Here is a 56780-nt window from a genome sequence, read left to right on the forward strand (position 1 = left end):
CCCATAAGAGGCGGCTTTTTTGAAGTTTTCAATAAGTGCCGGAATCACCTCATTCACAACGAGATCCTCGGGAGTCACTCCTCGAGTGGCAGCATCTTTTTCCAATAAAGATCCATCTGGTGCTGAGGCCGTGTAAGACAAAAGAGGCACTAAAGTTTTCTCGCCAGAAATAAGGTCTTGTGGAATTTTTCTTGCGATAAATCCAAAAGGGCTATCAGGTGTTTTATCAAAGATTGCAAGCGGTTCTTCGAGATAATAAAAATCCGGAATCTTTGCCATCTCGTCACTGATCGCCGTCGCACGGGACATTTGCAGAGGGTAAACTGTGCGAATTGCTCCGTTGATTTTTTGCGGTAACGATACTTTCACCATCACATCACCAACAAAGAAAGTTCGCGGCGATGTCGTCGGACGAACCTGCACGGTCTTAAGGTTTCCTAAAGGAATAAGATCTTTAAAAAGCTCTGTGGCCTTTGGGTGAATATAGAATTTGATCTTCCCTTCGGGCGTTTTAAATTTTCCGAAGAAGTCTGGTTGAATATTTTGAGCTTTGATGAAATCAACTTTTTCAGGATTCACTTCTAACACATAAAGTGTTTCAGTTTGATACGATTGCAGTTCCGCCTTAGATGGCAATGCCTGATAGGCTGCAGGGTTTAAGTGTAAATCATTGCGCTCGACTTCCCATTTTTGCCAACGAGAAAGGTCGGCAAAGGCTTGAGATAGAAATAAAAATGAAAACAACAGCGCGAAATTCCTCATACAAGATGTCTTAGCAAGAATACAGCCGATCGCGAGCGTATCATATTGAGATATCCGAAAATCTTTATTGCCAACTAAAGTCCACGAGACCATCGCCGATAAGCTCTATGTCTTAAGACAATTAACCAGCTTAAGATCGTCAACTGGGGGTTACTCAAATGGCTGACAAAAAATTCGAAAAGCAAATTCCAAACAACGTCGTTTCTCTTGAATCATCAAAATGCTGCGGTGAAGGCTGCAAAAAGAAAGCTGAAAAAGCTGGCTTCTGCGCTGAACACTTCGACTGGTTCAAAGCAGGTTTGATCACAAAAGAGGGCATGAGAGCTCCAGACTTCGACAAGAAGTACTATCACTATACCGCTGCGAAAAAAGCTGCGTAAAGCGCAGCAAGTTAAGGCAGCTATCTTCCGTTAGGTTCTTTGACAAAATCGAGGAACAAGCAAAGGCAGGGATTCCCACCCTGCTTTTTGTTTTTTTAGGGGATTAGAAATGGCCATAAAAAGCCACAAAGATCGCCAGACCGAATATAAAATACTTCATTCCTATTGATATAGCTTCGCGCAATGCCATGACTTCTCATCGGCCTGGACCTCTGCTACCATGAGTCCAATTTTAGAACGTGGGAGCAAGTATGAAAAAGGCCGTTCTCGTCACAGGCGCCAGCAGCGGAATCGGCGCAGCCACTGCTATTGAGTTTTCTAAAAACGGCTATTTCGTTTATCTCATGGCTCGCAATAAAGACCGCCTTGAAGAAGTTGCATTGAAATGCCGAAGCGGCGCCAGCCTAGTGGCCTGTGATATGACCGACATGAAAGCTTTAGATAAACGCATCAATGAAATGCTCACGGCAAAAATTCATCGAATTGAAACTATCGTAAATAATGCTGGCATCTTCGCCCGCCACTCTACGGAAGAAGGCAGTGATGAACTTTGGCAAACTCAGTTCAACATCAATATGCTAGCACCCGTTCATTTGACTCGTGCATTTTTTCCCTACTTCAAAACTCAAGGCGGCGGACAGATCGTGAATGTATCCTCAACATTAGGGCTGCGTCCTCAGGGGCCGACGTCGGCTTACTCCGCAGTGAAAGCAGCCATGGTGAACTGGACTGCAAGTCTTGCCATCGAAGGGGGGCCATTCAAAATTCGTGCGAACTGCGTATGCCCAGGTATTGTCGACACCCCTATTCATCATTTTCACTCGCTAGAAGCTGAGCAAAAAAATGCTGTCATCGACAAAATGAAATCTCTTCAACCTTTAGGTCGTATTGGTCAGCCAGAAGACATCGCAAAAGCGATCTATTTCTTGGGATCTGAGCAATCCAGTTGGGTTACAGGAGTTTCTTTACCCGTCGATGGAGGAATTAATCTTCTATGATCGTGACCTTAAAGCAACGCTTTAGCAGCGCTCATTTGTATTATCAGCCTCAATGGAGTGACGAGGAAAACCTGAAGCACTTTGGCAGGTGTTTTACCGAGCACGGGCATGGTCATAATTACACCCTCGAGGTGGGCTTCCATATCCCCGATCAAGAGCTTTCCTCAAAGTTGGCGACCTATCGGGAGCTCCTAAAAGAGTTATGTAACAAGCTTGATCATGAACATTTAAACTTCGTGATCCCTGAATTTAAAACGGCGATCCCCACGACTGAAAACATTGCCCTGTATTTTCTGAATAAACTTAAAGAAAGACTTTCAGAGAAAGATCTGGCACATATTCGTCTTTACGAGATGGATAACCTTTGGACGGAGATCCGCCTATGAGCGAAGAAAAAGTACGCTTGTCGAAGTTAATGGCTGAAAGAGGCATTTGCTCTCGCCGTGAGGCCGACGAATACATCGCTCAGGGCCTAGTCCTTGTTAATGGAGAAAAGATCGATCAGTTGGGCACTAAGGTCGATCCAAATGTTAAAATCACCTTAGAAGCACAAGCCTTAAAACAGCAAAAGCGTCTAGCCACGATCATTTTAAATAAACCCATCGGTTATGTATCTGCCCAGCCGGAACCTCAATACACCCCGGCGATTCGACTTTTGACTGTAGAAAATCAGTTCGGTCCTTCAAAGACAAAGTTAAAGCCTGAACATCTCAAAGGCATTGCTGTAGCCGGTCGCTTGGATATCGATTCGCAAGGTCTTCTGCTTTTCACTCAAGATGGTCGTATCGCTAAGAAAATTATCGGTGAAGAATCCAAAGTTGAAAAAGAGTACATCGTTCGTGTGGAAGGAAAACTTCCTCCGGACCAATTGAAGCTTCTTCGTCATGGTTTGTCTTTAGATGGAAAAGCCTTAAAGCCCGCCATCGTTGAATGGATCAATGAAGATCAACTTCGTTTCATTCTTAAAGAGGGAAAAAAACGTCAGATCCGTCGTATGTGTGAGGCAGTGGGTCTTCGCGTGACGGGTCTCAAGCGGGTACGTATTGGTAAGATCCGCTTGGGTCAACTTCCTGAAGGCAAATGGCGCTTCCTAGAAGACGATGAAACACTCGACTAATATGCGTTTCATTTTTTTACTCCTTCTTCTTATACCAACGCTCTCGTTTGCAGATTGCAAACCAAGTGCTGACTCTTGTGACTTTTATCGCTGCAAAGAAAAAGAACAAACCTGCGGTCCGTCAGGTTACTGGCAAAACTTCGGCGATCCTTACTGTCGCAAATTTTTAAATAACGAAAAATCATTCTCTAAGAATTCGCAAATCTGGCTTAAAGATGTTCGTGAATGTTTGCAGGTTCGTGTCGGCGAAGTGTCCGATCAGGTCTCTTGCAAACAGCTCTTCCATGAAGCTATGGACAGTCATATATCCTGCTATGTTGACACGGGATTTTGCTCTCTAAGCCTGCTCGAAAAGTGGAAGATTTTTTGGTACCTGAAAGGTGCCGCCAGCAATCCTCTTACGTGGAAAGAGGCTGCTTTGCTATCCCAAGCATGTCGTACACGCGGCTACCTGATTCCTGAATAAAGTTTGAACAGTGACGCCCCTCTTGCGCCATTCGAGGGAATTTCTGATTTGAAATCAATTTAACTTAACAGCCACTCTTCAAATTTACGGCCCATACCTTGCTTTGAACGATCCCATGAAATCACTGCAAAAATATCTACTCGGATTGTCTCTCTGCGCATCGATTCTTTCCGCTTCATTGGCGCAGGCTAAGAATTTTTGTAGCATGACCCTTAATTCATCTGACGAACTGGAAACTTTTAAAAAAAGCATTTCAACCCAAGGGTTTAATTTTATCGAACTGGTTCCAGATACCAAGGATCCGCTGTGGTTTAAAAAAGCCTGTGACAGCGGAATTCAATGCGACGTTCTTCTGATTTCAGGACACTTCGGTGGCTTGTTTTTTGGCGAAGGCACTTCGCAAACCATCGGTATCGCAGAAATGGAACAAGCAAGTTGCCGCAATACTTGCCCGGGTATTTTGCAAAACCCTCGCGAAGTCTATCTAATGGGTTGCAACACTTTAGCAACTCAGACCAAAGATCACCGCACAATTGATCAATACCTAAATGTCTTGATTGAAGATGGCATCCCTCTTGATTTTGCCGAACAAGTGGCAGCCTCAAGATACACTCAACAGGGATTCAGTCTTGAGAAAAGATTTTCGGCGATTTTCAACAATTCAAAAAAACTTTACGGATTCTCAAGCACGGGTCCGTTAGGCGCATCCGCAGCCCCGCTTCTTCGCCGCTACTTGAATGATATTGGGTCCTACGACTCTCATTTAAAATATCTTTCAGATGCTCCCAATGCAGCTCTACAAAGAGAGTTCAAAGACACCAATTACCGCGAAACAATTCCAACAAAGGCGTTGGATGCTGGATCTCGTCAGCTTTTTTGCCAGCTACGCAGTGAAGATTCGAAAACCCAAACACAAGCTCTTCGCACGATTGTTTCAGATAAGAAAGTCACAGGATTTTTTGACTCTTTAGCGAGCCAAGTCAGCCAGATCAAAGCTTCCCTGACGGACCTCCTAGACCCTTCAACAAAAAATTCGCTCAGTCAGTCTTTGAATAAGATTGCCGCAGACAATCGCAACCTGATTACAATTCAACACGAAGTTTTGCAGGTTTCTTCTTCACTGGGACTCATCGATAACACCACGAAACTTCGTCGTGTCACTCAGCTCTTGGATCAAGCTTATTCTCAAGACTTGAATTATTCTAAGATCAGTCAAATCTGTGGTATCTTAAAGCAAGAGCCAGACCTTCAAAACCTGAGTCTTGATAAAATCACAACTCTTAGTTCGGTCTCACCTTACTTCATGCTGACACTTGCTTGCTACCCGACTTTAAATGAAGATACGAAATCCTTTTTATTCGACAAAATCATGAACCCACAGCAGCCTTATGAAAGAACCATCGCCTTGCAAGTTATGAAAGGCCATTGGAGTCAACAGGACATGGGCTGGATCTCTGGAGCCCTTGGAACACGGGATCAGAACCTTCGCATGCGCCTCTACCTCAGTGCTCGCGATCTCTTAAAGCCTTATCGCGCAAGCCTGCTTGCCGGGTCAAATCTGGCTGCCTGTATTCTTAAAAGTGAAAACGAAGGCGCCAAAGAGCTTGGTACAAACTGGGGATGCTTAACAGAGAACCAAAGTGATTTAACTGTAGATATCTGTGACCACTTCGCGAATCTAAATGATGATCCAGAAAATGCCGACGATATGCGTTGGTATTGCTGGAGCAATAATAAAACTCGCCTTTTAAATCAACGTCCAGAATGTTACGCTTTAGCTTCAACCATGGGAATTCGTGGAAATCAAATGAAGCAAGTTTGGAATTGTAGTCATCGCTAATTCAAACTGAAGCATTGAATGGATCCACAATTCTTTAAAGATTATGCTTCACAATGGTCAAACGGAGTTGCCATTGGATTTGTCCCACACAATACCAAATATATCTGCCACCATTGGTTTACAGGCGCTGATCTTCAAACTGCGCATGTATGATTATTTTATCAAATATGCCGCGATTTTTACCGCTGCTACTTTTGCTTTGTGGCTCTATTATGTTGTCGCTGTATATCGAAAAATCCTTATCAACAAATTTAAAAAACACTGGACCGGACTGATCGCATCTTTTGCCTTGGCTGGAATTATTTTTTCGTTTGTCCCAGTGGGATTTAAAGTCCTCAGTGACGAGACAAATCTCTTATCTGTTTCACGAATGATCGCCACGCGTTTTTACTCGGTCAACAACGTCCAGGGCATTTATCTGGCAAACGGCGGTTATGAACATATTCAGAATGAAATTCCAACCCGACCTCTGATGTTTCCGTTTTTGACAGCTTGCTTACACTGGCTGTTCGGAGTCGCGACCAAAAATATCTTCACCCTGAATTTCCTTCTCTTTGCAGCACTCTTATTCACGGCGTATTGCCTTCTTGAGAAAAAGAATCTCTTCGTTCGGCTTTTAATAATAACTTTATTGGCCTTTAACGGATCCGTGGCTATTCATGCGGCCTCTGCAGGATTCGATCTTTGTTCTTTGGTTTTTGGAATTTGGACATTCATGGCGTTATGGATTTACATGCAAAATCCCAATCAGGAAACACTCACGGGTCTGGCTTTAACCTGCATCACCTTTGCCCAAATCCGTTACGAATCCATGATGATTTTTATTTTCGTTGCAGTAGCACTTTATGCAGATCGTAAGAAAGAACTTCTGAAAGATATCAAAGGAAACTGGATTCTTATTTTTTCCCCTTTACTACTTCTTCCAGCCATTGTGCAAAGATGTTTAACTTGGAACCAGTTCGAGAACGATCCTAAGGATGCTCCGTTTAGCCTTGGTCACATTTTAAAACATGCGCCTGAATTTGCTCAGTATATGTTTCTTGAATATAAATCTGTGTATTCCGTTTTTTTGGATGTACTAGGTTTGGTAGGAATTTATTTTGTTGCTCGTGCGATGACTAAAAATCGTAAAGATAAAATCTTCTTTATGACTTCATTCCTGTACGGGCTCTTCATTGCCCTGCTTTTATTAGCGCATCATTTTGGCAGAGCGGGATTCTCGACTCAATATCGTCTTTTTATGCCCCTTTCAGTTCTTCTGATTCTGGCTGCAGCTTTTGCATTTAGTGAAGGTAAAAAGAAAATTGCTATTTTGACTGTTGTCTGTCTTGTGCAATTTTACTTCAGTCTTCAATATTTACGCAAAGATCCGATTCAGCTGATGATGGGTAAAGAGATGAATCTTATCACCGAGTATCTTGATCGCACGAAATTTGATCGCCCACTTTTCATTTTCCGCAGACCGGGGCAAATTATCTCGGTGGGATATTCTGCCATTATGCCATCCTACTATCACAAAGAATTAAAACGCATTGAAGGATACCTCAAAGATCACACGGTCAATTCAATTTACGAGTTTGCGCTGGCATCACCTACTGTACATTTGAACGAAACCGATGGTCTGACGGCTGGTTGGACAAGAATCCTTGTAGATTCGATGCCTATGACTCCGGCCTTGTCGGTGGATGTGTATGCTCTGATCTATGATCCCGAGAAGGCCACATCTGCCAAAATTCGATAAGAATCATTGCGACCAATAAAAGATTTCTTAATAGAATAAGTCCCCACATCCACGGCCTTAAGATCATCACAAAGAAATAGAAATGGAAAATTACACCTGTCAGAATCAAAGACAGGGCAAACATTCCAGTCAACCATCGATCCATCTTTTTGGATAGATCGAAATGACAAAACGGATACAAACACAGAGTCCAAATCAAATACTGCGGCGAAAGTACTTTTCCAAAAGTCGTAAAAACAAGGACCGCTAAAAAGAACAATCGCTTTTCACGCCATTCATCATTGCGGACCTTGCTTGAAATCGAATGAATCCAATAAACCAAAAGAAGTAAAACAACAGGAACCAAGGTCGCGATCATCACCATAAAGTTCGGGGCATTTCGTACGTGCAAAGCCCCATAATTTGAAACTGTCGCAAAGTAAGGCATGAAATCTAATTTTAAAAATGTTACAAAATACAAAATCGAAGACCAAAGACTTTCTACCTGAAGACCACGATTGCGATGATAAATCAGAAAGTACACAAATTTATCCTCAAAGAAAACAAGACACAATCCCAAGCACAGAATGAATCCACTGGCAGCACCAACAAGAAGTTCAATCTTTTCTTTACGAGGCTTTTCTGATTTCCAAAGATCAATCACTGTTAACGGAAGGGTAATCAATGTAAGAAGTTTAAAATAAGCTCCGACAATGGCTGTAGAAAAGGCCTGAATATATTTTCGCTGCCAGCTCCAATACATCATCAGAACAAAGGCCATTCCTAAAAGTAAATCCAAACGGTCATAAATCAATTCACCCATTACCAGACCGCCTAAAATATAAACCCACAATGCTGACTTAGTAATGAGCCTTTTGAAATTCTCTTTTTGTAAGAATTTAAAAAAGAACAGATCTAAAATGAAAAGCATCGCCATATATCCCAGACGATAAACTCCAAGATCATAACTATCAAAGATGGCGGCAAAAACTTTCCCTATCCACATCGGGATCAATGCAAGTGGAGGGTATTCAAAATTGAAGTCAATGAACGGCACTCGCCCTAGCCACATGTACTCGCCGATTTTCTTATAGTAAATCAAATCAGAGTATCGCAATGGCAGAGACACCACCAAAAACAAACGCGTAAACCAGAAGCAGGCCGTCTCATAGGTGATTTCGCGCAGCGACTTCGGTAAATCAAATCCTCGATGGTAGAAAATCAGAAAACTTCCGAATAAAAGCCATAGGTGATTAAAATACGGGAGACCAAAAAATAAAACCAACAGACAAATCCACAAAGCACGGCGTGACCAGTTGAAGCCTAATACGATCAGTAAAGCAATGATGAGCGCCTTAAATGACGTCAAAGAAAGAAACCATCCACCGAAGAAATAAGATCGAACAAATTGCATTACAATTCCCTGACGAATCATGCCAGGATATGAAAGCACACTGCGAACAAAACCAGAAAACACATCCGAACTAAAACCTAAAATCAGCCCATAGGTGATCAAGGGAAAGATCGCGGCCTTTGTCAGAAATGAAAAAATAGGCTGTCGTTGCCCTAAACGCGCATAGAAAACCGGAAGAAACAGCCAATGATAGGGTGACGCCATTAACAGAAGATTCAGCGACGCATAGAAAAGGCCTAAACGAGATTTCTCGAGGCTCCCTATTGCCATAATAATCAAAAGCAAATTCAGGCTGTCATTCCAATTTTGCGACGAAATAAAAATTCCTGCTGGCACCAACAGAAATGCCACTGCTGGTAATATCGAATAAGGATTTTCCTTATCACGCATTTTAAATAACAAATACGCACTGACTCCATGGGCAACCACCAACAGGTAACGCCAATCTTGTCCCCACGGTGTTAGATACCATTGAAATAGATCTAAACTCTGGTCCAAGCCCTTTCCGATTGGGATAAGGTTCGGAACTAACAAATAACCAATACAGCATCCAAGTAAAACCACATAAAATAAAGTATCTGCGGTCTTCGTCGAAAGCTTGAATTTGTCAGATATATCAACTTGCATCAGTGGAGTTTTCACAACCATTAATAATGTCAAAGCTGGCAAAATCCATAGCATCTCAAAGACGAACTCATTACGAACGAATGAAAAATAGATAGCTCCGAATATAAGAATTAGGAGCCACTGAAGATCGAATTTTTCTGAAGAATTTAATTTTTGCAACATTCATAGAATCTCTGGAATGCACCTATAAATCAACGGTTCTCAAAAAGTTTTTCTGGTATTTAACAGGCACGAGTCTAGCAGTTTGACCGGCATCTCTTTTCCACACTAGCGTTTTCCGATAGAGGTACTCATGAATTCAAAAAAGACTGCGACCTTTCTTTTGGCTACGGGACAATCCCTTCGCACGGGGGGCCCCAACAAGCTTCTTCTTCCGTTTCAAAATAAAAGCTTAGTCCGTCGAACCGCAGAGACGATTTTAGAATCCAAAACAGGACCTCTGATAGTCGTTCTAGGACATGAGGCACGCAAAGTTCATGAAGAACTTCAAGATCTTGATGTGGAATTTGTCCTAAATACTGACTACAAGAAAGGTATACTGACATCGCTGCAAAGCGGTCTTCGTTCATTTCACGGCAACGTCGATGGATTTATGGTTGTCCTTGGCGATCAGATCTTTCTTCGTCCACAAAGTCTCAATATTTTAAGACGACATTTCATCGCGGCAGATCCCGGGCCCTCCTTAATTGCTCCGTTATACAACGGCGAACGCGGACATCCTTTTTTAATCAGTTCGCACTTTATTCCGGAAATTCTCGAGCAAACAGAACAGCTCGAAAAAGGCGCACGGTTCTTATTTCGTCGCCATCCCTATCATGTGCACTTGGTGGATATGCCTCCACAATTTCTAAATAATGACGTGGGCACACCTGAAGATTACGAGTTGATGAGGCAGGGATAAAATCAGGGCCAAATGACAGCTGAGAAGCGAGAATCTCTATGAAAGAACTTTGGTTTCATTTTCCACTTTTAAGAAATTTAAAGTCGCAGGGAAATTTTGCCTATTTAGACAACGCTTCCACCACTCAAAAGCCCGACGACGTAATTGCCGCAGTCAAAGAACACTATCACTTTCATACAGCAAACATTCATCGAGGCTTTTACCCTTTAGCGCAGAAGGCCTCCACAAAATTTGAAGAAGCCCGCGAGATTGCAGCAGATTATTTTGGTGTCGACAAAAATGGTTTCATTTTCACCAGCGGCTGCACTTCATCGCTGAATCAAATCGCTCTCGGCCTTGAACATCATTTTACTCCAGATTCACATCTCGTGATTTCAGAGGCCGAACACCATTCAAATATTCTGCCCTGGCAACGATTGGCACAAAGGACCGGAGCAACACTTCACTGGATTCCTATTCTAGAGGACGGGCAGTTGGATTTCGAGTCATATCAAAAAACTTTATCGACTTATCCGGTAAAACTGGTAGCACTGGCTGCGGTCTCTCACGTTTTAGGGAATATCAATCCCATCACGAAATTCACAGCGCTTGCAAAAAAATACAACGCCTGGACCGTTATCGATGCAGCTCAGTCCAGCCTTCGCGATAGACAATGCTTTTCGAAATATCAAGCCGATGCCGTCGTATTCTCGGGTCATAAACTATTTGGCCCCTCAGGTATTGGCGGAATTTGCGCCACTTTTCAATTTTTAAGCCAGATGGAACCAACCTTTTTAGGTGGAGGCATGTTAGGTAAAGACTCTCCGTGGCTCTTCGAAGGCGGTACTCCCCCTATCGAACAAGCTGTTGCCCTTGGCAGAGCTTTGCAATTTGCCGAAGCCCTGGCTCCCGATTACTTTCGTCAGGAAGAAGTTTTAATTTATAAATTTGCTAAATTCCTTTCTTCATTCCCTGAGGTCGATCTTTTTGGATGGGCTCGCAGTAATAATTCTCTGGTTCCTCACTCGTCCCTTTTGTCTTTTTCCGTAAAAAACCTGCACTGCCATGACCTGGCAGATCTTTTAGGCGATAATGGAGTGGCTGTTCGCGCGGGTCTGCACTGCGCACATCCCCTGCATCACAAACTTCAGTCGGCAGGAACCGTGCGTGTCAGTCTAGCCCCTTACAACACCATAGAAGATTTTGAAGTCTTCGCGCGAGCTTTTGAACGGGTCTTACGTTTTAGAAAAAATCTCGGTGGAGGAATCTATGAATCCGGTGCGAGAACAAATTCTGAAAGCCTCGGTTGATAAAAGCTTTCACGGAAAAATTCATCCTGTTCATTTAAGTGCTCTCGAGCAAAATCGTTTCTGTGGCGATGAAATTCAAGTCTACTTTCAAATCAACAACGGATTGATAGAAAATCTTAGCGCTGAAGTTCGAGGATGTCTTATCGTTCACGCGTCTTGGAACTTACTGGCGGGCTCTTTACGTGGAAAAACTTTGCGCGAAGGTCATCTCCTCTGCCGAGATCTTTTGCTTCATCTGAAGGAACAAAATTCTTCGACGGCCCTGCAGAACACTCTGTCGGTTCTAGAAGCTTACAGAGCACCTCATGCGAGAAACTCATGCGCATCTTTACCGGCTATGGCAGCGCTAAAAGCCCTTCGCGATTTATCGCAGAGTCCTTTGTAATTCATTTTCCAGCTTGGAGTGATGATCGTCAGTTCTCAGATCGCGGCGTTAAAAAGTCCAGACGAAGTTTTTCATAATATTGAATCTCTTCATCCGTGAATCCAGCCTTACCACGCAAGACGTGATTAATAGGTTCAATACGTTTCGGTAAACGCGCACGAAGTGAATCCATGCGTTCGGGAAAATCAGCGTTCGGATCTATTTTCATCGAACGACAAATTTCGCGATACCAGCGAGATCCAAAATCCACGTGACCGATTTCTTCAAAATTAATTTGTTTTACAATATGCTGGATTGTGGCTTTTCCGGACGATCCTTCAAGACGGCGAATCAAGGTATCGCCGGCATCAAGACCACTGCCTTCAAGATAGCGATGCACAATCAAGATACGATCTAACAGACTGTCTTGCTGTGAAACCGCCCTCCACAATGCAGAGTGCACCGGCCAATCGCCCCACTTAAAACCCAATGAATGAATACCCTCTAAGCACATACGCAAATGTTCTGCCTCAGAAACAGTCACCGCGACGAGTTCTTCTTTAAATCCTTCAGGAGCATCAGGGTATTCAACCAAAGTCCGTACACCCAACTCCATGGCCTGAAGCTCGATACTGGCCAGATCATGGAGCATGCGAGCTTGCCCCTCGGGGGTTGAAAAACCCTTTTTAGGGGGATGAAACTTTGGATGCAGGAGGTCAATATCCCTTGCAGGCTCTTCCGGAGCCAAATGAGGTGCCTTCAACTTGAAAGCTGCCTCACAAGATTCCTGAATACGCTCGATTTTTTCCCAAACATCTTCAATTTCAAAAGAAAACATGTCCCAGCTTTTACATGCAGCTCCCCCACTTGCCAAATAAATCCTGTTTTGGTTTCATATGGGAATGGGAAAATCATGGAAAAACGCAGGTAAAGTAGAGAAAGCCCAACAAAAGGGTCAAATATTCACAAAACTCGCGCGCGAAATTCAAGTTGCCGCGAAAGCTGGAGGCCCAGATCCCGCAGCCAATGCTCGTCTTCGTATGGCTATTGATGCGGCTAAAAAAGAATCTTGCCCGAACGATACAATTGATCGCGCAATCAAAAAAGGCGCAGGCCTTCTTGATGACGGTAAAGTGATCGAAGAGTTGATGTACGAGGGTTACGGCCCTCACGGTGTTGGTGTTATCGTTGAATGCCAAACGGACAACAAACACAGAACAGCTCCTGATATGCGCCACGCTTTCAAATCTCATGAAGGTAATATGGGCGAGACAGGATCTGTTGCCTGGATGTTCGAACACGTAGGCTTAATCGAGGGCACTAAAGCTGGAACATTTGATCCAGACGAAGAAGCCATCGAAGCGGGTGCTAACGAAGTCTCTAAAAACGATGATGGTTCTTACGAGTTCTTCACAGGCTCAAGCGACCTAGATGCCGTTCGTGATGCTTTGGTAAAACGGGGCTGGAAAATCGAAAAGGCAGAGCTTTCATACAAAGCAAAAAACATCACGGAACTTACTGACGAGCAAAGAAAAGACGTCGAAGAGTTCTTGAATTATCTAGACGATATGGACGACACACACAGAGTCCACGCAACGATCTAGATTCACAACTCACATTTACAAAATAAAAAAAGGGCTTCGCTATGAAGCCCTTTTTTTATTTTCAAATCAAATCAAAACTATTTTTTGTGAGCTGCTTTTTTAGCGTTGCAAGCAGCAATAACATCAGAGCCGACAGTCACACCAGCAACAGATTGACCTGCAAGAACTGGTTGCATACAGTCTTTATAAAGACCTTTCTTTTCTTTATGCTCACCTTTTACGAAGCCCGCAGATTCACAAGCCGAAAGAATTTGCTTACATGGGTGATCACCTTTTGGTGCACCTTGAGCGAAAGCGGATACGGAACCAAGAACGATCATTGTAGCGATAAGACTTTTCATAACGACCTCCTTCAAAGGTTTATAGTTTAAGCGTAAACTGTTCTGATTAATCCCGAATGAGTATGGAATTAATAATTGTTAATTCCACATTACAAAGTCTCGAAAAGAAACAGAAATTCGCTAAACCTCGACCTCAAATCGAAGCTAAAAAAGAGGATGTGACGATCAAAACACTAATTAGCGTTTTGTTTTAAGAAGATAATCAAAAGCCATCGCATAGTTTTTGATTTGTTTGAGCATCGAATGAAGACCATTCGCACGACTCGGGGAAAGATTGCCCTCAAAGCCCAAGGCCTTCAAAAACTCTGGTGGAGTCGCAAGCACTTCTGCAGGAGTCGATCCGGAATAAACATTCAAAAGCAAAGCCACAAGCCCCTTCACGATCAAAGCGTCACTATCCCCTTGAAGAACCATTTGGCCTTGATCGTTCAAAGCCGCATGCAACCACACCTGAGACTGGCATCCCTTTACGGCATTTGCTTCCGTTTTTAATGCCTCTGGCATCTCTGGCAAAGCCTTTCCCATCTCAATGATCTTCTTATAGCGATCTTCCCATTGGGTGTGAGCAGAAAAGTCAGCGATGATTTTGTTTTGACGATCTTGAATGTTCATCTCGTGTCTTTCTATTTATTCCTATTTATCCCTATTTATTCGCGTTCAATGCTGCAGGTAACTCGGTCAAGATTTCGAAAAGGTCTTCTTCGAGGGATTGTCCTGTTTCCCCGAGCATTTCGTGGAAGGCTTTTTTATCTAAGTTCTGAACGATCTCAAAGGACTTTTTATAAAATCCTTCTTGATCGTCGTAATAGCCATTCCAAAGCTCGATTGCTTTCTTTTCAGGCATGGACCAGGACTTCTTTTCCGCCGCAGTCCCATCCTGACGATTGTGATAATCAAGAAGCGTCATCACTTGGCGAGGGGAAAAATCTAGCATCACCAACGCCTCTTCAAGCAGTGCGAGCTCGACGTACCATAAATAATTATTCAACTTTTCCCAAAAATCTTCACCGGTTTTTCCGTAAGAGCTTTTACAGAAGAACGTCGTACAAACGACTCCGCGATTTCTCCACACATTGCAGTTTTGATTTTCCTTATTGTAGTAAGGGCACAACCAATCTTCGCGTTGACCGAATTCGTGTTCTTCACGGTTGTTGAATTCAACTTGATACTTAACCGGCGCCACCATTCCGATAGGTAACGCGTACTCGCGACGTTCAATTTTGCCACGGAAAATTTCGTGGGCCTTTGTTGAGGAGCTTTCGTTAAACAAAGCCCCCACCATAAAATTAGGAATGAACGGATGGAATGTGCAGCACTTTAAATCTTCACGGTAGTGGATTTTCTCTTTATTGCGTGGCCGAGCCATTGCGCAGGTTTCACATGTGGCTTTGGTTTCCTGCGGAGCGAATTCTAAGATCTCACGCGGCAAAAGATTCGAATAAATTTGCGGAAGTTGGTACTTTAAAATCATTTTTTCTGGCAGCGTCTGATGACTTTCTCTTTCAGTTCATAAAAATTTGGAAAAGCATCGAGATCATCCCATCTCCAAACCAGCTCATTACATCTCATATAGCGCGGAAATGCCACCTCCCCTGTTTTTAAGTCCAGGGGTTGTTTCACAATCGCACTGGCGATGTTGGTCATCATCCAAGCTGTCGAAGCCTGTGAAAGCAGTTCTGCGCGAGCTAAATCCAAAGACAATTCAGCGGCCGTTGCATAACCCACCTGGTCCATGAAGGGAACTGAACCGACTTCTTCTCGACCGTGACTCGCGTAAATCAAGTGGATGTATTGATAGAAACGAATATTGGGATACTCACTTTTGATTTGCTCATAGTTGGCACTGTCTTGCTCGCCATTATCACCAATAAGAATCACAGTGTCGGGTCTCTCTGCTTCTAGAATAGCGCGCAGGTGAATCAACTTGTGCGTCTCTGCGCTTAAATCTGTGCGCGGAATATAAAGGCCCGCAGGGAAACCACCATTATGCAAAAACGATAGATGTGTTGATCCCATCAGCCACTGTGGGGCCTTTGATAAGTAGTAAATCGACATATCGGGATGATCAGATTTTAGTAAGGTTAAGAGCTCACTCATTCCAAGAAAACGACTTTGATCATCGAAAGCATATACCGCTGCGGAATCCAAATCTTGAACATTGGCGATTTTTAGAGTGTCATCGATATCACTGACCAAGACAACTTTAGCTTGCGCAATAGCGCCCACAAATATGAACAAGAGAATGAAAAGACTCTTCATAGGAATCCTCCAGAGGGATTCCTTTTATAATTAGCGCCCCTGTTCGTCAAAGTGAATACTGAAAGTTGTAGGAGTAACAAGGACCTGCAGAGTCTTCTCCTCATTCACAAATCGGTAAGTTCCGTGATCTAAAAAGAACTGGGCGGCCGTCGCTATAGCGGAGTCTCCCTCAAGCTCTAAAGTGGCTCTATGCAGCCCTAGTTGCGCCGAGGCAGATCTTTGCAACATTAGCATACAGGTGTAGCCACCATTGCTGCGATTGGCGCAAATGAAATTCATAATTTTTTGATCGGTCTTCAAGGATTTCCCAGGGCCCAACATTGAATCCTGGATCGGCACATTCATAGCTGTAAAAAGTTTTTGAGGCGACTCATCCCCCGAGCCATCTGGGTTTTGCGCAGTCATGTTGATCATAAACTGGCCTCCCAGAAACTGCCCCTGAGTCATGGCCTGCGCAAAACCAGCGCTTAAAAATATCAAAGTTGAAAGAAAGATTTTTTTCATGGCTCCAGGCTATCAAGAGCCCCAAGTTGCCTCAATCATTCCGGTATCAAGAGGTGGGATAACAAAATGGGAAATGTTAAGCAGCAGATTTAAACTGACCCTATTTCCAACGGCTGTTTGCATTCACCCGTGCAGGCATTCCCGTTCCGCTGTACACGCTCGTCTGATAAGTTCCATTACGAATTTTTCTTGAAGTAATCTCGACGTCAATCAAAGCATTGAATCCATCACGAACTGCCATGAAAGCCAAGCGCAACAAGGCCTCTTCACGATCTGCACATTCCGGAATTTGATAAGGACGTTCGTGGCGACGGAAGTTTCTAGTCTCTTTGCTTTGCGCTTTTTCAAAAATCATGATGCCTTCGGCTTTTTTCATGTCTTTTTCATAAGCTGCGAGTTCCGCCGCTACGTCGCGATCAAAACAATTGTAGCAATAAGTACTGTGCGAAAGATTTTTCGGGATTTCTTTTAAGAATGAAAAACTGTCTTCACCTAAGAATTGCGCACACTCTTTACAAACAGAATCATCACAGATTCCACACTGCAAAGTGGCTTTCGGTTTTAAACATGAACAGCAAGACGAATTTCCCATAAGCTAAGGTGTTATCACGGCTTTTTCAGAGTGATTACCAGAAAATCCCATTATGAAAATAAGTAGAAATGGGGTGCCTAGAGGTTCAACAGAGGTGTTGCGTTTCTTGTCCCTTGTCAGTCTCATAACAGGAAACACTTTCTGCTCCATATTGAGATAATATTTCATAGTAATTTCAAATACTTATTGTCCATTTTCATTGGCACAATGGTACTTTCCTGGCCCGCCCCTTGCTCCCTTGTCTAAGTATCAACGAACTCGAACCAAGGGGAACTTATGAAAACACTTATCGCAATCGCAGTCTTCGCCTTCTCTTGCAGCTCTTTCGCATGGTCATCTCACGATCCATCCTCAAAAGAGTATTCATTCAAATATAAAATGCAGGGCCAAACTTTAGAGCTTAAACAATCAGCAGGATCTTATGAGGAAGCCTACGAAAGAGCCGCTCAACAGTGCTTTAGCTTCTTTAAAGGATCTGGAAAAGTCTCGGAATCTCGCGGACTAGATATCATCGATGTTTGCGCGAACCCACGCACTTAAGCAGCTAAAAATTTTGACGAGAAGCATAAGTTCCTTGAATTGGCCCTTCCCCCAGGGCCTAAGCTGCTTTATAGTTAGGGCGTAATCTAAGGAGCAGTTTTAATGGGTATTCTTAAAGCCATTGGCGAATTTCTAGTAGGTAAAGATCCAGACATCTTTGATGAAAAAGGACAAGTGTCCCACAAACTCCCTAAAAAGAAATGGGAAGCTTGGCACAACCGTACTAAAACGGACCCCCAATACAACTGGCGCAACCACACTGGGATCTCTGGCGCCTCAAATAAAAAGAAACCAAATTAATTACCAAAACCCACTGAAAACAGTGGGTTTTGTTTTCAGACCTGTCTTTGTTCTTTGTTACCGGAGTTCCTATGTCTTCCACCTCTGAATCTTCATCTTCTTCAAAATTAACTCCCACAACAGTTTGGATCATGGCGACAGCCACAGGTCTGAGTGTTGCGAATCTTTACTACAATCAACCTCTACTTGCCGACCTTCAACAATCCTTCGGTGTTGGCGTTAAAGAAATTGGTACGATCCCTACACTGACTCAAATCGGTTATGCCTTGGGAATGCTATTCCTAGTTCCGTTGGGTGATATGATTGAACGTCGTAAGCTTATTGTCCTGACATCACTTCTTGTGACGGGTGCTTTGTTAATGGCGGCAACTGCGCAGAATCTAATGACGATGGCTATCGCGAGTTTGCTGATTGGCCTGATGACGATGACTCCGCAGTTGATCATTCCATTTGCGGCTCATCTTGCTGACAACAAAAGTCGCGGAAAAGTTTTAGGAACCGTGGTCAGTGGTCTTTTGATCGGAATTCTTTTATCACGCACACTCAGCGGTTTTATCGGGTCCATGTTTGGATGGAGAACTGTTTTCTACAGTGCTGCCGCTTTGATGTTAGCTTTAGCTGCGATTCTTTCTGTAGCCCTTCCAAAAAGTGAAACATCTTTTTCTGGCAGTTATGGCAAGTTGATGAAATCGATTTGGCACTTGGTGAAAGAAGAACCGACTTTGCGCGAGTCTTCTTTCATCGGTGGAATGATCTTTGGTTTATTCAGCTCTATATGGGCAACGTTGATCTTTCTTTTGAAAACTCCGCACTTTGGTTACGGCGCAAAGGAAGTGGGCCTGTTCGGCCTTTTAGGAGCTGCAGGCGCACTTGCTGCGCCAATCATGGGTCGTGTTGCTGATAAACGTGGGCCACGCTTTGGCTTGGCTGTAGGATTAGCGGTTACAACTTTGTCTGTATTGATTTTATTTTTCTCTGGCGAAAGTTTATTGGGTTTGATTGTTGGTATCTTTGTTATGGACCTTGGCATTCAAGGGGCTCACGTATCAAATCAAACTCGCGTCTTTGCTTTACGTGAAGATGCGCGCAGCCGTCTTAATACAGTTTATATGTTTTGCTACTTTGTCGGCGGGGCTTTGGGATCTTTGCTTGGGTCCTTCGCTTGGAACGCAGGACAATGGATGGGCGTTTGTATTTTAGGTTGTATCTTTATGTTAGCTGCTTGGGTGATTTATTTTATGGGTCGTCCTTCTAAAAAGAATAGCTAGATTTACCTGCCGAATTTTCGGCAACACCGAAATCCCGGCAGAATCCATCTGTCGGGCTCCCGACAACAAAGTCATCTATTCGAATATATACTTCCTCAGAGGTGTTTTCATTCGGCACAGCCACTGCAATCTCTTTAAGTCATCAACAACGACTCGAAGGAGATTTTATGAGAACACTTATCGCACTATTTATGACTTTCGCTTCCTACCAAGCTTTCGCAGGTCCACAAGTTCTTTGCTATCAGAAAAACGGCAGCGTTGATATGTCGGTTAGCTCTGAAACTCCGACAGTTACTAAATATAATATTGAAAAGGCTTTAGGTCCTAATAGCCACCTTGTCGTGATGGCAGACCGCGAAGATTTAGCTCGCGTGTATGTACGTTCTGAAAATGCTGGCTATGAGTTTTATAACTTAGGTGTTGGCGAAACAAGTAACGGAAAACTTGGAATCAGCTGCACACGCATTCGATAGATTATTTTAAGCGGACGAGCTTAGGACTTCTTAAGCTCGCCTTGAATCCATTATTGGTACAACATTGGATTTATGTATGTCCCGCGATCATCACAGAATCTAGTCGCTGCAACGATTATGTTTCTTGGATTTTAAACTTTTCTTTTAGGCCTTGAATAAGCTCTGAACTTTGTCCGTGGGCCTTTACAAAGAAGATATCGTCCACCTGACGTCCCCAAGTGTGAACCTTTGCAGACTTAATACTAATACCCGCTTCGCTTAAAGATTTTGCAGCTGAAGCCAAAAGCCCTGATTGATCGGGTCCTTTAAAGCTAATCACCCATTCTTTTTCGTCCGAACTTACCAATTGAATTGAATCAAATTTCACTAATGGAACTTCTTTCGATTTCAACTGAGTGTTTTTTAAAATTTGCGATAGCTGCTGCAAATTCTTTTGCGTGGTCACTTGGAACCAATCATACACACCCACTTTGGGAAGCGTATGAATCGAAGCGTGGCGCACACCTAATCCCAAAGAATACAACTGCGTCACATAGTCAGCCAAAATCCCCTTACGGTCATGGCGATCATGGAAGCGAATCCAAATCTCACCATTACGGGTTTTAAGAATTTTCGGCGCCAAGCTTTCAGTGCTTTGTTCTGCTTGTTTTAAATCTTCTACTAATTCTTTAGTTGAAAGACTTTCAACTAAGATTGCACCAAGCTCTTCATAGATTTCGTCAGAAATTTGCAGATGCTTTTTCTTCTTTAAAGAATAAAAATCAAAATAGCCCTGGGCTTTTTTCGAAGACAGACTTTCTACAAGATCTTTTAAAAGTTTTGCCTTCCATTGATTCCACGCTTCAGGGTTAGTTGCACGAATGTCGACGGCAGTAAATAAAGCCAGGCGATAAAGATTAGCTCCTTCGACACCTTTATCTTTTAGCTCTTGCCACACTTTAGGATCTTTAGAGTTCTTTCTAAAAGCTGCTTGTGAAAGTTCTAGATGGTTTTTCACCATCCATTTGACGTCTTCAGTAAAGCTCTTAGTAAATCCGTAAGATTTAAAATCACGATCAACGATCTGCACACCCGCATCCGAGTGGTCCGAGGAATCCATGCCCTTCGCCAGGTCATGATACAATGCTGACCACGAAAGAACTTTCCAGTCATAAGCCGACAAATGATCTTTTAAAAACTTCAGCGGGCCTAACTCTTTAGGCTTACTGTAAAGACGTTTCGTTTCACGACAAGCCTGCATGATATGCGAGTCTGCCGTGAAGCGATGATATTGATCATGCTGAACATACCCCACCAGTCTGCGAATTTCAGGAACAAGCTTATCGATCATGCGTGATCTAAAGACGCTGACTAAGAATTCATCCGAGGCTTTTACAGACAAAACCTCATCTAACATTTTCCCACGACGACGAGCGAGCCTTTTGATCTCGTTATCTCTAAAGAAAAAATCGATTTGTTCGCGAACTTTTTTTTGCTGTAAAACGCTGGAATTTTTATATAACGCTTTTAGAAGATCTTCTGCCTTTTTAAATTCTTGGCGTTCGATTTTTTTTAGATTCTGTTCAGAGCTTTCAGCGACTTCAAATATCCAATCCGAATAAAAATGCACGCGAGATAAACCGCGCTGTAACGAATGCATAAAGTCTTTATTGCTCTTAAAGCCCATCCACTTCGCAATATCAAACTGTGTGGCACTGGAAAGGATGTCGTTGTATCCATCTAGTTGAAGTTTCTGGCGAAGACACAATAAATAATTGCGGTAGTATTTCAGAACATTCAGAGCATGCCCTGGGTTTGTGAACTTTTCTGCGAACAATTCATAGACTTGCAAACCCTGTTCAAGATCGCGCAAACCACCGGGACCGAATTTAATATTTGGTTCTAGATAATTCGTGATGGAATCAAAACGTTCTTCACGGGCTTTGCGCTCTTCTTTTACAGCCTTTAAAAGAATACGACGGAAGTGATTTTTCTTTGTCCAGATTTTCTTTTGCTGTTCAAAAAGTTTTTGCGCACCTTCCGGCGTCAGTGGACGTGCCTTTAGCAAAGACAAGATATCAAAGGCCTCGACGTTTTTTGTCCAGTCCTCGGGATCTTGAGGCATGCGATAGCGAAGTTTTAGACCCGCTTCTTGAACTAGATCGACATAGGCTTTTACTTTGTCTTCATCACCACAAAATAAGACATCGATATCTGATTTAGGACTCAGCTCACCGCGAGCCCAGGATCCCAGCATGATGGGATGCACTTCACGCCATCCAGGAATGCCTTGCAAACGCTCTTCAAGTTTCTTCCCTAACCAGTGCGAAAAGTTTTCTGATGAAAAACAAAATGCCTGACGAACATCTCCATCAGGCACCATGAGCGGAGGAGTTAAAACTTCCCGCGTTTGCTCTAATTGTTCTGCTTTTAAGAAAGACTTTGTCGACATCCCTTTTAGAATGCGACAGAGGGTCTAGACTTTCAAGCTTCCTGTTGAAAGTCTAGGTGCTGCTTCAGTCCACCTCAGTTGGTCTACACTTCGACGAAGTCGAAGTGTATTGGCGTCTATTAAGCGTCCGCAGAAGCGGATGCCGCCAACTCCTTCCATTTAGCGATTTGAGTCATCGCTTCAAGCGGACTCATTTGCATCAATGGATACTTTTGAACCTCTTCCATCAATGACTTCAAAGCAGCGTCGCGACGAAGGGTTTCTTCGCTCACTTCAACCGTTTCTTGAACTGGTGTCGCTACTCCAACGAAGTTCGAGTGTAGATCAGCCTCATAGGTCGGTACAGACAACTGATCCAGCAACGAAAGCTGACTTGTTGCTTGAACACGTTTTGATTCGATTTCACGAAGAAGGCTTTTCGCACGTTTCGTCACAGTTGCAGGCAATCCTGCAAGTTCAGCCACTTGAACCCCATAGGATTTTAAGGCTGGTCCTTTTACTAAAGTATGAAGGAAACGGATCTCACCATTGCGTTCTGCCACAGTCATGTGGGCATTCATAATTTGCGAGAAACTTTGATCCAAAGTAGTCAACTCATGATAGTGAGTCGCAAAGAACGTCAAAGCCTTCACATCACTTAAAAGATGCTCAAGGATTGATTGTGCCAAGCACATCCCGTCGAATGTGCTTGTACCACGACCGACTTCATCCAAGATAACCAAAGAATCTTTCGTCGCATTTTTAAGCATCGCCGATGTTTCAGTCATCTCAACCATGAATGTTGAAAGACCTTCAGACAACTGATCGCTTGCTCCGATTCTTGTGAAGATCGCATCGAATAATGGAACTTGCGCTTCATCTGCCGGAACGAAGCTTCCCATTTGTGCCATGATCGCAGTCAAAGCCACTTGTCTCATCAGTGTTGATTTACCGGCCATGTTGGGGCCTGTTAATAGCAAGCAAGAATGTGGACGAAGATCGATGTCATTCGCAACAAATTGAGTTTTCACTGTTTGCTCGACCACTGGATGACGACTGGCTTTCAAACGAATCGCACTGTCTTCGGTAAATTGTGGACGAACATATTTTTCTTCAAGGCTGAGCCATGCGAGGCTCGCTAAAGCATCAAGTTCGCTACATTCATGAGCTAACGTCAGCAAAGCTGGCGCCTGACCCAAGATTTCTTTTCTTAATGCTTCAAAGAATTCAAATTCAAGATCGGCACGTTTCGTGTTGGCACTTAGAACTTTTCTTTCAAGCTCGACCAACTCGTCTGTGCAATAGCGTTCTGCATTCGTCAAAGTTTGTTTACGTTGGTATGTCGAAGGAACTTTGTCTTTATGCGTGTTTGTGATTTCGATGTAGTAACCGAAAACGTTATTGTAACGGATCTTCAAACTTGAAATACCCGTTTTTTCTTTTTCTTCTGCTTCCATGCGCGCGACCATGGCCTGCGCATTTGTTGAAAGCTCGATCAATTCATCAAGCTCAGAAGAAACACCTTGGCGAATCAGGTAACCCTGTTTTGTCGTCAAAGGAGGATCTTCCACCAAGGTACGTTCAATTTTATATGCAAGCTCGCGAAGTGATTCAAAATTCGCAGAGCCGCCCGACGCTTGAACCAAAACTTCAAGCGCTGTGATACCCGCATGAACACTTCCTGCGACAGCCAACAAGTCACGGCCATTGCATTGAGGTTGAGAGATCTTTCCCAAACGACGTTCAATATCACCCATCTGACCCAAGATCTGACGAGTGCGTTTTAGCTCAACAACATGATTGCGCCAGAATTCAACAGAATCCAAACGCGTATTAATTCCCTTTGCATCACGAAGAGGGAAGCTCAACCATTGGCGAAGAAGGCGACTCCCTGCTGATGTTTGCGTGCGATTGATCGCATGAAACAACGAACCAAGACCTTCTCCTTTGTAGGTCGAGAAAATCTCGAGATGACGAAGTGTTGTACTAGAAATATCAAGACGATGTTCAAGGTCTCTTTCCGCGAAAGGAGACAGTGTCGCAAGAGTTTCATCACTGCCCAAAGATCTCACGTAGCTCAACAAACGAGCTGCCGATAAGGGGGCCGCATTTTTCAAAAGCTCGTGATCTGCATTCACGAAATCTTCGTGGTGAGAAATAAGGAAGCCTTGAATGCCACCAAGCAAATGTTCATCTTCTTTCGCCACAACGATCTCAGCCACAGGCAAGATCTGTAAGAAACGAAGAAGGTCTTGAGTTTTCTTAGATTTAAAGAAGAAAGCTTCACCAGTTGTTGAATCAAGGAAGCTGATGGATTCACTATCAACACTCACCAGGTAGTGAGCCTTAGTGCCATCAAGCGTGTCTGAATCATACACCATTCCAGGCGTAAGAATTCTTGTCACTCCACGCTTCACAATGCCTTTGGCCGCTTTTGGATCTTCAAGCTGATCACAGATCGCGACTTTAAAACCATGAGCCAAAAGTTTATTAATGGGACCCGCGACAGAATGGTGAGGCATTCCGCACATCGGTGTTTCATCTTGTGATTTCTTATTTCTTTGCGTAAGAGCGATCCCCAAAACAGGGGCTGCCTTCACAGCATCATCGAAAAACATTTCAAAGAAATCCCCCATTCTAAAAAGGAGGATTTTATCTTGATGAACGGACTTAATGTCCCAATATTGCTTCATTAACGGAGTGAGATTCGACATAGAAAAAAACCCTATCGAACCCCCCTCCATGTTTCAAGAGGTACGGCGTACCTTTTTGCGATGCTCAGCGTTTGACGCGGCGCGCTTCTTACTCGAGGGCTTTTAGCAATTTCCCGTAAATTCCGTCGAAACCGCCGTTACTCATAATCAAAATAACATCGCCTTTTTTTGCACGGGATTTCAGTGCATCGACAAGGTGATCTGCGGAATCAAAGGCGTTGGCAACAACACCGGCTTTATTCAAATCCTCGACCAATTCTTCGGAAGAGAAACGATTTTCAGAATCAATTTTCGACTGGTCGAAGGCCTTCGCTAACATCACCTCATGAGAGCCTTTGAATGCCTCGACATAGTCTTTTTGAAAAACCTTACGACGAGAGGTCGCACTTCTTGGCTCAAACACCGAGAACACTTTGCGATTCGGATATTTCTTTTGAATGCCCTTCACCGTCTCACGCACTGCTGTTGGATGGTGAGCAAAATCCTCGATCACAAGAATGCCACCTGGCTCGCCTAGTATTTCCTGGCGACGTTTCACACCCTCGAAAGTTTCCAGGCCGATCTGAATTCTGTTTTCTGAAAAGCCAAGACATTTCGACATCGCTACAACGACAGTTGCATTCAGGATGTTGTAATCGCCAGTGATCTGCATATTGTATGGGCCCAAGATTTCACCTTTGTGGTGAACTTCAAAGCCAACACCTTTCTCATTTTGAAAAAGCACTTTTGCACGGAAATCCGCATTGGCACTAAATCCATAAGTGAAAGAGTTTTTGCATTTCGCAAGTTTACGGAGTTCCATGACATTGGCGTCTTCAGCACAAGCAAGCAAAGTCCCATTTTCGGGAATCAATTGCATCAAGCGCGCGAAAGCATCTTTCACCGCTTGCAAATCTTTATAGATATCAGCGTGATCAAACTCCACTGAAGTCAAAATGACATGACGGGGTTTGTAGTGAATGAATTTGGGAACTTTATCGAAGTACGCTGTGTCGTATTCGTCGCCTTCGATAATAAAGAATTTACCCTCAGGGTTCTTAAATGATTGAGAGAAATTCTTTGGAATACCACCAATCAAAAAACCCGGCTTTACACCGGCATTTTCAGCAACCCAAGACATCATTGAAGTTGTTGTTGTCTTGCCGTGAGTTCCAGAAATTACAACGCTTTCGCGGTCAGCAATGATGAACTCGCCCATAGCTTTTGCCAAAGATGTGAATGGAATTCCCAACTTCACAAGTTCTTGCGCCTCTTCGTTATTCGCGGAAATCACGTTCCCGACAATCACGAAGTCTGGCTTTGGATGAAGGTTTTCAGCCTTGTAGCCTTTTTGAATATTGATTCCAAGACTTTCAAGTTGAGTCGACATTGGTGGATACGGATTCATATCACTGCCTGTGATTTTAAATCCACGATCTTTTAAAAGACCTGCCAAAGAGGCCATGGCCGTTCCACAAATACCCATCAAATGAATATGACTTCCAGGTTTTAAATCCATTTTAAACTCCAGATCTTCTGTAATTTTCGACAATCCAATTATGTATTTCAGGACGCAATTTTGAAAAGGCTTTATTGTCAGAGCCATACAAAACTCGGTTCGACAAGATACAAATACTCATATCCATTTTTGGATCGTACCACATAGAAGTTCCAGTGAATCCTGTGTGGCCGATTGATTCCAACGAAAAATAACTTCCGCAGCTAGCTGAACCAGGTGTTGGCATCATGTAACCCATGGCCCAGTCTCCCCTGCCTTCAGGCAAAGCACGGCGTGCAAACAATTGCGCTGTTTTTTGGCGAATTGAATAACGAGCAATACCCATCAACTGCGAACGCAAATGCAAAGAGTACCAGCCTAAATCATCAATACTCCCAAAAAGCCCCGCATGGGTAGAAACACCCCCCATAGACCAGCAGTTCAAATCATGAACTTCGCCTTGGACAAGTTTTTTACGTACAGGACATTCTTCTGTAGGAGCAAACAAAGACAACTTCGTCGTTGTTTGATTCTCAGGATGGAACTCTAAAGTTGTACCTAGATAGAATTTATTCTTAACTTCGGTCCACACATCCAAAAGTGGCTTATCGAAAAGTTTTTCCAAGATAAAGCCGACGACGATAATTCCCACATCCGAGTAAACTGCTTGCTCTTGCTTTTCTAATTTCAAATTTTGAATCAAGCCACGAAGTTGTTCGCGACGTTGATCCAATGGCAAGCTCATGTTCATCTCTTGATAGAAAGGCATCCACCAAGCAAGACCTGATGTATGAGTCAAAAGCTCTGTGATTTTTGTGTCTTTATGTTGAAACCACGGCAAAAAATCGGAAACTTTGGTATCGAAAGTCCATTTGCCTAATTCAAAAGCCCACATCATCGCTTGTTGTGCGAAAATAATTTTCGTAAGGCTTGCAAAATCATAATACGCATAAGTATTTCCCACTGCGATATCGCAGATGATTTTTCCGCTTTGATAGGCACGAACCATCACACCAGGGGTCGTGTCACGAATGCGATCTTCCAACTGAGTGATCAGATTTTTTTCAAGTACTGAGTATTTCATCAGGCTTTACCCCCTGTCTCGATTGTTAAGTGGACCTTCCCGCCTTCAACCTGAAGGACACATGGTGTATTGAAAGGTACCGGTCTTTGAATTGCGGCATGACCAGCTTCCAATCCCTTATAGAGAGGAACATCCAGATCTTTCGCCCAACGTTTGAAAACTAAATCAAAATTATTTTGTTTCGTCGCAGGCTCCTCGCCGCCGAGGAAGTCACCAAGAATAATACCTTGGCATTTTTTCAGAACACCCGCCTGGCGGAATTGCTCAAGCATTCTGTCGATGCGGTATCCGCGCTCACCCAGATCCTCTAGGAATAAAAGAGAACGATCGGCATTAATCTGCCAAGGAGTTCCCATTGTCGACTGCAACACAGTTAAATTTCCACCCACAATCTTAGACTTTAACGTCTTTATAGATTTCGCCGCCTCATTGAGTGGTTTCAATTTTTTAAATTCAATATCTGTCTCTTTGCCAAAAAGAATTCGATGCAATTCTCTTTCGTGCTTTGGTGACACCAGGTTTCTACCAAGACGATCCAACAGTGGACCGTGCAAAGTCGACCAACCCCATTCTTGAATCAAGAATGTGTGAATGGATGTGACATCGCTGATGCCGATCATAAGCTTTGGCTCTTTGGGCTTTTTTAACTTAGCCAGCATTGGAATCAAACGATTGCTGCCGTAACCACCACGCAAACACCAAATCGTGTGTGAATCTTTAGATTCAATAGCCGCTTTCAAAAATTGAAATCGCTCTTGGTCCTCATTGGCATGCAAGAAGTGCGGATTGATCAACCCTTGAGGAATGCGTGGTTGAAGTTTCCACTTCAACAAAAACTCGCGGGAACCTTCCACCTCATGGGGTTGCGACGGGTAACCCGGGGCTACCACATCGATAATGTCGTTTTCTTTTAGAAACTTCCACGAAGCCACTATTTTACTCTTTTCAAAATATCTTTAATGGATTTCTTATGTTTCTTACCAGTGAAGATCTCTTCAATTTCACGAGGTTTCAAAAGCGCACGGACTTCATCTTCTGCCATTAACTTATCCTTCAGATGTTCACCAAAACCCAGAGCATGACAAAGTCTTTGCACCAGGGTATAAGCATCCTCACGACGCATTCCTTTTGCGACCAAAGCTAAAAGCACATGAGAGCTGAAAAGCTGTCCTTGAGAGCTGTCGATGTTATCAAGCATGCGCTTCTTATTCACATCTAGACCATCAAGCAAAATGCTCATGCGGTTCACTGCATAATCAGCAACAATAAAGGCATCTGGGAAAATCACACGCTCAACAGACGAGTGCGAAATATCGCGCTCATGCCATAGTGCTACATCTTCCATCGCAGCCACCGCGTAACCGCGAAGCAAACGAGAAAGTCCTGTGATATTTTCCGCACTGATGGGATTTTTCTTGTGAGGCATCGCCGAAGAACCTTTTTGACCCTTCGTAAAACCTTCTGTCACCTCGCCCACATCACTTCTTTGCAAGTGACGAAGTTCTACAGCCAAACGTTCAAGCCCTGTTCCCAAAATCGCCAAGGACGTCATCATCTCCGCATGACGATCGCGAGGAATCACTTGTGTCGCGATGGTTTCAGGTTTCAATCTTAATTTTTTTGCAACCATGGCTTCAACTTTTGGCGACTGACTTGAGTATGTGCCTACGGCACCACTCAATTTACAAATCGCCATATTGTCCAAAGCTTCTTTCACGCGTTTTTTATTACGACGAACTTCCGAAAGAAATCCGGCCATTTTAAAACCGAATGTTGTCGGCTCTGCAAACATTCCGTGAGTACGCCCCGCACACAAAGTCTCTGCATGCTTATTCATTAAATTTTTCAAAGAGGCTTCAAGACTGTTGATAGATTCCATCAACACGCCCCCCGCCTCGCGCACCTGAAGACTAAAAGCCGTATCAAGTACATCCGAAGACGTCATACCAAAATGAACATATTTCCCATGAGGGCCGATGTTTTCAGCCAAGTTGCTCACAAAAGCGATCACATCATGCTTTGTTTCGCGCTCAATTTCGCTAATGCGTTTCACATTGAAGCGTGCTTTCTGCGTGATCGTCTTCGCTGCTACTTTTGGAATTAGACCCAATTGAGCCTGCACTTGTGCCACAGTCACTTCGACTTCCATCATCTTGCCAAACTTATGGTCCAAGTCCCAAAGAAGACCCATCTCAGGGCGAGTGTATCTTTCGATCACGGGTTCTGTTCCTTTCTTCTTTTCTCTTTTTGCTCTTTCAAAAGTTTTTCTTTCCACCAAAGTCCAATGCGACCTTGGATGACTTCATTACTTGCAAATGAAGCGCTCCATGCGTAATGAGGCCATTCTTCCGGGCCATCTAGATGAAGATTACTATAGGAAACTTTTCCACGACGTGACTTCTGCGCTTCCGAGAAGATTGGATAGCGAGGAGCCCCCAGTTGTGCATATGTATAATAATACTCTTGCGGGAAAGTCAGGACTTGCGGTTCCGCCAAGGACATACGGCGCGACAAGTGACTGATCATACGGTTGCTACGAGTCGTAAGATATTCTTTATTGAAACGCTGAACCGTTGGAATACGAATCCATACATCGAACTGATCTTGCAAAGTTGTTCTTTGCAAAACCATCAAATTTTCATGAGTCCACGGAGAATAAAGATCATCCACAATCACCGCATGTAAAGGCAAACTGTCGCGCTCGAAGCATTGCTTCAAGCCCATGCGATAGCGTACCCAACACCACTCCGACTCAAGAGGTCCTTCAGGGAAGAAATATTTCCCAAGACGTTCATTTAAGAAGTAACTTTCTTCGCTTGTCAGCATCCATACCAGTTGCTCGAGACGGAAAAGACCTTGGCTTTCACCCGAAATCTCTAGCCCCGTCACAGCTTTGCCTGCACCGAAAGAAGCATCGACGATTTGCTGAGGCTGAGCCACTTCAACGCCTTTAGAGCGAAGCCACTCAAGAGAACGATCAAACCCTGCGCGAGTGGACTGACGAACCAAGAACGAAGACAGCAAAGGAAGGAAATCGCCGGCCGCGGCACCACGGGCATTCGGCATATATGTCGTGCCTGCGTATTGATGCGCAAAATGCAAAAGCCAGCTTTGATCAAAATTCAAAGCCTCAAGATTTTTATAGAGCAACTTTGCGTTCTTATCCTGCGCCGACGAGAACAATAAATCACGCACCGGTTGCACTAAAGGCAAGTTATCGATTTTAAATTTCGTTAACGGACCTTTGAACTCAATCGGCCCTTCCGGCAACCACAAAGAAAAACCATTGGGCACTTCTTCGAAAGCATCTTCAGAATACAAACGATCTACTTGCGATTCAGAAATTTTCTCGTTACGAAAAAAACCAAACGGACCTTCAACATCTTCCGTAGGCCACACACCCAGTTTTGACGTTACGTCCACCAACGTGGTCTTGATACCTTCTTGCGCCAGAGCAGAGGCCAGCCAGTGACCTCTTCCAAATGTTGACACTATGATGATGGGATTGCCCAACTCCATCGCTGATTGACTCCTCAAGAAATCCTTGTTGAAAACAGGGACTGAAAATAGACCTAAATGCTCTTAATGATTAGAAAATCACGGAAGAATAAAGTCATCTCTAAAGTCATAACGGGTGCGGCGCAGCGAAAGCCTGGATCTCACTCTTGTGGAAAGCCTTTGCGAGGTCTAGACTGGTTCGCCATAGAGGTGGCCATGCGTCTTATTCTCACTCTGTCCCTGTTGTTTTTCAGTGTAACAAGCTTTGCTGAAACCGCAAAAAATTTCTTTGAACTTTCCGCCACAGACATCAATGGTAAAACGATCAATTTCTCAACTTACCGAGGGAAAGTAGTCCTGGTTGTGAACACAGCTTCACAATGCGGGTTCACTCCGCAGTTTAAAGATCTAGAGGAAATGTACAAAAAATACGCAAACCGTGGCTTCATTATTTTGGCTTTCCCATCGAACGACTTCAAGCAGGAAAAGGAAGACAACTCGACCTTGAAGGCCTTCGCGGAAAAACAGTACGGCATCACCTTCCCGTTTTTTGATAAGGGTCCAGTTACCGGCAAAGACAAACAACCCGTTTATAAATTCCTAACCGAGCAAAAACCGGGTTGGTTATTCAAAGATGTGAGCTGGAACTTCGAAAAATTTCTTGTGAATCGCAAAGGCGAGGTCATCGAAAGATGGAGTTCGATCACCAAACCTTCCTCTGAAAAAGTCATAGAAGCTGTCGAAAAAGCACTCAACGAACCTCTCTAAAAAAAATCACTGATTCATTTTGAGACACTTAGAATGATGAGGTCTCGATTTGTGCAGTTTTCTTTGAAGTTTTCCCCTCTTTCATTCGATAATACTTATAGGGGGAACTCGTGAAAACCACTGGGATTATTCTTCATTCCGGTCTGGCAGCAATTTTGTTGTTCGGATCTGTATTTTTGTTGCCTGGTCACGCTCACGCGCAATCAGATCAAAAGCACTATCTTCTTGCGCAAACAGACCCTGATGAATCTTACGATCCATTTTCTGACTATAGCGAATTCGACGAAGACTCTGACGAAGAGGCTGATGTTAACTTCTTCCGAAACGGTCGCTTCCTGACTGCTGGAATCGCGGCAGGTTACCGTGGCTTCACGGGAAATTTTGCTGACGAGTATTCTGCGGCCCCTGATTTTGGCTTGTTCTTAACTTATTTCTTCGACTTGCGCCTTGCAATGACTTTGGGGTTCCAAACTGGTGATCACAACGTGAGGTTCACAGCAAATGGCGGTACCACGACTTACTCTGGTAACGTTTCGATGACTTCGATCAACTTTGACTTAAAGTACTACATGAATACACAGAACGTGACTCGCGGCTTAGCTGACTTGAATCCCTATATCCTGGGTGGTATCGGTCAATTCTATCGCACTTACACACTGACGGGCCTTGATGGTTATAGTCGTGATTCGACAATGGGTTTCGATTTGGGTGCCGGTCTTGAAATTCCTTTAATGCGCAAGAAGGCCTTCCTGGGTATTCAAGCGACTTACCATTACGTCAACTTCTCGGATGAAAATAAAACACGTATCGCTGTTGATGGCGGTACGGACGTTTTGGACAAAACCTTGTCTGGAGACTTGTACGACGTGCTCTTTATCCTGGGCTTTAACTTCTAGAGCCTGTTTGAAAAATTAGAACAAGTTAATCACTTGCAAAATAAACCCCAGCGCAATCATAGCTGGGGCGGCCCACTTCAATACGAAAATCCAATGAGGATACATCGAATAACTCACAAACTTCTCTTTATCGATGAAGCTGGTCTCTTTTTCTTTTTCAGAAGTGCCTTTATAGAAAGCTAACAAAATCCCTAGAGCCACAAGTGGCAAGATCCAATTGATCAATAGCGAATCCAGGCTCTCGATCAATGAATGCCCACCGACGCGAACGCCTTTCAATACGGAACTTGAAAGCGCCGGCAAGATGGTAAGCAATAAAGCCACGCAACCAGAATACCAAGTCGCTCTGCCCCGACCGACACTTTTACGCATATCCACGAAGTTCGAAACGACGACTTCGAGTAATCCAATACTCGCATTCAAAGCCGCCATATAAAGACATACAAAGAAAGCAAGACCGAACAGGGCACCACCACGAATACCCAATAGGTAACGAGGCAAAACTTCAAACATCAAAGCTGGATCCGTCAACGGCACATTTGAGGCTTGAAAAGCCACAGGGAAAATCATGACAACTGCAACCAAAGAGATCGCACAGTCAACCAATGCCACTCGGAATCCCGCCGTCGGCACATGATCCTCTTCGCGCATATAGGACCCGTAAGTCACCATGGTTCCAAAACCTACAGACAACGTAAAGAACACGTGTCCTAAGGCATGGTTCAAAGATGATAACGTCAACTTAGAAAAGTCAGGATAGAATAAGAAACGAAGCACTTCCGGAGTCGATGGAAGAGAGAAAGATTTAATCAAAAGCACAATCACCAGAGTTGCAAACAGCGGCATCATGTAACTGATCCACTTTTCAAGACCTTCCTGTACGCCCTTTACGACCACAACAACTGTGATCAACAAGTGCGCGCTGGCAAGCATCAACTGCAACCACCCATTAGACATCAAGGCGGCCAAGTTGGTTTTACTCGAGGCCCCTTCGAAATCCATGAAAATAGAAACAAAGAATTGGGTCATGAAATGCAGAACCCAACCACTGATCACAGCATAGTAAGATAAAACAACGATACTTAAGATAACAGCGAAGCGACCGGCCCATTTAAATCCTGAATTGGATTTCTGAGCCATTTGCTGAGTAGCCACCATCACCGACTTACGTGTGTTCTTACCAAGCATCAGCTCAGCAATCAGCATCGGCGCGCCAATGGCCATAGCCATAAAAACGTAAAGAAGCACGAAGGCGCCTCCACCGTTTTCACCTACAACATAGGGGAAACGCCACAGATTTCCAAGACCACAGGCAGAGCCAATGGCCAAAAGATAAAATCCAAAGCGAGTTCTCCACGAGCCGCGCTTAGCTACCACTACTCACCCCTAGCACGAGACTTCATACAGAAGATACGAATTGGAGTACCGAACAAATCCCAACGCTCTTTGATGTTTTTCACAAGGAAGCGACGGTAAGAATTCGAAACACCATCTGGATGATTCGCAAATGCGATAAATGCAGGTGGTTTTTGATAAGTCTGAGTCACGTAATAGAACTTCACGTTCGTCGTTCCCCAAACCGGAGCTGGAGCTTTACGAATTGTTTCAAAGAAGAAGTCATTCAACTCTGCAGTCGGAACGCGGAAGTTGATTTGATCCGTGACTTTTTCGATTGTCTCAAACAAGTCTTCAACACCGGCACCTGTTTTCGCACTTGTAAACACAACGTGAACATCTTCAAAAAAGTGGAACACGCGTTGAACTTGTTCGCGGAAAACTTTGCGGTATTCAGGAATTTCTTGTCCACCAAGATCTGATTTATTCGCAACAACAATCACGCCTTTGTGATCTTCAACAATCGACTGCATGATACGAGCATCTTGATCCGTTGGACCAATAGTTCCATCGATCATCAAAAGCACGATATCAGAACGGCGCATGGCTTCTTGGGATTTAAACGCCGAGATAATCTCTAGATCTTCTTCGCGTTTCGCAGACTTTCTAAGACCTGCTGTATCCACCAAAGTATACTTTCTTCCGTTGTAAACAAATGGCGAATCCACGGCATCAATAGTGGTTCCTGCGATATCAGAAACCAACATACGATTCACACCCAAAAGAAGGTTGCAGATTGAACTCTTACCGACGTTAGGTTTACCAACGATAGTGATGTTCATACCTTCTTTGACTGTACCTGGATTTTCCGGAACTAGATTTGTAATCCACTCCAAGATCTGGCCAACACCACGGCGTTGTTCAAAAGAAGCAGAGATAATATCTACGCCGAATTCATAGAAGTCAGCCTTCGCCAATTCCTCTTCCGACGATTTATCAACTTTATTGATTACAAGAAGGAACGGCTTACCTGTTTGCTTGGCAACACGGATAATATCACGATCTTCAGGCAACAAACCGGCACGACCGTCCATCACAGCCACGATCAAATCGACAGAGTGCAGGAACTCTGTCACTTGTTCACGAATAAGACGAGAGAAGATATCTCCCGCTTCCGTAATACCACCCGTATCGATCAAATCAAATTGCTTACCCCAGATATCAACTGGTTCGATCATGATATCGCGAGTAACGCCGGATTGGTTTTTCACCACGGCCTTACGAGTTTCAGTGATAATATTAAATAATGTCGACTTACCTACGTTGGGACGACCAATGATCGCAACCTTCGGTGCGAACTCAGTCTTCTGATTCAACGACATAGCCCAACTCCTTCATAATTCTTTTATTGCCAAACCACTCTGGTTTTGCAGTGACGTTCAAATCTAAAAATACTTTTTCATCCATGAGCTTTTCGAGCTCTTTGCGCGCGTCCATACCGATTTTCTTGATAACGCTCGCACCTTTACCTATCACGATCGCTTTATGGGATTCACGCGATACGATAATTTCAGCATAAATTTTCGGCAGAGCCGCTGTTTCATCAAATTTTATGATACGCACAGCAATATTGTATGGAACTTCATGGTGAAGGTTTTCAAAACATTTTTCACGGATGATTTCAGAGGCCATATCACGAACATTTTCATTCGTGAAAAGCTCGACATCGTACAAAGGCGCTGGTGATTCAGGCATGATTTCCAGGAATTCAACCAACATTGCCTCGCGCTCTTCAGCGTCGCCAGCATAAGCTGTTGCCGATACCGACATCGCTTTACCACCTTTATCTTCGATCATCTTTTTAAGGATCAAAATACGGTGAGCTTTTTCTTCGATATCTGTTTTCGTGATAACACCAATCCAAGGCTTGCCGCTTTTCGCAACCAAATCCAAAACTTGTTCAGCATCTTCTGGTTTTTGTTCATCAATAGAAACAACTGCTAGCAAAGCATCTGAGTTGGCGATAACGTCTTGAGCTTCCTGAGCCAAGAAACCATTCAATCCTGCTTCTGCTTTGATCAATCCCGGAGCATCGACGAAAACAACCTGACCTTGATCCGTACTCCAGATACCTAGAATACGACGACGTGTTGTTTGTGGTTTTGCAGAGACGATGGACACTTTCTCGTCCACAAGAAAGTTCATCAATGTGCTCTTTCCTGCGTTCGGCTGTCCGATTAACCCTAAAAATCCCGCTTTGTAACTCATCTTAATTCGTCTCCTTAAACTTGTTCTCGAGGGCGCATTTCGCCGCAAATTGTTCGGCGTTTTTCTTACTTCGTCCCCGCCCCTGGGCCCAGACCTCTTCCTTTACTTTCACGCAGACCAAAAACTGCCTGTCGTGAGGAGGTCCTTCTTCCGCGAGAACTTCATACTTCGGCGTTTCTTTCATCGCCTTTTGCACTAGCTCTTGCAGACGTGTTTTATAATCTCTTTCAAAATCTTCGTGACAGCAGATCTTGTCACACAAAGGTAAGAACTCTCTGCGGATAAAATCTTTTGCGACGGGGAAACCGCCATCTAGATAAACAGCACCGACGATGGCTTCTAGTGAAGAAGCAAGCAGACGTGGCTTCAAAGCCCCACCCGTTTGTGCCTCCCCTTTTCCTAACTGAAGAAGCTTGTTTAATTCCATGTCACGAGCCAGTTCAAAAAGAATTTCTTCATTCACGATACTAGCGCGTTTTTTAGAAAGACCGCCTTCGTTGTCAGCAGGATATTTTTCATACAAGAACTCACCCACGACCAAATCCAAAACGGCATCACCAAGGAATTCCAGTTTCTCGTTGTGTTCAATCGTGTTCTTAAGTTCGTTGGCGTAACTTTTATGAGTCAATGCTCTGGCTAAAAGAGCATTGTTCTTAAACTTATAATTAAGTCTCTTCTCTAACTCCGTCATGGGAGCACCTCGCCTACAAGATGACCTTCCATGTGAGATTTATTAGAATGATCATAGCCCGTGATCTTCACGTCTACTTCTTGACCAGCCCAATGTTCTAGGAAGCTTTCAGCCCCAGCGATATCCACTGGCCAGTAGTCATGACTTAAACCTTGACCACCTTTAGCAGCATTTTTCAAAACCAACACACGCTTCGTAGTACCTACCTGAAGATTCGCTTGTTCCGTATAACGAGCAATACTCAACTCGCGCAAACGAGCCGCGCGTTCTGCACGAACATGCGGATAGACGGATTCATCCATCGCTGCTGCACGGGTCCCTTGGCGTTCGCTATAAGGGAATACATGAAGCTTCGTCCAGGGAAGAGCTTTCAGTGTTTGATAGGTGTCTTCGAATTGCTCTGCTGTTTCTGTTGGGAAACCAGTGATCACATCCATACCCACGAAAGATCCAGGAACGCGTTTTTCAATCGCAAGAAGGGATTTCTTAACGTCTTCTTGTGTGTACTTACGTTTCATGTGGAACAAAACGTCTGTATTTGCACTTTGAATGCTCATGTGGAAATGAGGACATAAACGGGAATCTTGATACAGATCCAAAAGTCTTTCAGATACTTCCACTGGTTCTAAAGATGACAGACGGAAACGAGGCATTTTAGTTCTGACCAAAAGATTTTCGATCAGATCTTCCATCACCATTTTCTTACCGTTCACTTCATCTTCATAGTCGCCGATGTGAACGCCTGTCAGAACAACTTCACGGGAACCTTGTGCGTAAAGATCATTAATACGCTGAACCAGATCTGCAATACCAATGCTGCGGCTTTTGCCACGAGCATACGGAATGATACAATAAGTACAGAAGCTGTTGCAGCCATCTTGGATTTTTAAGAACGTGCGAGTGTGGTGTTTTTCAACACCGCCCCCCATCTCCAAATCTTCTTTTTTAAAGATATTAGACTTAAAGACTTTTTCAGTCAGCTCACCACGGAAGTGTTTATTTAAAAGATCCGGCAAAGATCCTTTATGGGAATTTGCTACGACAAGATCCGCACCCGGCAGGCCAGAGAAAGATCCAGTATCTACTTGTGCTGCACAACCAGTAACAACCACTGTGCAGAAGGGATCCTTTACTTTTAAACGACGAATATAGCGAACTGCTTCTTTCGTCGCTTCCGCCGTTACAGCACACGTATTCAAAACGTGAATACGTGCCGTTTTATCACCATGAACCACCGGAGCAAAACCGTTGGCATTCAGATTTTTCTGAATAAGGCCTGCATCGTAAGTGTTGACCTTACAACCGAATGTATGAACCTGATAAGTCACGCCAAAGACGTGCCTGTGACCAGCCGGATTGCTGTTTTCTACAGAGTGATCCATCCGCCTCCCACAAGTTCACGTTCGCGGTAAAACACAGCCGCTTGACCTGGAGTCACCGCACGCTGTGGTTCTTGGAATTTCAATTTAAAACCATTGGTTGTCTTAAACACTTGAGCCGGTGCGCCTTTGTGTTGATAGCGAATTTTCACGTTCATGATTTCGCCATCTTGCACGTCACTTAGAAGTTTTGGATCAACAACATCCACTTCGTTTGCGAAAAGGTGATGCTCGTCACCAACCCAAACTGTATTGTCTTCAGAATTGATTTTGATTACGAAAAGCTTTTCGTGATGGTCCATTCCTAGACCTTTACTCTGACCATACGTGAAGTTGTGAATGCCATCATGTTTGGACATGACTTCGCCGGATGGATAGCGTTTGATCACACCTTTTTTAGTATCAAGTACAGATTTAGAAACCTGACCCTTGATAAAGTTTTGATAGCCTTGATTTCCAACAAAACAAATTCCTTGAGAGTCTTTTTTACGAGCCGTTGAAAGGCCCATTTTTTCTGAGTACTCACGAACTTGGGGCTTTTTCATATCGCCCACTGGGAATAATAATTTAGGAACCAATTCTGGATCGATAGTGAAAAGGAAATATGTTTGATCTTTCCAGTCGTCTGTCGACGTGTGGATCGATGCTTTTCCTTTGTCATCGTAAACGATCTTTGCGTAATGACCTGTAGCTAGATAATCACACTCGAGCTCTTTCATCTTTTTCACAAGATGATCAAACTTTAAGTAAGTGTTGCAGTTCACACATGGAAGTGGCGTTTGCCCCTCCAAATACGCTTTCAAGAATGGATCAATAACAGCGGCGCGGAATTTCGCTTCGCAGTTAAGAACATAAAACGGAATACCCAAACGATCTGCGACAGATCGAGCATCATCCACATCGATACTAGAACAGCAAGTGCCGTTTCCTTCTTCGATATCGCATGAGGTGTAATCCCACACTTGCATGGTTGCACCGATAACCTCGTACCCCTGTTCCACTAACAGCGCAGCCGCGGCAGAACTGTCCACGCCTCCGCTCATAGCAACAAGGACTCTTCCCTTAGACATGACAAGAATCTCCTTCTTCTTCTTTTTTAAGTGATCGAAGTCTATCGACCACTGCTTTCAACGTATCTACAAAACTATCCACTTGCTCCAAAGTGGTTTCCCAACCAAGACTAATACGCAAACTGTTTTGTGCTTCATCACGAGTGAGCCCCATCGCAAGTAACACCGGACTTGGTTCTGGATTTCCGCTAGAGCAGGCAGCACCTGTGCTGACTGCGTAGCCTTTCAAATCCAAAGACATCAACATCGTTTCGCCATCAGCGCCCTTAAGAACTAGCGCTGACGTGTTTGGCAAACGAGGTGTCTCGCTTGCTGTGACGGTCACTTCTGAAATTTCAGAAAGAATGCGCGCTTCCATGTGATCACGAAGTAACGTCATTGATTTTACTTTTTCAGCAATCAAATTCGCGCGACTTGCAACAACACCCAGACAACCGATACCCAAAGTGTTTTCTGTGCCACCACGACGATGACGTTCTTGTGCTCCACCGTGAATCAGTGGACTAAAGTTAGAACCTTTGCGCGAATAGAGGAATCCACTGCCCTTGATCGAATAGAACTTATGACCCGAGAAGGAAGCGAAATCCACACCTAGTTCGTGCAAATTCACTGGAACTTTTCCGAAGGCTTGAACAGCGTCTGTGTGAAACAAAGCCCCTTTGGCGTGAGCCATTTCAGCCATTTGCTTAATTGGAAACAGAGTGCCCGTTTCATTATTTGCAAACATCACAGAAACCAAAGCAGTCTCTTCACAGAGATGCTCTTCGTAAAATTTCATATCGATTTCACCACGACGATTCACAGGAATCACGTCAACACGAACACCAAGTGATTTCATGTGCATCATGGTTTTAAAAACTGCCGGATGCTCGACCGCCGAACACATGTAGTGTGTGCGACGACGCTGTTCTGGAGGAAGATGTTGAGCTGTCTGGAAATATTCGAACACACCTTTGATCACAGTGTTGTTCGCCTCACTTCCGCCAACAGTGAAAATAATCTCAAGAGTACTTGCACCAACGGCGTCAGCTACGGCTTTGCGTGCATCGCGAATGATATTCTTCGGACCACGACCTGCCCAATGAATAGAGCTGGCATTTCCCCAAGCAGTTGCCAGCTCAGGCATCGCTTCGAGAACTTCTTTGCACACAGGAGTTGTGGCATTGTGGTCTAGGTAGATCATCGGTTTGGTTTGGATCATAAGTTGGCGCACCCTAGCATAATCTTTAAATATTGGAAACCCTTAAGAGTTTTCGACCTTTTTGGGTGTTCAGTGCGTTAGCAAATCTGCAAAAAATACAACCATTATGTAACACGAAAAATAGCGAAATCCCCTTACGTTAGGACCTTTTTCCAGACCTAGACTCAGGTTTTTCGCCTAAAAGCCGATAATTCATGGGATGAGTCAACATGCATGGTTTGAACATTTTAAAGAGAAACTTCAGGGACTTACACCTGCTTTTGAAGATAGCGGGACTTCCCTAAGTCTTCTTGGGTTTGCTTTGAAAGAGAAACACCTCTCTACAGAGGAGTATCTTAAATGGGCCATGACTCACTATCGTTTGCCTTTACTTCAATCACGATTTTTTACAGAAACTCCCCCATCGCCTGAGCTTTTTGCTAAGTGGTCCACCCATTATCCGTGGTCTGTGGAATGCCTTCCGGTGGCTGAGTGGGATGGTTCACTGATTGTGGCATGTCTTCAGCCGCCGCAAGATTTCCCATCTTTTCCTTCGAGCATTATCGTTCTGACTTCCATAGAAAACATGGAAGCCACTTGGAAGCATTATCACCCCGAGGTAAAAACGGCTTCCACACCTGCCACCACAGCAACGTCAGCGTCAACGGAAACACCTGACGGTATCGACCTTTCGGTTGTAGTAGCGGCAAAGAAATCTTCTGATTCATTCTCGATTGAAGATCTTGGTGGATCTTCGGAGGACGCTTCTTCCGAAGAAGGTGCTGGCGAAGAAAAAGAAGGCCGTCTAGAAGGATTGTTTGATGGCTTCACAGTGACAAAACTGGAAGCTCTTCCTCCAAAAACAGAGACTATTTCTGCAACTGGATCACAGGAAAAGCCTTCGCATTCCGAAACTGTGATTGATAAAGATTTATCTCAAGCTTCTGTTGAAGAAATCGCTGAGGATTCTCTAGTGGCTGCTGCGAAACCTGCGGCTCCGATTCCTCCTCCACCCGGTGCGAAGTCTTCGATTCTAGTTGCGACTTCAACGAAGACAACTGCTCCAGCTTCCACATCTGTCGATGCTGCAGCTCTGCCGGCTACTGCCGCTGCAGTAATTCCGCCGCCCCCCCAGGCAAAGGAAATTCAAACTCCGCCGCCTTTCGAAGATAGCTTTTCTAATAAGCCGATTCCAATAGTTCCCCGTCCTGCCGGCATTGCGAAGCCGACTTTGAATCCTGTGACGAACGGCACTTTTGCTTTGGAAAAACTCAAAAAGAAAAACACAGCGGCTGTTACAGATCGCGTGAAGAAAATTTTGAGCGAGATGAAGGTTCACTTTGAAAAATCCATGATTTTGACTTTGGACGATCAAGAAACTCAAGCAGCAGCATTTGCTTGGGATGAAAACTTCAAGGGAATCAAGGATACAGCAGCTCGGGTTCCTTTGAAGACTCCAAGTATTTTCAATATCGTTGCCGCGACTTCAAAACCATTCCATGGTTATGTTTCACTCAATGAGATTAATGAGAAGTTCTTTGAAGATTGGAACCAAGGCCGTGTGCCAGATCATGTGACTGTAGCGCCGATTCTTATCAATGATAAGTTGGTAGGCATGCTTGTGGGCTTTGCAGAGAAATCTGCTTACAACAAAAGTTCTTTAAATTTAGCAGAAAAGCTTACAACTGAGTTTGTTAAGGGTCTTGCCGCATAATCTTCACCCTGATATTTAATTTGGCAATTTAAAATTGAACACCTAAGCTTTTCCCTATGGGCTTAGAACTTATCAGCATCGAACAAAAACCATTTCCTGCAAAACTGACTGGCGAAAGAATCTATCTTGAACGTCATGCCACAAATATAGTTGAAGAAATGTTTGCAACTATCGATGCAAACCGTGAAAGACTCAGAGAGTTTCTGCCTTGGGTTGACAATACCAAAACAGTGCAACAGAGTCGCGAATGGATTCAGCACACCCTGACTGAATGGGATAATCTTTCCCTTTTTGATTACGGGATCTACCTCAAAGATTCAGGAAAATACGTCGGTAGCGCTGGCGTACATAGCATCAATTGGTCTTTGCAAAAGTGCGAATTAGGATACTGGCTTTCTTCTGAAGCAGAGGGCCAGGGTCTTATGAGCGAAGCCGTGAAGCTACTTGAAGCTTACTGTTTTCAAGCAAAGTTTCATCGGGTTGAGATTCGTTGCTCAAGCAAAAACACAAGATCCGCAGGTGTGGCTTTAAGATGCGGTTACATATTGGAAGGCGAATTGCGCGAAGACGCTCGCGAGCTTGGCAAATTTAGAAATACCAAGATCTTTGGAAAGCTAATTACAGATCGCAAATAAAACTCGGGACAGATCGTTACCAAGAAAGATTTAGAACTACAATAGCTGAACGGTGATCATTCGTTCACCATCTATAGAGGTTTTTTGAAGTTTTACTTCAACTCTTTGCCAGTTGAGTGGCAAATAATCATAATCCAAACGCTGCGCCCACTCGATCACAACTAAGCCTTTTTTTGCTGCAAAAAGATCCCAAAAACCTGAACTCTCAAGATCGTCGTCATCTTTGAGGCGATAAAGGTCTATGTGATCTATAAATCTCCCTTCGGCATTTTCATAGCGAAGGTGGATCGCAAAACTTGGTGATTGCACATCTTTCATTCCCAAAATATCTGCAATCAGCTGAGTTGATGTGGTTTTTCCAGCACCTACATCGCCACTTAAAAGCAAAATACTGCGCTCACTTAAGTGCGGAAGAAACTCTTGCCAGAATGCTTTAAGTTCCTTTTCGTTCTTAATAGTGCGCTGGGAATTTAAAATTGAAGACATGAAGTGTTACTTTAAGAGCTTTCTCATCTTACCAACAGCCTGTTGCATACCGTTTTCAAGGGCATAACAAACCAATGAATGACCAATGTTGACCTCTTGAAGATGCGGAAGTTTGTTAATAAGCTTCGCATGCTCATAATCAAGGCCATGGCCCGCATGAACATTCAAACCCAGATAATGCGCCCACTCAGCAGCATCTACCAAACGCTTCCATTCTTTGTCCTTCGCAGGACCTTTGAGTAAAACCCATTTGCCTGTGTGAAACTCAACAGCGTCTGCGCCCAATTCATAAGAGGCTTCAACTTGCTCAATAGAAGGCTCGATGAACATTGAAATTTCAATGCCGATTCGTTGAAGCTTTTCAACCATCGGGAACATCTTCTTAAAGCCTTTCTTTACATCAAGGCCGCCTTCGGTTGTTAGCTCTGCACGCTTTTCCGGAACCAAGCACACCCAGTCCGGACGATATTTTTTAGCATAAACCACCATCTGAGGTGTCGCCGCCATTTCCAAATTCAAAGCAACGGGACATTCTTTAGAAAGAAGTTTTAGATCATCCAGTTGAATGTGACGTCTGTCCTCACGCAAATGAATCGTGATTTGTTCAGCACCGCCCTTAACGGATTTTTTAACCATATCAAGTAAATTAGGATACGTCGTCGTGCCACCACGAACCTGACGTAGTGTTGCAACGTGATCGACATTCACACCCAGGCGAATTTTATGTTTCACTTAAAATACTCCAAAATCAAAACCCCCCTTTCTGCAAAGCATCGCAAAAAGGTACGGCGTACCTTATGACAATTCTTTTTCTAGGAAGCTTGCGATTTCTTCTGCGAAGTGTGTGATTTGCACTTTGTCAGGGCCTTCCACCAAAACACGAATCACAGGCTCTGTTCCAGAGAAGCGAACAAAGACACGACCGTTGTTGCCCAATTTACCTTCGATGTTGCGAACTAGATCATTGTAGCCACCAAGCTCAGCAAGATCTGCGCGGCGTTTTACGCGTAAGTTGATCAACACCTGAGGAACATCATCAAACACGCGATTCAATTCGCTCATTTTTTTATTTGTCTGTTTCACGACTGCCAAAACATTCAAAGCGGCGATGATACCGTCACCTGTTGTTGTATGATCCAGGAAAATAATATGACCTGATTGCTCACCGCCCAAGTTGTAGCCGTTCTTACGCATCTCTTCGACGACGTATTTATCGCCCACCCCTGTTTTAACAACTTTAATGCCTTCTTCTTGCATTCGTTTTTCAAGACCGAAGTTCGACATTTGAGTCGCAACCAAAGTGTTCTTTTTAAGAAGCCCTAACTCTTTCATATGAAGAGCGCAGATCGCAAGAATACGATCCCCGTTTACAATCTCGCCTTTTTCATCAACCATGATCACGCGGTCGGCGTCACCATCAAGACTGATCCCCACATCAGCACGATATTGAACAACTGCTTCAGACAATTTTTGCGGATACAGAGCTCCGACTTTGTCATTGATGTTCGTGCCATTCGGATCATCACCCAATTGGATGACTTCTGCGCCCAATTCCTGGAACACTGATGGGGCCACTTTATAAGCGGCACCATTTGCGGTATCAAGAACGATACGCATTCCATCCAAAGTGTATTCCAACGGGAATGTACCTTTCACATAAACGATGTAACGACCTTGAGAATCGTCAATGCGTTTTGTGCGACCGATATCCTTGCTTGGCGGAAGAAGAGCCGTCAGATCTTCCTCAAGAACCAAACGTTCGATTTCAGATTCCATATCTTCAGAAATTTTAAAGCCATCAGCACCGAAAACTTTGATACCGTTATCATGGAATGGGTTGTGAGAAGCAGAGATCACGATCCCCGCCACCGCACGCATGGTCCGAGTCAAATAACCAATCCCTGGAGTCGGAAGTGGTCCCACAAGCTGAACGTGAATACCCATAGAGTTAAGACCACTAGCAAGAGCTTGCTCGATCATATAACCCGAAAGACGCGTGTCTTTCCCGATAACAACTTTGCGAAGTGTGTTCCCTGTGTGTGCTTGTTTTTGCAAAAGGTAGCCAATCGCTTGACCAATCTTTACAACCATATCCGGAGTCATCGGCCATTGGTTCGCTGTTCCGCGAATGCCATCTGTTCCGAAGAGTTTTGCTTTCTTTTCCACTTTAGTGACCTTTTTGTTTGTCATCGACTTTATCCTTAGAGCGAACGACTTCCACTTGAATTTGATTTGGACGAATTCCCAAAATCTTCACGCCCAGTGGCACTTCAATCTTATTCAATGGAATATCGACATACACGACGCCTTCGCCTCTTTGTGAAATATCAAGAGTGATACTCTGAGACAAAGTACTCTCCATAAATTTCTTCAAAGCAGCACGAGGGCCTGAAACTTTTACTTTAATGTGGTCTGTAGTCTGCGCCACCACCTGCGTGCCAGGAGCCAAAATCAGATCCACATCTATGTTACGACTTAATACAAAATCCCTGCGCCCCAAGATTGTAAGCCACAGGATCAGCGAAATAAACAAAGCGACGACTTTGTAACTGAAATTTTCAGTGACGGCATCAGACCAACGGCGCTTCACGAAATCTCTCCTTGTTGAGAGAAGGCCTTATACTTCAGACCAAATGTCTCATAAAGTGCCTTACGAATATCACCCAATTCCACATTTGGACTTAAGTGACCACCTTGTACAATCCCAATGGATTTGTTCTCTTCAGAAACAACAAACACCAGGGAATCTGTTTCCTCCGTCAAACCAATTGCGGCACGATGACGAGTACCCAGATTTTTATCAAGGGCTGGATTTTTACTTAAAGGAAGGAAGCAACCCGCAGAGTGAATTTTTCCGTTGCGGATAAGGACAGCACCGTCGTGCATGGGACTTTCTGGATGGAAAATCGAAGCAAGAAGTTCTGCTGAAACTTTGGAATCCATTTCGGTTCCAAATTCGATGTGATAGTCGATGACGATTTCACGCTCGACCACAACCAAGGCACCGAAGCCTTTTTGAGAAGTGGCAATAATGCCTTTTGCGATTTCTTCAATGACTTGGGTTTCTTGAATCGTTGATGCATCCGTAAAGAACGGATTACTACCGATATGTGCCAACGCCCTGCGAATCTCGGCCTGGAACAAGACGACGACGATCACAAACAAATTAGAGAAGAATTTTTCAAGAATCCAATTGAAGGTGAAAAGTTCAAGCCAAATGCTCAGGATATAACCGATGGCCAGCACGCCAAGACCGGAGAGCATTTGAATAGTCCCTGTGCGCTTGATCAGCACAAGAATACGATAGACAACCATCCACACCAACACCATGTCGATGGCATCTTGCACGCGCAAGTGCTGCACAATGAAGATGAGATTGTCTATAAACTGCTGCAACATCAGGATGCCTTTACTAGAAGTTAAATGTCTGTATTTCGCTCAAAAGCCCTGCACAATTTCTTGCCAGGGCTTTTGCTGTTTTTAAATTTTCAAAAACTAAACTGTCACCGGCCCCGTGTTACCAACCGGATCGTTGCCAGAGTCTTTTTTCTCTTTGGCAGCGGCGATGGCGTTGAAGCTTTCGCGGCGGTTGTTGCGGTATTTTTCAATTTCTGAAACCGCAGTTCCGTTGATCAACATCTCCACTTCAGTGCCGTCGATCGTTTCGTATTCAAGAAGCGCTTGAGCCAAAGCTTCCAGAGCTGTCTTGTTCTCAGTCAGGATTTGCACTGCTTGCGCGTACCCTGTGTTGATGATTTTAGAAACTTCATCGTCGATCTGTTCCGCTTTTGCTTCAGAATATTCTTTATGACCTTGATGGCCATATTGCATACCAAGGAACACTTCGCCGCCTGATTTTTCGAACGCCAAAGGACCCAGTTTGCTCATACCCCATTCGCACACCATACGACGAGCGATGCCTGTTGCGCGTTCGATATCGTTACCAGCACCAGTTGTGATATCTTTAAAGATCACTTCTTCAGCAGCACGACCACCAAACAAGAAGGCGATCATTTTTTCCGCCGTCACTTTTGACAACGAAACGCTTTCTTTTTCTGGCAATGTTTGAGTCACACCCAAAGCCATTCCGCGAGGAATGATAGTTACTTTGTGGATCGGATCCAAACCACCCAGTTTCTTATTCACAAGCGTGTGACCAGCTTCATGGTAAGCAGTTACTTTTTTATCTTCATCCGAGATAACCATAGATCTTCTTTCAGAACCCATGATGACTTTGTCTTTTGCTTTTTCAAAGTCTTCCATCTCTAGATATTTTTTGTCGGTACGAGCGGCTACAAGAGCCGCTTCATTCACGAGATTCTCTAGGTCCGCACCCGAGAAGCCCGGAGTCCCACGAGCGATCTTAGCAATTTCAACGTCAGGCCCCAATGGAGTCTTGCGAGTGTGAACTCCTAAGATTTGCTCACGGCCTTTAAGATCTGGCTTATTCACGACCACGCGGCGATCGAAACGACCTGGGCGAAGAAGTGCTGGATCCAAAACGTCAGGACGATTGGTTGCAGCGATCATGATAACGCCTTCAGAAGATTCAAAGCCGTCCATTTCAACTAGCAATTGATTCAGAGTTTGTTCACGCTCGTCATGACCACCGCCCATGCCTGCACCACGATGGCGACCTACGGCATCGATCTCGTCGATGAAGATCAAGCACGGAGCATTCTTTTTACCTTGTTCGAACAAATCACGAACACGGGAAGCACCCACACCCACGAACATCTCTACGAAGTCAGAACCAGAAATCGTAAAGAAAGGCACACCTGCTTCGCCCGCAACGGCGCGAGCAAGCAATGTCTTACCAGTACCAGGAGAACCCACCAAAAGAACACCCTTTGGAATACGGCCGCCTAGTTTCGTGTATTTTTTAGGATCTTTTAAGAAGCTTACGATCTCTTGAAGATCATCTTTCGCTTCATCCACACCAGCGACTTCTTTGAACGTCACACGATTCTTGTGTTCTGTCAGAAGACGGGCGCGAGATTTTCCAAATGACATGGCCTTGCCGCCACCCACTTGAATTTGGCGCATGATGAATAAGAACATTGCTACGATCAAAATCAATGGCAACCAGTTCACTACCAATGACTGGAAGAACCCGCCATTGTCAGCGCGTTCGTAGTTTGGCGTGATGCCATGTTCTTGAAGGAATTTGAAACCTTCGTCTTGTGTATTACCGACGATAGAAAAATGACTGCCGTTGTATTTCTTTTCGAACTCCGGCTTCATTTCACCAACGATCTCTGAAGAGTCTTGGCGGAATGTGACAGTTGCCACTTCATTAGCTTTTACAGCTTCGGTAAATTTTGAGTAGTTAAAATCACCAATCACTTTTTGGTGCTTACTCTCATAGGCCTGAAACAGAAACACAGCCATAATGATGAGGAAGAACCAAAGTGCTAGCGTTTTTTGAGTAGAGCGCATCGCGATTCCTTTCACTTCGAAGGTCCAATTCACCTTCAAGATTAGCATGAATGACAGAGTGAATGAAAGAAAGGAAATCAGGCTCTCAAATCAGGACTGGACTTTGATTTGCTCTGCGTTAATTTCCCACTCACTGCCGCTAACCCTGAATGTGATCACTTTTTGTGACTTGTCCAGGCGCTTTTGAATTTCTTCTAGTTGAGACTGAGTAAAATCTCTTTTCCCGAGGGAATAAAGATACTGAGCGAGCATACGCCGCTGCTCGAAGGGACTCAAAGTGAGGTAAAAAGCCCTCGAAAGCCCCTGTGTCTTATAAGACTCATTTTGACCCAGCAAATCACCCCACGGCTGGGCGCTAACTTCTTGAGCAATTGTCTCGAGAGACCGCGCCAATGACGCCAAAGCTCCCCTTTGACGTTTCTCTAGGGCCTTAAGCCATTCCTCGCGGAGCCAATTGCGAAGCGGGTCCAGTGATAAATTAGTAGGGTCCTCAAAACTACGAAGCTTTTCTTCACGAAGATATTTTTTGAGATCACGTTTTGAGACTTCAAGGAAAGGTCTAAAAACTTGCTCCTTATAGGCGAGCATGCCATGAAAACCTTGGGCTCCCGTCCCACGAATCAAACGAAGAAGCCTTGTTTCGAGCAAGTCATCGCGATGATGACCTGTCGCCAGAACATCAAAATTCTCTTCGTTCATCAAACGTTTCAACGCCTCATAACGAAGTTCGCGGTACTGAGCTTCTGATTTAGCGAGCTCTGAACTTTTCAGGGCAAAAAAAGAAAGGCCCAGTTTTTTGCAAAGTTTTTCGCAGAAAATCTGAGCCTCTTTACGATACTCTTGGTTTGAATCCTCGCCATGATGAAAATAACAGGCGCCAAGCAGATCTTTTTTATGAATCTTTGAAAGCACGCGAAGCAAAGCCGTGGAATCCACTCCGCCCGACAAGGCCACCAAGATCTTTTTCCCCTGCAGCGAATGCTGACGAATGAGTTTCCAAACCTGGTGATCCAAATCTTGTTTTGCGCTGGCAGCCACTATTTTCCTCCGGCCACACCCACTGTTTTTATATTAACGAACTCTAAAATTCCAAAATGCCCAAGCTCGCGGCCATAGCCCGATTCTTTGACACCACCGAACGGAATACGTGGATCTGACTTCACAAAATCATTCACGACAACAAAGCCAGCTTCAAGTTCTTTTTCAATGAGCTCCTGACCTTTTCGCACATCCCGAGTGAAGACTCCACCACCCAATCCATAAGGTGACGAATTCGCCACCTCGATAGCCTCCTGAGTGTCTTTCACAATAATGATTGATGCCACAGGGCCAAACACTTCTTCTTTGTGGATCTCTGGATTGTTTTTTTCAAAAACAATGGCGGTCGCTGGATAATAAGCCCCGGGCCCCTGTGGAGCGGAACCTCCCATCACCACCTTACCGCCCCATTCTTTTAGTTTCTCAACCTGCTGAATGATGGTCTCTTGAAATTTCTTAGAGGCCAATGGAGCAATTTCAATCTGCCCCATTTCATTCACCATCGAGTTAATAAACTCGTTGGCGACTTTTTGTGTGACAATAAAGCGTTTTCCCGCAACACAGCTTTGCCCGCAATTCTGCAATCGAGTTTTCGCACAGGCCTTGGCCGCAAGGGCAATATCCGCATCATCTAAAACCAGGTAAGCGTCGCTGCCGCCAAGCTCTAGAACAATCTTCTTCAAATTTTTTGCAGCCGCCGTTGCAACAGAACGACCGCCAGCACTGCTCCCCGTGAATGTAACCCCACGAACCAAAGGATGAGCGATAATTTTCTCGGCGACCTCGTGATCCACTTGGCAATTGCGAAGTAACTTAATATCTGAAGTCAGATCGTCGAAAATTTTCCCCATCAACTCGGCCGTACCCGCAGTCAAATCGGCGTGCTTCAATACAATCACATTCCCCGCCATCAAAGTTGGTGCAGCAAATCGAATCGCCTGCCACAGAGGAAAATTCCAAGGCATGATACTAAAGACAACCCCTACAGGTTGAAAGCTCACTTCAGCACTGCCATAGGGCGAATCCGTTTTTTGATTCGCAAGCATCCTCGCTGCTTCTTTGGCGAAGTAGTCACAGGTCGTCGCACATTTTTCAACTTCAGCAAGGCCTTCTTCCATGAGTTTTCCCATTTCAAGATGCATTTGCTTCGCAATATCGTTTTTATGTGTGCGGAGAGAATTTGCTAATAAAGAAACAACCCGGGCACGCTCTTCAAAAGAACGCTTGCGCCACACCTGGAAATCTTTGTGAGCAGCAAGAATTGTTTTCTCTGCTTTTTCCCATGGGACATGATCGAATGTTTTTAGAGTTTCGCCGGTGGCGGGATTCACTGTAGAAAAGGAGCTCATAAACACCTCCTTTTCCAGTCAAGCACAGTTCTATTTTAAAGAGAACTGAAGACTTGGTAAAAGGAAGCTGCGGTCCCCATAAGAAACACACCTGTCATAGAACCCCATGCCATGACCTTATAAGCTTTGCCAACTTGCATGGCTGAGCGAGCATAACGTCGCTCCGTTACAAGCATGGGAATCGGCGTCGTGATTACTTTAATAAACTGACGGCAGCAGGCGCAAAATAACACGATCGAAAAGATGCTAAGGATTGATTGTTCCATACCAAATAGATCGGAAGAAAACCGTCTCAACTTGAGATCAACCTAGGTCCAGATCAAATACACAGGCACTTCATCGAGATAAAAATTAGAGACGCGCTCCTACTCTGACAGAGTCGAAATGCCAGACAGCTAGTCTTCTTTGTGAGTGTGCGGATCTTTTTTGATGATATCGATTTCAGCTGTGATTTTGAATTTATGTGTCTCTGCGAACTTAGAGAATTCTTTCACAAAGTCGATTTTTTGAATGATGCCGACCACTTCTTTACCCACGCGTTGAGTGATTTCATCTTTAGATTTATTAGCACTTTGAATGATGAGGTTATAGACCTCTTTAGGAAGCTTCATCTCCGTAGGATATGTGCGCAAACTTTCTTCAGTCATGAAAGCCGCACTGACACCAGCGGTGAAAACTTTTTTCACCGTATCGCCTAAGAGACCTTTAATATCGGCGGTCTCTTTGTCATCCTTCTTCGAGCCTGAATCAGACGCCATAAACCTGCTTCACACGTTTGTGGTAGGCACTCATCATATTTGGAAGATTCACACTCACCAAGGCATTGGCGATCGGACCTGGGACGAACATGCTAAATGTCGCCTCCACAGAGTAAGTCGCGCGTGTCTTGCCAGCTTCCGCTTCCAACTTCCAAGAACCTACAGATGTTTTAAATACGTCACCAGAGGCGAATTCCCACGTAATTCCAGTCGATGGGGTTTCAGTCATCCACAAAGAGTACTTAAACGACTTGATCACAGACACATTGTATTCAACAAGTTTGCGATTTCCTTCAGTCTTTAGAACCTTGCAGGATTTCACTTCAGACAAGAATTCAGAATACTTTTCGTAGTCAGAGATGATCTTAAAAAATTGTTCAGGGGAGCAGTTAAATACTTCTGTCGTAGATGCTTTTGCCATAGTGATTTTAAGTGTGACTATTTGTTTACAGGGAGTCAAACCCGCACTGGACCTTGAAATCCTTATGTTACAGACCTTACCTACAGCCTTTGCAGCCATTTTGCATAATAAATTTTGTCTTTAACATTGTCGAAATCGACTCGGACCCCTTATATTCCGGCCCCATGAAAACCCTTCTAATTACAATCTCGCTCTTATTTTCGGCGCACAGAGCTTTTGCCGTCGACACAACAATGGCAGCATTCTGCCAAGCCCCTTACGACACCGTTTGCGGAAATAGCCAACAGGAAACGGATCTTCGCACACAGCGTATTCAAGCTGTCGAAGCGGCCCTTAAAAAACCAGCTCTGGCAGCGGCCTTTCAAGCATGGAAAGGCAACACAGAAATGCCTGCGAGCTTTTCAGAAAATGATTTCAAAAATATCACTCCGAAAAAACAACGCCAACGCGTAACAAAAACTTTCCTGACAGAGCTTCGCAATCAATTGCGCCGCTACTTGGTGGAAAATCAGATCCCAACAGACTTACACATTCCAGAAATCAAGGAATCCTTGTTAAGAGCCATCGCAAATTCGCCAGAGGTTCCGGCTGAAATTCGTGAAAAGATGCAGGCCGCTGTTCGCGAAACCCGCGTGATCAGCATCACTGAGGTAGACGAGCAAATGCTTGCGAGCGCCAATCGCGACATCATTGAAATGTACCATGGCTGCGACAAAGACATGTTCATGGACAATGCCTTTGCAACAGAAATGAAAAAGAACCAGAAAGTTGTCATTGTCTGCCCTGGTGAATTGATCGGCTCGGTTGAATTCGCAAAAGCCGAAGGTTTGCCTCATGGTTTTGAGGTAGGTCCCTTGATCATGACTTTAGGTCACGAAATGGGACATCATTTTGACTTCACGGTTTTCCCAGAAGCTTATCCAGGTTTGATGCAAACTCTGAATAAAGGCGACAGTTATGGCAGTGAAATTACAGCTGATATTTGGGGAATTAAGGCATTTGCAATTGCCACGGCCAATTTGAACAACTCAAATTACAAAACCACTTTGATTCGTGGAGCGATGAACGATCTGTGCGGGACACCTGACGACGGTGAACATCCAGATGGTCAATTCCGCGTGGACGTCCTTGCAAAGGGCTATCTTTGCAAATAGTCCCTTGCCAATTTTCCTTTTAGGATTTCTTAAATAAAGCTTCTGCGGCGGCCCTCAAAGCCGCTGCTTTGTCGACTCCGCCGGCGCCACCCTTGCGTGGTGAAAAGTAATCACAGAAGTTCGCGCGATCCTTTTCACGCACAACATCCGCATTGGTTTCACGACATTCGTTATACACTTTCGGATCGTAAAATTCACAGTTCTTGCAAACATGAACGTCGGCGCGGCAATGAGGGCACTCATCGCGGCGTCCAACGATTCCCGAAAGTGGAATCTCTTTATTACAGTTAAAACAGATTAACTTTCCAGCTTCCATTATTTTTTTGGCTTGCGAGCAAGGTCATGGAAAGCCTCGATCGTACGGATTGTTCCCGTTTGGGATCTCATCACCACCGAGTGGCTCTTTGCTTTTCCATCAGGAAGCATGCGAATACCTTTCAACAAAGCACCATCCGTCACACCTGTTGCGATAAACATCACAGAACCAGAGGCCAACTCATCAATCGTAAACTTCTTATCTAGATTTGTGATACCCATTTTTTTAGCGCGGGCTTTTTCCTCTTCATTTCTGAATTTCAAACGACCTTGAAAGTCACCGCCCAAACACTGCATCGCTGCCGCAGAGATCACACCCTCTGGCGCACCACCGATACCGATTAACAAATCCACACCTGACTCTGGCCATGCGGCAGCCACTGCTGCCGACACGTCACCGTCGTCGATCAAGTTAATACGTGCACCCGTTTTGCGAACTTCAGCAATCAAATCCGCGTGACGAGGACGATTCAAAATCACCACAGTCAAATCACCCACTGGTTTATGAAGAGCTTCCGCCACAGCGTGAATATTTTCAGTCGGAGTTTTATCGATATCAATGCGACCACGAGCCGCAGGACCGCAGGCAATTTTATCCATATAAGTGTCAGGAGCATGAAGGAACTTTCCTCTTTCAGCCACTGCGATCACAGAGATCGCGCCCACACCACCTGTAGCGCAGATAGTTGTTCCTTCCAATGGATCCAAAGCAATGTCTAATGCCGGAGCATCATCATCTGATTTATGACCTACTTTTTCGCCGATATAAAGCATCGGAGCTTCATCACGCTCCCCTTCGCCGATCACAACAGTGCCATCCATGCGGATGATATCGAAAGCTTTTCTCATCGCATCGACGGCGGCAGCGTCAGCAGATTTTTCATCTCCACGCCCCATCCAACGAGCACAAGCGATTGCAGCAGCTTCCGTTACACGTACGAATTCTAAAGCCAGGTTTCTGTCCATTGTTCACTCTCCGTTGCGGCTTTGATTTCGGCCGACAATCTTAATAGTTTCAGATCTAATCCTAAAGGCACATGCACTGTTTTGCCGTAAGAACACACTTCGCCATTTCTGCCACGCAAGCGGTATTGAAAGATCAAGCGATTGCCTTCCGAGCGGGCTTGCACTTCGATCTCCAAATCATCACCAAAGAACGTCGGCTTGACATGCCTTACTTGAGTTTCATAAACCGCAAAGTGACTGGCAGATCCAGGTTTCTGATAATCCAAAACTCCTTTAGCGTGGGCCCATCCAACTCGCGCTTCTTCGTAAAAACGCAAATAATTGCTATGGTGGACGATACCCATGAGGTCGGTTTCGTAAAACTGCACTTTGTGGCGATGAATAAACATTGATTATTTTTAGACTAAAGAGTTAGCTTTAGTCCAGCATTGACTTGTACAGCGGAGCACCGATGGAACTAACAGAGTGGCAAAAAAATCTTCCGACGAGAATTACTTTAAGTCGTATCTTCATGGTGCCTCTGATTGTCGCAGCTATGTGGCCCAACACCATGAGATGGAATATTGTTGCTGCTATTTTGTTCATGATGGCTTCAAGCACTGATTATTTCGACGGCTACTACGCCCGCAAATACAAGGCTGTCAGCAATTTCGGGAAATTCATGGACCCCATCGCTGACAAAATTTTAGTCACTAGCGTTTTAGCAATGTTACTCGCATTAGGTAAAATTGATGCCTGGATGGTGATCATTATCCTGGCCCGGGACAATTTTATTGGAGGTATACGCTCCGTTGCTGCGGCAGATCAAATTATTATCGATGCTAAACCTGCCGGAAAATGGAAGACCGCGATGCAAATGGTGGCTATTCCCATTGTAATTATTGGAAACATGGATCCCTACGTTCCGTATTTGGACAAAATTGGCTATGGGGTCTTGTGGGTGAGCGTCATTTTGAGTATAACCAGCGGTATCGAATACTATTTAGGTTACTTAAAAAGCCGTAAAACGGTTTAAGGTAGGTATGTTACTACACCTTTCCCCAAGCAACTGGTTTCTTATTTTCCTGGCGCTGCTTCTTAGCAGCTACTTGAAGATTGCGTCGGCTAAGACGCAAAACCCCGTTTTCTTTGCGAATGCATCGTCTGGGGTTGCGCGCCTTCTTTCCTCGGCTCGTTGATTAATTCCTAGTTCGCGATTTCCACCAGAAAATCACCTTCACTGTCGCTCCCCTCTTGCGGAGTCGCCTTCAGTTTCAAAGTCACTGATTTGGATTCAGTTCCGCAGATTGCTGTAAAGTGCACGTCATCCATTTTCGTAATAGCCTTCACCCACTGAGTTGAATTCACGCAACTGTCTTCGTTATAAAGAAAATTAAAGACCGCCGCCATCGCTGCATTCTTTTTTCCGACACAGTCTTCATTCGAGCATGCCGACTCCCCTGCGTGAGCGAAGCTTGCAAGAGACGACAAAACAAAAATAAGCGTGAGGATTTTCATTGAAGATCTCCTTCGTAAATTCACAAATCTGAAGGAGCACAGTAACGCAAAGACAGGAGACTGAGATCTGACATTCCGGTCATGATCTCGATGTAATGAACTCGAGAATTATCGTGCGAACACAATTGCAAGAAGCATGAACGCAAGCAAACTCATGCAGATAAAAGCTTTTGGACTTGGAAGGGCCTTTGAATTTTGCATGGAACCTCCTGTTTCTTCGCTGAACGTATCGCCGTGCTTGGTGAGTTTCAACAAAAAGATTTACTGTTAGTGATTCCTAACAAAAAACTACGAAATCCACTGGCCGCATCTTAGTCCCATGTCATCCTAAACGCAAAATTCACGGAGGAATTTCTATGAAGTTGCACTCTGCATGTCTCGCAGTTTTAATTTTTCTTGGCTCTTCGGCTTTCGCCTACCCAGATGTCGGAGATAAAGTCACTTGGTCCGGAGCGTTTCAGCGCGTAGATGGAACGTCT

Annotated in this window: 59 protein-coding genes (1 of these 59 running past the window's edge); 22 read left to right on the forward strand and 37 right to left on the reverse strand. The window is 44.3% G+C overall.

Annotated features, from left to right (window positions below):
• On the reverse strand, positions 1–762 hold a 762-nt coding region (locus VF412_RS00250), incomplete at its 3' end, for an IucA/IucC family protein (protein ID WP_331337178.1).
• A gap of 158 nt (positions 763–920) precedes the next feature.
• On the opposite strand from VF412_RS00250, the gene VF412_RS00255 reads away from it, so the two are divergent.
• The 7 genes from VF412_RS00255 to VF412_RS00285 all read left to right on the forward strand — a co-directional run bounded on the left by VF412_RS00255 (position 921) and on the right by VF412_RS00285 (position 7304).
• A complete protein-coding gene (locus tag VF412_RS00255; protein ID WP_331337179.1) occupies positions 921–1142 on the forward strand; it encodes a hypothetical protein in 222 nt (73 codons plus the stop codon).
• A 251-nt stretch (positions 1143–1393) separates the two neighbouring features.
• Positions 1394–2140 carry an SDR family oxidoreductase gene (locus tag VF412_RS00260; RefSeq protein ID WP_331337180.1) on the forward strand — a complete coding sequence of 249 codons (747 nt, stop codon included), beginning with the start codon at positions 1394–1396 and terminating at the stop codon, positions 2138–2140.
• Positions 2137–2526, forward strand: a complete 390-nt coding sequence (locus VF412_RS00265; protein WP_331337181.1) for a 6-carboxytetrahydropterin synthase — start codon at positions 2137–2139, stop codon at positions 2524–2526. Before VF412_RS00260 ends, VF412_RS00265 begins: the two co-directional genes overlap by 4 nt.
• Complete coding sequence (locus VF412_RS00270; protein WP_331337182.1) at positions 2523–3257, forward strand: pseudouridine synthase; 735 nt, start codon at positions 2523–2525, stop codon at positions 3255–3257. Before VF412_RS00265 ends, VF412_RS00270 begins: the two co-directional genes overlap by 4 nt.
• A gap of 1 nt (position 3258) precedes the next feature.
• Positions 3259–3723, forward strand: coding sequence for a hypothetical protein (locus tag VF412_RS00275; RefSeq protein WP_331337183.1), 465 nt, complete (start codon positions 3259–3261; stop codon positions 3721–3723).
• 205 nt (positions 3724–3928) lie between these two features.
• Positions 3929–5563, forward strand: coding sequence for a hypothetical protein (locus VF412_RS00280; RefSeq protein ID WP_331337184.1), 1635 nt, complete (start codon positions 3929–3931; stop codon positions 5561–5563).
• A 43-nt stretch (positions 5564–5606) separates the two neighbouring features.
• Positions 5607–7304 carry a hypothetical protein gene (locus VF412_RS00285; RefSeq protein WP_331337185.1) on the forward strand — a complete coding sequence of 566 codons (1698 nt, stop codon included), beginning with the start codon at positions 5607–5609 and terminating at the stop codon, positions 7302–7304.
• On the opposite strand, the gene VF412_RS00290 is transcribed toward VF412_RS00285, so the two are convergent.
• Positions 7225–9486, reverse strand: a complete 2262-nt coding sequence (locus VF412_RS00290; RefSeq protein ID WP_331337186.1) for a hypothetical protein — start codon at positions 9484–9486, stop codon at positions 7225–7227. The two genes, VF412_RS00285 and VF412_RS00290, sit on opposite strands and share 80 nt — an antisense overlap.
• Positions 9487–9616: 130 nt before the next feature.
• On the opposite strand from VF412_RS00290, the gene VF412_RS00295 reads away from it, so the two are divergent.
• The 3 genes from VF412_RS00295 to VF412_RS00305 are packed head-to-tail and all read left to right on the forward strand — an operon-like array spanning position 9617 to position 11899.
• Positions 9617–10225 carry a nucleotidyltransferase family protein gene (locus VF412_RS00295; RefSeq protein ID WP_331337187.1) on the forward strand — a complete coding sequence of 203 codons (609 nt, stop codon included), beginning with the start codon at positions 9617–9619 and terminating at the stop codon, positions 10223–10225.
• Between the two features lie 38 nt (positions 10226–10263).
• The gene (locus VF412_RS00300; protein ID WP_331337188.1) at positions 10264–11514 is read left to right on the forward strand and encodes an aminotransferase class V-fold PLP-dependent enzyme; all 1251 of its coding nucleotides are present in this window, start codon (positions 10264–10266) and stop codon (positions 11512–11514) included.
• On the forward strand, positions 11474–11899 hold the full coding sequence (locus VF412_RS00305) for an iron-sulfur cluster assembly scaffold protein (protein WP_331337189.1): 426 nt from the start codon (positions 11474–11476) through the stop codon (positions 11897–11899). Before VF412_RS00300 ends, VF412_RS00305 begins: the two co-directional genes overlap by 41 nt.
• A gap of 28 nt (positions 11900–11927) precedes the next feature.
• Here the strand turns inward: VF412_RS00305 and VF412_RS00310 are convergent, their stop codons facing one another.
• Positions 11928–12716 (reverse strand): DUF455 family protein, encoded by a 789-nt coding sequence (locus VF412_RS00310; protein ID WP_331337190.1) that lies wholly within the window; start codon positions 12714–12716, stop codon positions 11928–11930.
• 64 nt (positions 12717–12780) lie between these two features.
• Here VF412_RS00310 and VF412_RS00315 point away from each other — a divergent pair, with 64 nt between their 5' ends.
• Positions 12781–13482 (forward strand): YebC/PmpR family DNA-binding transcriptional regulator, encoded by a 702-nt coding sequence (locus VF412_RS00315; protein ID WP_349258987.1) that lies wholly within the window; start codon positions 12781–12783, stop codon positions 13480–13482.
• Positions 13483–13559: 77 nt separating this feature from the next.
• On the opposite strand, the gene VF412_RS00320 is transcribed toward VF412_RS00315, so the two are convergent.
• From VF412_RS00320 to VF412_RS00345, 6 genes are all read right to left on the reverse strand, one after another.
• The gene (locus VF412_RS00320) at positions 13560–13823 is read right to left on the reverse strand and encodes a hypothetical protein (protein WP_331337192.1); all 264 of its coding nucleotides are present in this window, start codon (positions 13821–13823) and stop codon (positions 13560–13562) included.
• A 177-nt stretch (positions 13824–14000) separates the two neighbouring features.
• On the reverse strand, positions 14001–14435 hold the full coding sequence (locus tag VF412_RS00325; protein ID WP_331337193.1) for a SufE family protein: 435 nt from the start codon (positions 14433–14435) through the stop codon (positions 14001–14003).
• Between the two features lie 31 nt (positions 14436–14466).
• Positions 14467–15294, reverse strand: coding sequence for a hypothetical protein (locus tag VF412_RS00330; RefSeq protein WP_331337194.1), 828 nt, complete (start codon positions 15292–15294; stop codon positions 14467–14469).
• Positions 15291–16082 carry a phosphatase domain-containing protein gene (locus tag VF412_RS00335; RefSeq protein ID WP_331337195.1) on the reverse strand — a complete coding sequence of 264 codons (792 nt, stop codon included), beginning with the start codon at positions 16080–16082 and terminating at the stop codon, positions 15291–15293. The genes VF412_RS00330 and VF412_RS00335 overlap by 4 nt, the downstream gene beginning before the upstream one ends.
• A 30-nt stretch (positions 16083–16112) precedes the next feature.
• Positions 16113–16586 carry a hypothetical protein gene (locus VF412_RS00340; protein WP_331337196.1) on the reverse strand — a complete coding sequence of 158 codons (474 nt, stop codon included), beginning with the start codon at positions 16584–16586 and terminating at the stop codon, positions 16113–16115.
• A gap of 100 nt (positions 16587–16686) precedes the next feature.
• The gene (locus tag VF412_RS00345; RefSeq protein ID WP_331337197.1) at positions 16687–17178 is read right to left on the reverse strand and encodes a hypothetical protein; all 492 of its coding nucleotides are present in this window, start codon (positions 17176–17178) and stop codon (positions 16687–16689) included.
• A gap of 276 nt (positions 17179–17454) precedes the next feature.
• Between VF412_RS00345 and VF412_RS00350 the strand changes: the two genes are divergently transcribed.
• The 4 genes from VF412_RS00350 (at position 17455) to VF412_RS00365 (ending at position 19759) form a co-directional block, all read left to right on the forward strand.
• Positions 17455–17718 (forward strand): hypothetical protein, encoded by a 264-nt coding sequence (locus VF412_RS00350; RefSeq protein WP_331337198.1) that lies wholly within the window; start codon positions 17455–17457, stop codon positions 17716–17718.
• Between the two features lie 102 nt (positions 17719–17820).
• Positions 17821–18018: a hypothetical protein gene (locus VF412_RS00355; RefSeq protein ID WP_331337199.1), complete on the forward strand. Its 198-nt coding sequence runs from the start codon at positions 17821–17823 to the stop codon at positions 18016–18018.
• Positions 18019–18089: 71 nt separating this feature from the next.
• A complete protein-coding gene (locus tag VF412_RS00360) occupies positions 18090–19286 on the forward strand; it encodes an MFS transporter (RefSeq protein ID WP_331337200.1) in 1197 nt (398 codons plus the stop codon).
• A 167-nt stretch (positions 19287–19453) separates the two neighbouring features.
• On the forward strand, positions 19454–19759 hold the full coding sequence (locus tag VF412_RS00365; protein WP_331337201.1) for a hypothetical protein: 306 nt from the start codon (positions 19454–19456) through the stop codon (positions 19757–19759).
• A 115-nt stretch (positions 19760–19874) separates the two neighbouring features.
• On the opposite strand, the gene VF412_RS00370 is transcribed toward VF412_RS00365, so the two are convergent.
• From VF412_RS00370 to VF412_RS00400, 7 genes are all read right to left on the reverse strand, one after another.
• Positions 19875–22190, reverse strand: coding sequence for an HD domain-containing protein (locus tag VF412_RS00370; RefSeq protein ID WP_331337202.1), 2316 nt, complete (start codon positions 22188–22190; stop codon positions 19875–19877).
• Between the two features lie 119 nt (positions 22191–22309).
• Positions 22310–24883, reverse strand: coding sequence for a DNA mismatch repair protein MutS (gene mutS / locus VF412_RS00375; RefSeq protein WP_331337203.1), 2574 nt, complete (start codon positions 24881–24883; stop codon positions 22310–22312).
• An 88-nt stretch (positions 24884–24971) separates the two neighbouring features.
• On the reverse strand, positions 24972–26381 hold the full coding sequence (gene mpl, locus VF412_RS00380; RefSeq protein WP_331337204.1) for a UDP-N-acetylmuramate:L-alanyl-gamma-D-glutamyl-meso-diaminopimelate ligase: 1410 nt from the start codon (positions 26379–26381) through the stop codon (positions 24972–24974).
• Between the two features lies 1 nt (position 26382).
• Complete coding sequence (locus VF412_RS00385) at positions 26383–27444, reverse strand: serine hydrolase (protein WP_331337205.1); 1062 nt, start codon at positions 27442–27444, stop codon at positions 26383–26385.
• On the reverse strand, positions 27444–28376 hold the full coding sequence (locus VF412_RS00390) for an LD-carboxypeptidase (RefSeq protein ID WP_331337206.1): 933 nt from the start codon (positions 28374–28376) through the stop codon (positions 27444–27446). Before VF412_RS00390 ends, VF412_RS00385 begins: the two co-directional genes overlap by 1 nt.
• On the reverse strand, positions 28376–29662 hold the full coding sequence (purB, locus tag VF412_RS00395) for an adenylosuccinate lyase (protein ID WP_331337207.1): 1287 nt from the start codon (positions 29660–29662) through the stop codon (positions 28376–28378). Before purB ends, VF412_RS00390 begins: the two co-directional genes overlap by 1 nt.
• Positions 29659–30963 (reverse strand): hypothetical protein, encoded by a 1305-nt coding sequence (locus VF412_RS00400; protein WP_331337208.1) that lies wholly within the window; start codon positions 30961–30963, stop codon positions 29659–29661. The genes purB and VF412_RS00400 overlap by 4 nt, the downstream gene beginning before the upstream one ends.
• A gap of 195 nt (positions 30964–31158) precedes the next feature.
• On the opposite strand from VF412_RS00400, the gene VF412_RS00405 reads away from it, so the two are divergent.
• Together VF412_RS00405 and VF412_RS00410 are read left to right on the forward strand one after the other, a co-directional pair.
• On the forward strand, positions 31159–31710 hold the full coding sequence (locus tag VF412_RS00405; RefSeq protein WP_331337209.1) for a glutathione peroxidase: 552 nt from the start codon (positions 31159–31161) through the stop codon (positions 31708–31710).
• Positions 31711–31820: 110 nt separating this feature from the next.
• Entirely contained in the window at positions 31821–32606 is a 786-nt protein-coding gene (locus VF412_RS00410) for a hypothetical protein (protein ID WP_331337210.1), read from the forward strand.
• Positions 32607–32621: 15 nt separating this feature from the next.
• Here VF412_RS00410 and VF412_RS00415 read toward each other — a convergent pair whose 3' ends face one another.
• Genes VF412_RS00415 through VF412_RS00445 form a run of 7 tightly spaced genes read right to left on the reverse strand, consistent with a single transcriptional unit; the run spans position 32622 to position 40550 of the window.
• Complete coding sequence (locus VF412_RS00415; RefSeq protein ID WP_331337211.1) at positions 32622–33983, reverse strand: sodium-dependent transporter; 1362 nt, start codon at positions 33981–33983, stop codon at positions 32622–32624.
• Entirely contained in the window at positions 33983–35323 is a 1341-nt protein-coding gene (gene der / locus VF412_RS00420) for a ribosome biogenesis GTPase Der (RefSeq protein WP_331337212.1), read from the reverse strand. The genes VF412_RS00415 and der overlap by 1 nt, the downstream gene beginning before the upstream one ends.
• Entirely contained in the window at positions 35301–36209 is a 909-nt protein-coding gene (gene era, locus VF412_RS00425; RefSeq protein WP_331337213.1) for a GTPase Era, read from the reverse strand. Before era ends, der begins: the two co-directional genes overlap by 23 nt.
• A 1-nt stretch (position 36210) precedes the next feature.
• Positions 36211–36900, reverse strand: a complete 690-nt coding sequence (gene rnc, locus VF412_RS00430; RefSeq protein ID WP_331337214.1) for a ribonuclease III — start codon at positions 36898–36900, stop codon at positions 36211–36213.
• On the reverse strand, positions 36897–38282 hold the full coding sequence (gene mtaB, locus VF412_RS00435) for a tRNA (N(6)-L-threonylcarbamoyladenosine(37)-C(2))-methylthiotransferase MtaB (RefSeq protein WP_331337215.1): 1386 nt from the start codon (positions 38280–38282) through the stop codon (positions 36897–36899). Before mtaB ends, rnc begins: the two co-directional genes overlap by 4 nt.
• Positions 38267–39349 (reverse strand): tRNA 2-thiouridine(34) synthase MnmA, encoded by a 1083-nt coding sequence (gene mnmA / locus VF412_RS00440; protein WP_331337216.1) that lies wholly within the window; start codon positions 39347–39349, stop codon positions 38267–38269. Before mnmA ends, mtaB begins: the two co-directional genes overlap by 16 nt.
• Complete coding sequence (locus VF412_RS00445) at positions 39342–40550, reverse strand: cysteine desulfurase family protein (RefSeq protein ID WP_331337217.1); 1209 nt, start codon at positions 40548–40550, stop codon at positions 39342–39344. The genes mnmA and VF412_RS00445 overlap by 8 nt, the downstream gene beginning before the upstream one ends.
• 199 nt (positions 40551–40749) lie before the next feature.
• Here VF412_RS00445 and VF412_RS00450 point away from each other — a divergent pair, with 199 nt between their 5' ends.
• Positions 40750–42243 carry a hypothetical protein gene (locus VF412_RS00450; protein WP_331337218.1) on the forward strand — a complete coding sequence of 498 codons (1494 nt, stop codon included), beginning with the start codon at positions 40750–40752 and terminating at the stop codon, positions 42241–42243.
• 56 nt (positions 42244–42299) lie between these two features.
• On the forward strand, positions 42300–42878 hold the full coding sequence (locus tag VF412_RS00455; RefSeq protein ID WP_331337219.1) for a GNAT family N-acetyltransferase: 579 nt from the start codon (positions 42300–42302) through the stop codon (positions 42876–42878).
• A 36-nt stretch (positions 42879–42914) separates the two neighbouring features.
• Here VF412_RS00455 and tsaE read toward each other — a convergent pair whose 3' ends face one another.
• The 10 genes from tsaE to VF412_RS00505 form a co-directional block, all read right to left on the reverse strand.
• Complete coding sequence (gene tsaE / locus VF412_RS00460; RefSeq protein WP_331337220.1) at positions 42915–43364, reverse strand: tRNA (adenosine(37)-N6)-threonylcarbamoyltransferase complex ATPase subunit type 1 TsaE; 450 nt, start codon at positions 43362–43364, stop codon at positions 42915–42917.
• Positions 43365–43370: 6 nt separating this feature from the next.
• On the reverse strand, positions 43371–44096 hold the full coding sequence (locus VF412_RS00465; protein ID WP_331337221.1) for a pyridoxine 5'-phosphate synthase: 726 nt from the start codon (positions 44094–44096) through the stop codon (positions 43371–43373).
• Between the two features lie 63 nt (positions 44097–44159).
• Entirely contained in the window at positions 44160–45530 is a 1371-nt protein-coding gene (gene glmM / locus VF412_RS00470) for a phosphoglucosamine mutase (RefSeq protein WP_331337258.1), read from the reverse strand.
• Position 45531: 1 nt separating this feature from the next.
• Complete coding sequence (locus VF412_RS00475; RefSeq protein ID WP_331337222.1) at positions 45532–45954, reverse strand: CdaR family protein; 423 nt, start codon at positions 45952–45954, stop codon at positions 45532–45534.
• Complete coding sequence (gene cdaA / locus VF412_RS00480; protein ID WP_331337223.1) at positions 45951–46763, reverse strand: diadenylate cyclase CdaA; 813 nt, start codon at positions 46761–46763, stop codon at positions 45951–45953. The genes VF412_RS00475 and cdaA overlap by 4 nt, the downstream gene beginning before the upstream one ends.
• A 96-nt stretch (positions 46764–46859) precedes the next feature.
• Entirely contained in the window at positions 46860–48803 is a 1944-nt protein-coding gene (gene ftsH / locus VF412_RS00485; RefSeq protein ID WP_331337224.1) for an ATP-dependent zinc metalloprotease FtsH, read from the reverse strand.
• A gap of 90 nt (positions 48804–48893) precedes the next feature.
• Positions 48894–49841, reverse strand: a complete 948-nt coding sequence (gene tilS, locus VF412_RS00490; RefSeq protein ID WP_331337225.1) for a tRNA lysidine(34) synthetase TilS — start codon at positions 49839–49841, stop codon at positions 48894–48896.
• Positions 49841–51190: an NAD-dependent succinate-semialdehyde dehydrogenase gene (locus VF412_RS00495; protein WP_331337226.1), complete on the reverse strand. Its 1350-nt coding sequence runs from the start codon at positions 51188–51190 to the stop codon at positions 49841–49843. Before VF412_RS00495 ends, tilS begins: the two co-directional genes overlap by 1 nt.
• 395 nt (positions 51191–51585) lie before the next feature.
• Positions 51586–51948: a hypothetical protein gene (locus VF412_RS00500; RefSeq protein ID WP_331337227.1), complete on the reverse strand. Its 363-nt coding sequence runs from the start codon at positions 51946–51948 to the stop codon at positions 51586–51588.
• A complete protein-coding gene (locus VF412_RS00505) occupies positions 51938–52369 on the reverse strand; it encodes a type II toxin-antitoxin system RatA family toxin (RefSeq protein ID WP_331337228.1) in 432 nt (143 codons plus the stop codon). The genes VF412_RS00500 and VF412_RS00505 overlap by 11 nt, the downstream gene beginning before the upstream one ends.
• Before the next feature lie 164 nt (positions 52370–52533).
• Between VF412_RS00505 and VF412_RS00510 the strand changes: the two genes are divergently transcribed.
• Positions 52534–53523, forward strand: a complete 990-nt coding sequence (locus tag VF412_RS00510; protein ID WP_331337229.1) for a hypothetical protein — start codon at positions 52534–52536, stop codon at positions 53521–53523.
• A gap of 19 nt (positions 53524–53542) precedes the next feature.
• Here VF412_RS00510 and VF412_RS00515 read toward each other — a convergent pair whose 3' ends face one another.
• The 3 genes from VF412_RS00515 to VF412_RS00525 are packed head-to-tail and all read right to left on the reverse strand — an operon-like array spanning position 53543 to position 55193.
• Positions 53543–53839: a hypothetical protein gene (locus VF412_RS00515; protein ID WP_331337230.1), complete on the reverse strand. Its 297-nt coding sequence runs from the start codon at positions 53837–53839 to the stop codon at positions 53543–53545.
• On the reverse strand, positions 53839–54804 hold the full coding sequence (glpX, locus tag VF412_RS00520; protein ID WP_331337231.1) for a class II fructose-bisphosphatase: 966 nt from the start codon (positions 54802–54804) through the stop codon (positions 53839–53841). Before glpX ends, VF412_RS00515 begins: the two co-directional genes overlap by 1 nt.
• Positions 54783–55193: an acyl-CoA thioesterase gene (locus tag VF412_RS00525; protein ID WP_331337232.1), complete on the reverse strand. Its 411-nt coding sequence runs from the start codon at positions 55191–55193 to the stop codon at positions 54783–54785. Before VF412_RS00525 ends, glpX begins: the two co-directional genes overlap by 22 nt.
• 62 nt (positions 55194–55255) lie before the next feature.
• On the opposite strand from VF412_RS00525, the gene pgsA reads away from it, so the two are divergent.
• Positions 55256–55819, forward strand: a complete 564-nt coding sequence (gene pgsA, locus VF412_RS00530; RefSeq protein WP_331337233.1) for a CDP-diacylglycerol--glycerol-3-phosphate 3-phosphatidyltransferase — start codon at positions 55256–55258, stop codon at positions 55817–55819.
• Between the two features lie 170 nt (positions 55820–55989).
• On the opposite strand, the gene VF412_RS00535 is transcribed toward pgsA, so the two are convergent.
• Positions 55990–56301 carry a hypothetical protein gene (locus VF412_RS00535; RefSeq protein WP_331337234.1) on the reverse strand — a complete coding sequence of 104 codons (312 nt, stop codon included), beginning with the start codon at positions 56299–56301 and terminating at the stop codon, positions 55990–55992.
• A 356-nt stretch (positions 56302–56657) separates the two neighbouring features.
• Here VF412_RS00535 and VF412_RS00540 point away from each other — a divergent pair, with 356 nt between their 5' ends.
• Positions 56658–56780, forward strand: partial view of a hypothetical protein gene (locus VF412_RS00540; RefSeq protein ID WP_331337235.1) — the 5' end (the start) only. 369 nt of this gene lie beyond the right edge of the window; 123 of the gene's 492 nt are visible here — the first part of the coding sequence; its start codon is at positions 56658–56660; its stop codon lies off the right edge, out of view.

The sequence above is a fragment of the Bdellovibrio sp. genome, from assembly GCF_036384735.1.
GTDB lineage: Bacteria > Bdellovibrionota > Bdellovibrionia > Bdellovibrionales > Bdellovibrionaceae > Bdellovibrio.

Excerpts from the sequence above, each read along its gene's own strand:
- VF412_RS00255 (WP_331337179.1), top strand. The coding sequence starts at position 921 with ATGGCTGACAAAAAATTCGAAAAGCAAATTCCAAACAACGTCGTTTCT.
- VF412_RS00260 (WP_331337180.1), top strand. The coding sequence starts at position 1,394 with ATGAAAAAGGCCGTTCTCGTCACAGGCGCCAGCAGCGGAATCGGCGCA.
- VF412_RS00265 (WP_331337181.1), top strand. The coding sequence starts at position 2,137 with ATGATCGTGACCTTAAAGCAACGCTTTAGCAGCGCTCATTTGTATTAT.
- VF412_RS00270 (WP_331337182.1), top strand. The coding sequence starts at position 2,523 with ATGAGCGAAGAAAAAGTACGCTTGTCGAAGTTAATGGCTGAAAGAGGC.
- VF412_RS00275 (WP_331337183.1), top strand. The coding sequence starts at position 3,259 with ATGCGTTTCATTTTTTTACTCCTTCTTCTTATACCAACGCTCTCGTTT.
- VF412_RS00280 (WP_331337184.1), top strand. The coding sequence starts at position 3,929 with ATGACCCTTAATTCATCTGACGAACTGGAAACTTTTAAAAAAAGCATT.
- VF412_RS00285 (WP_331337185.1), top strand. The coding sequence starts at position 5,607 with ATGCTTCACAATGGTCAAACGGAGTTGCCATTGGATTTGTCCCACACA.
- VF412_RS00290 (WP_331337186.1), bottom strand. The coding sequence starts at position 9,486 with ATGTTGCAAAAATTAAATTCTTCAGAAAAATTCGATCTTCAGTGGCTC.
- VF412_RS00295 (WP_331337187.1), top strand. The coding sequence starts at position 9,617 with ATGAATTCAAAAAAGACTGCGACCTTTCTTTTGGCTACGGGACAATCC.
- VF412_RS00300 (WP_331337188.1), top strand. The coding sequence starts at position 10,264 with ATGAAAGAACTTTGGTTTCATTTTCCACTTTTAAGAAATTTAAAGTCG.
- VF412_RS00305 (WP_331337189.1), top strand. The coding sequence starts at position 11,474 with ATGAATCCGGTGCGAGAACAAATTCTGAAAGCCTCGGTTGATAAAAGC.
- VF412_RS00310 (WP_331337190.1), bottom strand. The coding sequence starts at position 12,716 with ATGTTTTCTTTTGAAATTGAAGATGTTTGGGAAAAAATCGAGCGTATT.
- VF412_RS00315 (WP_349258987.1), top strand. The coding sequence starts at position 12,781 with ATGGGAAAATCATGGAAAAACGCAGGTAAAGTAGAGAAAGCCCAACAA.
- VF412_RS00320 (WP_331337192.1), bottom strand. The coding sequence starts at position 13,823 with ATGAAAAGTCTTATCGCTACAATGATCGTTCTTGGTTCCGTATCCGCT.
- VF412_RS00325 (WP_331337193.1), bottom strand. The coding sequence starts at position 14,435 with ATGAACATTCAAGATCGTCAAAACAAAATCATCGCTGACTTTTCTGCT.
- VF412_RS00330 (WP_331337194.1), bottom strand. The coding sequence starts at position 15,294 with ATGATTTTAAAGTACCAACTTCCGCAAATTTATTCGAATCTTTTGCCG.
- VF412_RS00335 (WP_331337195.1), bottom strand. The coding sequence starts at position 16,082 with ATGAAGAGTCTTTTCATTCTCTTGTTCATATTTGTGGGCGCTATTGCG.
- VF412_RS00340 (WP_331337196.1), bottom strand. The coding sequence starts at position 16,586 with ATGAAAAAAATCTTTCTTTCAACTTTGATATTTTTAAGCGCTGGTTTT.
- VF412_RS00345 (WP_331337197.1), bottom strand. The coding sequence starts at position 17,178 with ATGGGAAATTCGTCTTGCTGTTCATGTTTAAAACCGAAAGCCACTTTG.
- VF412_RS00350 (WP_331337198.1), top strand. The coding sequence starts at position 17,455 with ATGAAAACACTTATCGCAATCGCAGTCTTCGCCTTCTCTTGCAGCTCT.
- VF412_RS00355 (WP_331337199.1), top strand. The coding sequence starts at position 17,821 with ATGGGTATTCTTAAAGCCATTGGCGAATTTCTAGTAGGTAAAGATCCA.
- VF412_RS00360 (WP_331337200.1), top strand. The coding sequence starts at position 18,090 with ATGTCTTCCACCTCTGAATCTTCATCTTCTTCAAAATTAACTCCCACA.
- VF412_RS00365 (WP_331337201.1), top strand. The coding sequence starts at position 19,454 with ATGAGAACACTTATCGCACTATTTATGACTTTCGCTTCCTACCAAGCT.
- VF412_RS00370 (WP_331337202.1), bottom strand. The coding sequence starts at position 22,190 with ATGTCGACAAAGTCTTTCTTAAAAGCAGAACAATTAGAGCAAACGCGG.
- mutS (WP_331337203.1), bottom strand. The coding sequence starts at position 24,883 with ATGTCGAATCTCACTCCGTTAATGAAGCAATATTGGGACATTAAGTCC.
- mpl (WP_331337204.1), bottom strand. The coding sequence starts at position 26,381 with ATGGATTTAAAACCTGGAAGTCATATTCATTTGATGGGTATTTGTGGA.
- VF412_RS00385 (WP_331337205.1), bottom strand. The coding sequence starts at position 27,444 with ATGAAATACTCAGTACTTGAAAAAAATCTGATCACTCAGTTGGAAGAT.
- VF412_RS00400 (WP_331337208.1), bottom strand. The coding sequence starts at position 30,963 with ATGGAGTTGGGCAATCCCATCATCATAGTGTCAACATTTGGAAGAGGT.
- VF412_RS00405 (WP_331337209.1), top strand. The coding sequence starts at position 31,159 with ATGCGTCTTATTCTCACTCTGTCCCTGTTGTTTTTCAGTGTAACAAGC.
- der (WP_331337212.1), bottom strand. The coding sequence starts at position 35,323 with ATGTCGTTGAATCAGAAGACTGAGTTCGCACCGAAGGTTGCGATCATT.
- era (WP_331337213.1), bottom strand. The coding sequence starts at position 36,209 with ATGAGTTACAAAGCGGGATTTTTAGGGTTAATCGGACAGCCGAACGCA.
- rnc (WP_331337214.1), bottom strand. The coding sequence starts at position 36,900 with ATGACGGAGTTAGAGAAGAGACTTAATTATAAGTTTAAGAACAATGCT.
- mtaB (WP_331337215.1), bottom strand. The coding sequence starts at position 38,282 with ATGGATCACTCTGTAGAAAACAGCAATCCGGCTGGTCACAGGCACGTC.
- mnmA (WP_331337216.1), bottom strand. The coding sequence starts at position 39,349 with ATGTCTAAGGGAAGAGTCCTTGTTGCTATGAGCGGAGGCGTGGACAGT.
- VF412_RS00445 (WP_331337217.1), bottom strand. The coding sequence starts at position 40,550 with ATGATCCAAACCAAACCGATGATCTACCTAGACCACAATGCCACAACT.
- VF412_RS00450 (WP_331337218.1), top strand. The coding sequence starts at position 40,750 with ATGAGTCAACATGCATGGTTTGAACATTTTAAAGAGAAACTTCAGGGA.
- VF412_RS00455 (WP_331337219.1), top strand. The coding sequence starts at position 42,300 with ATGGGCTTAGAACTTATCAGCATCGAACAAAAACCATTTCCTGCAAAA.
- tsaE (WP_331337220.1), bottom strand. The coding sequence starts at position 43,364 with ATGTCTTCAATTTTAAATTCCCAGCGCACTATTAAGAACGAAAAGGAA.
- cdaA (WP_331337223.1), bottom strand. The coding sequence starts at position 46,763 with ATGTTGCAGCAGTTTATAGACAATCTCATCTTCATTGTGCAGCACTTG.
- ftsH (WP_331337224.1), bottom strand. The coding sequence starts at position 48,803 with ATGCGCTCTACTCAAAAAACGCTAGCACTTTGGTTCTTCCTCATCATT.
- VF412_RS00495 (WP_331337226.1), bottom strand. The coding sequence starts at position 51,190 with ATGAGCTCCTTTTCTACAGTGAATCCCGCCACCGGCGAAACTCTAAAA.
- VF412_RS00500 (WP_331337227.1), bottom strand. The coding sequence starts at position 51,948 with ATGGCGTCTGATTCAGGCTCGAAGAAGGATGACAAAGAGACCGCCGAT.
- VF412_RS00505 (WP_331337228.1), bottom strand. The coding sequence starts at position 52,369 with ATGGCAAAAGCATCTACGACAGAAGTATTTAACTGCTCCCCTGAACAA.
- VF412_RS00510 (WP_331337229.1), top strand. The coding sequence starts at position 52,534 with ATGAAAACCCTTCTAATTACAATCTCGCTCTTATTTTCGGCGCACAGA.
- VF412_RS00515 (WP_331337230.1), bottom strand. The coding sequence starts at position 53,839 with ATGGAAGCTGGAAAGTTAATCTGTTTTAACTGTAATAAAGAGATTCCA.
- glpX (WP_331337231.1), bottom strand. The coding sequence starts at position 54,804 with ATGGACAGAAACCTGGCTTTAGAATTCGTACGTGTAACGGAAGCTGCT.
- VF412_RS00525 (WP_331337232.1), bottom strand. The coding sequence starts at position 55,193 with ATGTTTATTCATCGCCACAAAGTGCAGTTTTACGAAACCGACCTCATG.
- pgsA (WP_331337233.1), top strand. The coding sequence starts at position 55,256 with ATGGAACTAACAGAGTGGCAAAAAAATCTTCCGACGAGAATTACTTTA.
- VF412_RS00535 (WP_331337234.1), bottom strand. The coding sequence starts at position 56,301 with ATGAAAATCCTCACGCTTATTTTTGTTTTGTCGTCTCTTGCAAGCTTC.